The organism is Pseudoclavibacter sp. RFBG4, from assembly GCF_002931515.1.
GTDB lineage: Bacteria > Actinomycetota > Actinomycetes > Actinomycetales > Microbacteriaceae > Pseudoclavibacter.
The window spans coordinates 56,430-111,229 of the sequence record NZ_PSYC01000039.1; the positions used below are offsets into that span (position 1 = coordinate 56,430).

A 54,800-nucleotide genomic window follows, 5' to 3' on the forward strand; every position below is an offset into this window, starting at 1 on the left:
TTCCGCGCCGGGGGCCTCTCCTACCCCGCCGCCAAGGGATTCTCGGACGGCCGGATCCCTCGGCTGCGGTGGATCCTCATCCACATGGTGGAGGAGTACTCCAGGCACAACGGCCACGCTGACCTGCTGCGCGAGGCGATCGACGGAAGCGTCGGCGAGTAAGAGGTCCCGCGCTGCGGCTCGGCTCGTGCTGCGTCAATACACCGTGCGGGGAGGATCATCGCCTAGCGTCGAGCTATGAGCACAGCGCAGACCTGGCTGATCACTGGCGCGAACCGCGGACTCGGACGCGCCCTGACGCTCGCCGCACTGGCAGCGTCGCACAACGTCGTCGCGACGGTGCGCGGCGAGCACTCACTCCCGGAGCACGACAGGCTGCTGGTCCTCCCCCTCGACGTCCGGGACCGGACGGCGGCCTTCGACGTCGTCGAACGGGCCTCCTCGCACTTCGGGGCGGTCGACGTTCTCGTCAACAACGCCGGGTACGGCCTCATCGGCGCGGCGGAGGAGGTCACTGAGCCGGAAGCTCGCAGCATCATCGACACCGATCTCCTCGGACCACTCTGGCTCAGCCAGGCGGTGCTGCCCGGGATGCGGGCACGCGGCGCCGGCCACATCGTGCAGATCTCGACGGTCGGCGCGGTCGGCACCGTGCCGACGCTCGGCCTCTACAACGCGGCCAAGTGGGGGCTCGAGGGCTTCAGCGAAGCGCTGGCCGCCGAAGTCGCCGGCTTCGGCATCCGCGTGACGATCGTGCAGCCGGGCGAGCTCGGCACCGACTGGGCCGGAGGCAGCATGCAGTTCAGCACGCCCATCGGCGCCTACGACGACCTGCGCACGCAGCTCTTCGGAACGCCGAGCGTCCCCTGGCCCGCGCCGCCGGCCGGCGTCGAACCGAACGGCACCTCCCCCGCGTCCGCGGCGGAGGCGATCCTCTCGCACGTCGGCGACCCGGGCGACACTCGACTGCGTGTGCTCATCGGCGACGATGCATCACCCCAGGTGCACGCCGCCCTGACCGCCCGACTCGACGACTACGGCCAGGACCCTCGCTTCCCGCAGTGAGATTCGCCCCCACCGCAGCGAAGGCTGGGATGGGCCGGTGCGCTGCGCACACGGCCCTCGCGCCCGGCCTCAGCGCGGGGCCTCCTCGTCATCGACGCTCGACCCGGTCACGATGAGCAGCGCGGCCGCGAGCACCGCCGCGTTCGCCCACAGGATGACGCTCACACCGAGCGGCCCGGCGACCGCTCCGATGCCGAGCGGCAGCACGATCTGCGCGAAGCGGTTCGCCGTCATGCGCAGGCCGAGCGCCTGCCCGTGCACCTCCTTCGGCGTGATGCGCACCACCCACGACATCGTGAGCGGCTGCGGGATGCCGAGGGCGACGCCCAGCGCGACCATGACGGGAATCGCGCCGAGCGCGGCGACGAACGGCAACGCGACGAGCGCTCCCACGCCGCAGCCGATGGAGACGAGCAGCAGCGCCTTGCGTCCGAAGCGGGACACGAGCCGGCTGAGACCGACCCTCGAGACGACGGACACGAGGGCCCTGACGGCGAGCAGCGCACCCACGGCGACGCTCGACACGCCCTTCTCCGAAGCCCACAGAGGAACGAACGTGTACAGGAGATCGACCGTCACGAGGACGGCGGCGCTCACGGCGACCGACCGCCACAGGCCGTTGCCCCTGCCGAGATCGACAAGACGGTGACGCCGCTTCGGCGCCCCGCCGCTCGCATCCGTCGCGGATTCGGCCTCAGCACGCTTCGCCGCTGCGGACTGCCGGTCGGCGCGCAGCAGCGCCGGCGTGCCGAGAAGTCCGAGCACCACCAGCACGATGCAGGCGATGGCCCCGAGCACGGTGTCAGGGGCACTCGCCTCGACGGCCCCGACCGAGGCGGTCAGGGTGACGATGGGCGGACCGACGAGCTGCCCGAGGGATGCGGCGGTGGTGAGCACCGCGAACGTGCCGTCGCTGGTGCCGTCCCGTCCGCGATGGGCCGTGAATGTCTGCTGCCCGATCATGACGAAGAGGCTGCCGATCCCCGTCGCCGCCGCCGCGACCACAAGGATCCAGAGCTCGTTCGCCCAGCAGAGCAGGACTGGGCCGCTCACGAAGACGGCGACGCCGAGCAGCGCGACCCTCGCTCCCCCGATCCGGTCAGACAGCCGTCCGACCGGAAGCGCCGCCAACAGTGCAGGAGCCGCGAACGAGGCCGCGACGAGCCCGAGCGCGAACCCCGTCGCCCCGAGCTCGACCGCCTTGTAGCCGATCATGAGACGCGCGCCCACCCACGCTGACTGCAGCAGCGCCGCTTGGACGCTCAGCGCGAAGCGCCACGGCTGCTCACCTCCTTCTGGGGGTCGGCGTCGCCGCCCCGTCATGGACGCCGGGGAGCTTCCTCGGAGCCACCGAAGTGCCTGGTCAGGTCCTCGATCTGGCTGCGCACTGCGGCGTAGCGACTGCGGTCGAGGTGGAACACGGCGAGCTGGAGCGAATAGGTGAGAGCGATGGGCACCAGCGGAGTGCGGTAGCTGCTGTCGTCGCCGCGAGGAGCCGCGATGAGGTGGTCCGGGTTCGGCCGGAAATGGAACCCGGGCACGTCGCTGATGAGCACGACCTTCCCGCCTCGGCGCTGGCACTCCGACATAAGAGGGGCGAGCCGGATCGACGCCTCCCTGAGGGCGTAGGCGATGAGCGTCGAATCGCCATCGAATCCGACCATGTTCTCGGCGAGGTCCTTCGCGCTGTTCTCGAGCGTGACGACCGTGAAGCCGAGCCGCCGCATGCGCCTCGCTGCGAGATCACGGAGGGGTCGTTCGTCGTCGGCGTCCGAGAAGACGTAGATCGTCGTCGACGCGTCGATCGCTCGAGCCGCGGCCTCCATGACGTCCTGCGGCACGTACTTCGCGAGCCGTTCGAGCGCCTCCGCTTCATCGCTCGCGAACGAGTAGAGGTCGTGGCCCGACTCTGCCCGCATGTAGCTCTCCTGCTCGGCGGCCTCGGAGCCCTCATCCCGCTGCAGATCGGCTCGCAGGTCGGGGTAGCCGCGGTAGCCGAGCTTCTGCGCCAGACGGACGACAGTCGACTCGTGGGTGCCCGCGCGCTGCGCGATCTCGGCCGCCGGCGCCTCCGAGACGCGCTCGCCTGACAGCAGCACGGCCATGACCTTGCGCTCTGAGCTGCTCAGCTGCTTGGTGCTGCTGGCGATGACCGATCTGAAACTCACCTGGACTCCTCATTGAGTGGATGCTGTTGCCCGTGCAACTGCCGCTGCTCACAGCAACACAGTGCCAGCTTTTCTTGCTCTGCTTGACACTCTCCCACAATCCTGCAAGCATGTGCAAGGTTGCAAGTTCACTCGAAGGGGCGAACGCTCCGGGAGCAGGGCTTTCCCGAAACGCACCAGGATTCGAACCGCAGAGAGGCGGAGGACAACGATGTCATCGAACAGGATCAGAGCCGAATGGGGCATCGCAGCCGCCTGCGTCGTGGCGGCAATCGCCTTCGGCGGCGCCGCGGTGAGCTACGGCCTCACCGCGGATACCGGGGTCGGAGCGGGCCTCATGCCGCTCGTCGCCGCGGTCTTCGTCGGCGGTGCCGGCCTACTCTGGGCCCTCCGCCTCGCCGCAGAGCGAGTCCGCGGCGCGGCCCCAGCGCACCTCCCGGATCTCCCGACCGCCACCGGCTCGATCGGGACGGACGCACCCTTCGAGGCGCTCCTCGAAGGAGAAGAGAGCGACGAGATGGACGACGAGTCGCTGCCGGACAAGGCGGCGTGGCTCCGAATCGGCACGATCGTCGGAAGCGTCGCCCTCGGCGCCGCACTCCTCCCCCTCCTCGGCTACTCGGTCGTCATGGTGCTCATGCTCACGACCGTCCTCATCTTCGTCGGTGGGCGCCGCTGGTGGATCTCCCTCCTCGTCGCGCTCGTCGTGACGGGCCTCTCGCGCCTCGTCTTCGAGGTGTGGCTCAACACCGCGCTGCCGCACGCGAGCATCGCTCCCCTCAGCTGGATTGGACTCTGACATGGGCTTCGAGAATCTCATCGGCGGCCTCATCACCGTCCTCACCCCCGAGCACCTGCTCTTCGCCCTCCTCGGCTGCGTCATCGGCATGCTCGTGGGTGTGCTCCCCGGCTTCGGCCCGGCCGCCGCCGTCTCGCTGCTGATCCCGGTCACCTTCGGCCTGGACGCGACAACAGCCATCATCATGCTCGCCGCCATCCTCTACGGAGCGGCCTACGGCGGGACGATCACGGCCGTCCTCCTCCGCATACCCGGCGAGGCGTCGTCTATCGCGACGACGCTCGACGGCTACGAGATGGCGAAGCGGGGGCGCGGCGGACCCGCGCTCGTGATCGCAGCCCTCGCCTCGTTCGTCGGCGGCCTCATTGGGGTCATCGGATTCGTGCTCGTCGCCCCCTTCAGTCGGCTCGCCCTCGAATTCGGCGCACCCGAGCTCTTCCTCGTCTCGGTGCTGGGCATGGCGCTCGTCGCGAGCTTCGCCGGCCGCGACCCGGCCAAGGCGCTCCTCAGCGTCGGCGTCGGACTCGCCATCGCGAGCGTCGGCATCGACCAGGGCCAGGGAGTGCAGCGCTTCACCTTCGAGATGCCGGAGCTCTTCGACGGCCTCGGCCTCGTCGCGATCGTCATGGGCGTGTTCGGCATGAGCGAGGTGCTCGCCCAGGCGCGCGGCGGCAAGGACGGCATCCGCAAGCCCATCAAGGTCGGCAAGCTCCTCCCGACGGGCACCGACCTCCGGCGCTCCGCCGGACCCTTCATGCGCGGATCCTTCATCGGGTTCGTCATGGGCCTCCTGCCCGGCTCGCCCGGCGCCGCGACCTCGCTCGCCTCCTACGCCCTCGAGAAGCGCATCTCACGCCGGGGCGGGGAGTTCGGAAAGGGCGCCGTCGAGGGCGTCGCGGGGCCGGAGGCGGCGAACAACGCACTCGCCGTCTCCTCCATGATCCCGCTCTTCACGCTCGGCATCCCGACGAGCGCCACCGTGGCCATCATGGCCGGCGCCTTCACGATCAACGGCCTCATCCCCGGCCCGCTCCTGTTCCGCGACAACCCTGAGGTCGCCTGGGCGATCATCGCGAGCCTGCTCGTCGGCAACGTGATTCTCCTCATCCTCAACGTGCCGCTCGCGCGAGTGTGGATCGCGGTGCTCAAGGTGCCGTTCCACTACCTGATGGCCGTCATCATCGCGTTCATGTTCCTCGGCACCTACAGCATCAACGGCTCAGCATTCGACATCTTCGTGATGCTCGGGGCAGGCATCGTCGGCTACCTCTTCCACCTGTTCGCCGTGCCCCTCACCCCGCTGGTGCTCGCCGTGATCCTCGGGCCGATGCTCGAGGAGAACTTCCAGCGCTCACTCGCCCTCTCCCGCGGCGACTACTCGGTGTTCCTCAGCAGCGGCATCAGCGTGACGCTGCTCATCGTGATCGTCGTCGCGGTGCTGTTCGGCGCCGCCCGCCCGCTCCTCAGCTCGCTGCTCGCGAAGCGCGTCACGCGGATGAACGCGAAGCGGCTCGCCCTGGAGCTCGAGCAGCAGACCCCCGAGATGCAGACCTCCTCATCCACCAACCGCTAGCACCCCCGGACCGACGAAGGAGTCAGTCAATGTTCACCACACCCAGAATCGAGAACACCCCCGCGTCGCCGAAGCGCCGCGGCTGGGCGAGCAGGAGCACGCGCCTGACGGCGGTCGTCGCAGCCGCCGCCATCGCGTCCCTGCTGAGCGCCTGCGCGACGGGAACCGCTGGGGCCGCCGACGACGGTGCCGAGTTCCCGGAAGCCGGATCAACGATCGAGTGGATCGTGCCATCTGCGGCCGGAGCCGGCAACGACATCCTCGCCCGCATCATGGCCCCCGCCATGGGCGAAGACCTCGGCGTCAACATCAAGGTCGTCAACAAGGAGGGCGGCAACCAGGTCATCGGCCTCAACGCGCTGGCCTCCGCCAAGCCGGACGGGCTCACGCTGGGCTTCACGAACATCCCCTCGATCTTCGGCCGCTACCTCGACCCGAGCAAGCAGGCCGGTTTCGACCGGGAGAGCTTCGCACCCGTCGGCTCGTTCGCGCTCAACGACATCGTCATCGGCGTCAACAAGGACAGCCCATACACGAGCACGCAGGAGCTCTTCGATGCCGTCAAGGCGAGCCCCGGCACCATCACCGTCGGCACCGACTCGCGTGCGGGAGACGACCACGTCAACCTCCGCACCCTCGAGAAGGAGCTCGGCCTCGAATTCAACATCGTGCATTACAACAGCGGCGCCGACAAGATCGCAGCTCTCGTCTCCGGCGAGGTCGATTTCGCCCTCGGGGGCGTCTCCTCGTTCATCGGGCAGGCCAAGTCAGGTGAGATCAACGTGCTCTCGGTCCTCAGCGACGTCCCAAGCCCCTTCTTCCCCGACGTCACGACGTTGAACGAGCAGGGCTTCGAAGTGGCGCCGATGTCGAACAACTTCGCCGTCTCGGTCCCGGCCGGAACGCCAGCCGCGGCGGTCGCCGCGCTCGAGGCAGCCCTCCAAGCCGCAACCGAGGATCCCGACGTCGTCGCCGCGCTCGAGAATGCGGGAACGGTACCCAACTGGATGCCAGCCGCAGACGTGGCCACGCTCTGGGAGGAGCGAGAAGCGACGACGAAGCCGATCATCGCGGAGCTGATCGCCGGTGAGTAGCACCGCCTCCGCTCGACCAACCGCCCCATCAGCCGCTCGACCAGCAGGAGATCGACGCATGAACAGCGAGCACGCCAGCAGCACCGCGACGACAAGCGACCGCCTCATCGACCGCGCGCGGGGCATCCCGAGCGCCAACATCGGGGATGCGCAAGACCGGCTCGGCACGGCCTCAGGGATACGGCCGGTCTGGGATGGCGCGAAGCTCGCGGGCCGCGCGCTTCCCGTCTGGACCCGCCCGGGCGACAACCTCATCATCCACAAGGCCCTCGACGTCGCGCAGCCGGGAGACGTGCTGGTCGTCAACGGCGGCGGCGACGTGAGCCGAGCGCTCATCGGCGACCTCATCGGGCTCCGAGCCCTGCGCCTCGGTGTCGCCGGGTTCGTCATCGACGGGGCGATCCGCGATGCCGTGGGCCTCGGCGAGATCGGGCTCCCGGTCTTCGCCCGCGCGGTGACGCCAGCCGGCCCCTACAAGTTCGGCCCGGGTCGCATCGGCATCCCGGTCGCGATCAGCGGTGTGGTCGTCGAAGCTGGGGACCTCATCGTGGCCGACGACGACGGGGTTGTCGTCGTTCGCAGCGAAGAGGCCGACGAGGTCATCACCCGCGCCGAGGAGATCGAGGCGGGCGAGCGCCGCAAGCGGATCGCGATCGAGGAGACGGCTCGGGTTCGGGTCTAGTCGCCACAGCCAGGACGAAGGACACACGTCGGCCGCAGCCCCGCAGAGGAGCTGCGGCCGACGTCACTGTGAGCGCTGCGATCAGGCGTTCTCGTCCGCGACGCGGATGAGCACCTTCCCCACGGCTCCACCCTCGACCGCGTCGTGCGCCTGGGCCGTCTCCTCGAGCGGGAACCACGTGATGGGCAGGCCAGCCGGCTCCCCCACGGGAAGCGCGCCGTCGACGAGCGCCGCCGTCACGTCCTCGGCCGCCGCGTGCAGCGCATCCGGACCCACCGTGTAGAGCAGCAGCCCCTGCCAGCGGACGTTCTTCGCGAAGCTCGCGATGATGGGCACGGTGAAGTCGTCGCCGTTGTTGTTCGCGTAGTAGGCGATGCTGCCGTGGTTCGCGATGACCTCGACGTCGAGCGCCGAGTTCTGCGTGGGCGACACCTCGACGATGTGGTCGACGCCGTTCGGAGCCAGTTCCCGGATGCGCTCGGCGAGCGAGGCGTCCGGGTAGCGGACCACGTGGTGCGCCCCGGCTGCGAGGGCCAGGGCTTGCTTCTCGTCGCTGCTCACGGACGTGATCACCGTCGCACCTGCCCACACCGAGAGCTGGATGGCCGCGTGGCCCACCGCTCCTGCGCCGCCGTGCACCAGCACCGTGCGGCCCGCGAGCGCCTCGGGTGAGAGACGGGCGGGGCCGTGCTCGTGCACCGTGAGTGCCCGGTGCGCCGTCATGGCGGGCACGCCAAGGCTCGCGGCGACGTCGAAGTCGATGCCGTCCGGCAACGCGACGACACGGTCGGCGGGCAGCACCGTGAACTCCTGCGCCGTGCCCGTCGGCCGGTTGTGCGCCGCGAGGTACACCCAGACACGGTCGCCGACGGCGAGCGTGTCCACGCCGTCGCCGAGTGCATCGACGACGCCCGCACCGTCCTGGTTCGGGACGACCTCCGGGAAGCCGAGCAGACTGCCCGCGCCACCGCCGTCGCGGGCCTTCCAATCGGTGGGGTTCACGCCAGAGGCGACGACCTTCACGCGGACTTCGCCTGGGCCAGGCTGCGCGACCTCGCGCTCGACCTGGGAGAGGACGCTGGATGGACCGGTGGCTGAGTAGACGATTGCCTTCATACCCGGGTTCAGCGAGTGGGCGCCCCGCACTATTCCCTCCGTGGCGCGTCCACGGCGCTGGCGGCATCCTGGGCCACCGCCCCCAGCACGGCCTGCTCGGGCGGCGACGCCGTCTCGTTCCGACAACAACCGGGCACGGGACTGCCGGACGGTGGCACGATGGCGTCATGAGCAGCGACGACGATGTGCGACGGCTGGCGCTCCGCCTCCCGGAGACCTCGGAGCGCACCGCCTACGGCACCCCGGCGTTCTACGTCGGGACGAAGATGTTCGCACGCATCCACGACGAGCCCGGGGTGCTCGTGTGCTGGCGCGCCGACCTCGGCGAGCGCGAGGCGCTGCTCCAGGGCGAGCCGTCGGCGTTCTTCACGACACCCCACTACGACGGCCACCCGAGCGTGCTGGTGCGGCTCGCGAACGTCCCTGCGCCGCGGCTCGGCGAACTGCTCCAGGAGGCGTGGGAGGCCAGAGCGACCAAGCGCATCCTGCGCGATGCGCAGTCCTCTCCCGAGCGGGACTGACCGACCTCGGGCAGGCACCGCAACCCGAGGCGCCCAGGCGTCCGACGGGCCGCGTCGTGCCACCCTGGGCCGCGCGTCCGCTCTATGATCAGCGGATGGTCAAGGTCATTGCAGTCATCCGTCCGGTAGCCAGCGAGACGATCGAGGCGGAAGCCGACTCCTACGAGGCGGCGAAGGCGAAGATCGAGGCGATGGTCCCTGAGGGCTACGAGCTGCTCTCTGTGCGCTCCGCGAAGTAGCGAGCGCCGCGGCGACCGACGACGGCCGGCGGGCGCCGCCGCAGCGTGGGCCCGCCCGGGGTGCTCGAGCCGCTAGTCGAACATCCCGTCGAGCAGCCCGCCGATCATGAGACCGCCGAGCACGCCGCCCACGACGTCGCCCATGTCTCCGCCCCTGCGGCCGCCGCGACCGCCGTAGCCGCCCTGGTAACCGCCGCCACGCGGCTGGCCCCACTCGTCGTATCCCTGCTGCTGCTGCGGACGCGACTGGTCGATGTCGCGCTGCGCGAGCTGCAGCGCCTCGCTCGCGAGCGAACCCGCCCGGCGTGCCAGCGCTAGCGCCTGCTCGCGTTCGTCTTCACCGCCCCGGAAGCTGACCAGCTCGTTGCGGATGCGCTCCGCCTCGGCCAGCCGGGTGCGCGGCGCCGAGCCGATCCAGCCACGGTGGCCGGAGATGACGTCGTTGGCGACGGCGATCTGCCGATCCGCGTCGTCGATGGCGGTCACGACCTGAGTCTGCGACGGGATGGGCCGCGCGGCCCTGTCCCTGGCCTTGGCGATCGCCTCGTCGAGTCCCGTGTTCGCGGCGCGGAGCCTCGAGAGCGACGCGAACGGGTCGGTGCGCTCACCCGCGGGAGGGAGCGCGGCGAGCGCATCGGTGAGCCGCTTCGCCGCTTCCTCGACCTCCTGGCTGCGTGGCACGTCTCTCGCCGCGACGAGATCGCCCCTCGAGTCCGCGATCACGGCGGCGAGCGTCGACTCGGCGCGCAGCGCCTCGATCTCGTAGTTCTCGACGGCGTCGAGCAGCGTGTGCACGCGGCGCACGGCCTCCGTGGATGCCTCGAGGGCAAGCCGCGACTGCTCGTTCTGCCCGGCCTCACGGCGGCGCAGCGACACGTCGGCGCTGTGCTCCGCGAAGGTCAGGAGCTGGGCCGCCTCGGCGGGGTTGTCGCCCACCTGGTGCAGCGCGGCGTCCGAGTAGCGCAGCGCGAGACGATCGATGCTGGCTTGCGCGTCCGGGATGCGCGCACGCAGCCGCTCCGAGTCCCGCTTGACGCCCTCGAGCACGGCGGGCGTCTGCCGCACCACCGCGACGGCCTCCTCGAGCACCGAGGACTTCTCCTCGAGCAGCCCCATCGCCCACTCGCAGATCTGCACGATCCGCGCGTTCCTGGTGCGCAGCTCGTCTGGCGTGTCCGGGATGTCGTCGACGTTCAGCTGGTTCAGGTGGAACGCCTCGCCCATGTACTTGCGCACGTTGACGAGCGTGTCCTTCAGGTCCTGCGTCGCGCCTGAGCCCAGTTCGGCCTCCGCGAACGAGAGCTCGTCGTTCATGAGACGGATGCGCTCATCGGCGTCGACGAGCGCAACACCCGCCTTCATCGCCAGGTCCTTGTCGTGGGCGTCGATCTCGGCCTGCTGCGCTTGCTTCGCGCGGCGAGCGCGCCCCCAGAATCCAGATGCCATGTCGCAGATTCTAGTTGCGCGCCGCCCCGCCAAGCTGGCGATGTTCACCGTCGGCGGAGCGGCGCCCCGCGGAGCTCAGTACCAGATGCCCGGCGCGGGCTCCGGCGAGACCCGCAGCAGCCGTCCCGCGAGCTCCGCCGCCCCGGCGCTCAGCTCGTGCAGAGCGCCTGCTGCGCGGAGCGCGGCGGGCGATACGCCGCCGAGGAGGAGCGACCCGAGCGCGTCCACGCCCAGGCGCACGGCGGCCGAGCCCGCGGGCAGGGCGTCGACCGGCTCCGCCGTCCCGACGCCATCCGCATCGACCGTGAGCACGAACGATCCGCCCGCGAAGCCGAGCGCATCCTCGATCTCGAGTCCGAGCACGCCGGGCGACGAATACCGTCGCGCGTCCAGCACGGCCTTCGTGTCCAGGATGCGCAGCCACTGGTGGTCCGAGGTCGTGACGGTCGCGGCCCGCTGGTCGCCGAGCATCCACCTGATGGGCTCGTCGATGGCGAGCTGCTCCGCCTTGACGGTCGCGACGAGATCGGCCTCGAGGAAGAAGCGCCACAGCGCGGCGTAGGCGTCGTCGCTGACGGCGCGGAGGAACTCGACGTTCAGCGTGTGGCTCGCGTAGTCGTGGTCGCCGCCCTCGAGCTTGAACAGCGCTGCCCCCTCGAGGTCACCGGCCTCCGAGGTGTAGGTGATGGCGCGGAGCTTCTTGCCATCGCCGTCCTCGTCGTGCACCGTTCCCGCGAGGCGGGGCCACATTCCGTCCCAGCCCTCGATCTCCCCGACCCGCGCCACCCTGACGCGGTCGAAGAGGCCGCCGATCTGCTCGGCCCACTGCTCCCGCCCCACGTAGTCGACGCGACCGCCCGGGGTCGGGCCGGCCCAGCGGACGCGGCGCGTGTCGATGCTGAAGCTCGCGGCGAAGGTCGCGGGCCCGAAGCCGAACCGGCCGTAGATCGTCGACTCCGACACCGTGAGGGCCGCGAGCGGGAGGCCGAGGGCAGCGGCCGTGCGCAGCTCCCCCTCGAGCAGGTTCCTGGCGATCCCGCGGCGGCGGCGAGCCTGGGAGACGGTCACCGAGCTGATCGCCCAGCTGGTCAGCTGACTGCCGCCCGGCAGCGTGAGGTCGGCGGGCCACGAGCTCACCGTGGCGATGGGCTCGTCGACGAAGGGCGCCGAGTCGTCCCAGACGCCCGTCGTGCGGCGGTAGCCCAGGGATGCGCGCATCCCCTCGAGCTGCTTCTCGCTCGGCTCGGCGGCGAGGAATCCACGGAGGTCTGCTCGCGCCCATGCGTTGAAGGTGGCCGCGTCATCGGTATCGAGCGTCTCGTAGCGCAGGCCGGACTCCGCGAGCTTCGCCGCGGAGGTCGGGTCGATGGGATGGCGCGCGAAGTCGTCGGCTGCAGTCATGCATCCAGGGTAGGGGCCAGGACAGCGGCGCGCTGGGCGCGACCTCGACGTGGCGCGCTAACTGTGCCACTATCTGCGTATGCATGCAGATAAGCAGGAATACGGCGCGGGTCCACTCGGGCACATCGAGCTCGACAACCCGACCGTCGAGCTCGCCGCCGAGGTCTTCGGCATGCTCGCCGACGCGACGCGCGTGCGTATCGTGCTCGTCCTCGACGATGGGGAGCACTCCGTGAACGACATCGCCGAGGCCGTCGGCAAGACGCCGGCGAGCGTCTCGCAGCACCTCGCCAAGCTGCGCCTCGCCCGCATCGTCGCGACCAGGCAGGAGGGCACGCGCGTCTTCTACCGGCTCATCAACGGGCACGCGAAGCGGCTCGTCGCCGACGCGCTGTTCCAGGCCGAGCACTCCGTCGCCGGAGTCGGAGGCGCGGACGCCATCCCACCCCACCACCGGCGGGACCCGCAGCCGGGTCGCGAACTGCACGGAGACCTCGATGCGTGAGGTCCTCGCCAACCGGGCGTTCCGGCGGCTCTTCTCCGCCCAGGTCATCGCGCTCGTCGGCACGGGACTGCTGACGGTCGCGCTCGGCCTCCTCGCGTTCGACCTCGCGGGTGGCGACGCGGGAATCGTGCTCGGCACCGCGCTGACGATCAAGATGATCGCCTACGTCGTGGTGTCGCCCGTCATGGCGGCGGTCACGAGCCGGTGGTCACGACGCCGCGTCCTCATCTCTGCCGACCTCATCCGCGCCCTCATCGCACTCGGCCTCCCCTTCGTCGGCGAGGTCTGGCAGGTCTACGTGCTCGTCTTCGTCCTGCAGGCGGCGTCCGCGACCTTCACGCCCACCTTCCAGGCCGTCATCCCCGACGTGCTCCCGGATGAGCGCCTCTACACGCGGGCGCTCTCGCTCTCGCGCCTCGCCTACGACCTCGAGGCACTCGTGAGCCCGCTGCTCGCGGCCCTGCTGCTCACCGTCGTCAGCTCCAACTCGCTGTTCGTCGGGACCGTCCTCGGCTTCGTCATCTCGGCGACGCTCGTCGGCACGACGACGTTCCCCACCCGCACGCTCGCCGCCCCGAGCCCCTTCATCTCGCGGCTGACCTCCGGGCTGCGGGTCTTCTGGCGCACGCGCGACCTCCGGGCCCTCCTGGCGCTGAACCTGGCGGTCGCCGCGGGCACGGCCATGGTGATCGTGAACTCGGTCGTCTTCGTGCAGGCGCAGCTCGGGCGGGCGCAGTCGGACCTCGCGATCCTGCTCGCCTCCTACGGTGCCGGCTCCCTGCTCGTGGCGCTCGCGCTGCCGCGGGTGCTCGATCGCGTCTCCGACCGCCGAGTCATGCTCGCCGGCGCTGCCCTCATCCCGATCGGCCTTCTCGCGATGGCGGGTGTGCTCTCGACGGATGCAGCGTGGGCCTGGCCAACCGCGCTCCCCGTGTGGGGGCTGCTCGGCGCCGCGACCTCGCTGATCCTGACACCCTCCTCGCGCCTCCTCCGGAGGGCGGCATCCGGCGAGCAGCGGCCCGCGGTCTTCGCGGCCCAGTTCTCGCTCTCACATGCCTGCTTCATGCTCTGCTACCCGATCGCGGGCCTCGCTGGCGCGCAGCTCGGTCTTGCGCCGACGGGCACGATCCTCGGCGCCGTGGCCCTCCTCGCCGTCATCGTGGCAGGCCTGACGTGGGCACCTCAGGGCGCTCGCGAGCGAGCCCCGGAGCGCGTTCAGCTCTGACGCTGCTGGCTCGCGAGCCGGACGATCTGCCTTGCGGCGACGTCAGCACCGGCGAGCAGCGGTGAGGGCTTGCGCGGCGTCGCCCCGATCGCGCTGCCCGGCTGCGTGCTGAGGGCCGGGATGCCGAGCACAACCACTCGATCGTCGACGGAGCCGTCGCGGCGCACGAGATTGAGGCCGGGTTCCCCCTCCTCCAGGCTCGCGCCCGTCGCCTCCATGCTGTCCGTCTCGACGGCCGCTCCGTCTCGCGCGCGGCGCGCGTGCACTCGAGCGCGTCCGGAGTCCAGGAGCGCACGCAGCAGCGGGTCGTCGGTCGCCGGCACCTTCCCCTTCGACATGCGGGGTTCGATGAGCGCGCGGGCACGCACCTCGATGCCCGTGATCGCGGAGCGGGCGACGAACTCGCCGGCCTCGACGTCGAGCGATACCGAGGTCTCGGGGCCGGTCAGCCGGAGCAAGCCGGCGTCGATGAGCGCGAGCACCTCTCGAGTCCGCCCAGACGGTGGGCCGGATGCGAGGAACAGCCCGTCCGCGTTGAACCAGCCTTCGAAGTCGGTGACGGCCGAGCGGCCCTCGAGCACGCCGCTCACGGCGAGTCGTGCCGCCTGGCCCCGCAGAGCCCCCATCGCGCGGTTGACCGCGGCGCGAGGATGCTCGTCTGGCGAGGACATCGATCCGAGCTCGCTCTCGACGAGCTGCTCGACCTGACGCCGCCAGCGCTCGGGGCTCACCTGTTTGCCCCTCGTCGGGCGTCGCAGCGAGTCGATCGTGAACGCGTGGGCGCCGTCGTCGGCACCCTGGTCGATGGACGCCGTGAGGACGTCGTCGATGGCGCCGACGCTCTCGGCATCGTCGAGGGCGGCGAGGGCCTCCGGGAGCGAGACGGTGAGGGCGTGAGGCGCCCAGCCCGAGAGCGCGGCGAGGTACGCAACAGCGAACTCGCGCGCGATGGACGGCCAGACGTCGCCTCGGAAGTCCAACGACTCCGGCTCGGCCGCGGCGAGCGCCCTGAACCAGTCCGGGTTAGCGGTGCGCGCCACGAACGGCGACGCCTCAGCCCAGCCGTCCGCCTTCGCGCGGTACGGCACGCCGCGGCGCGAACCGGCGTGGAGGATGGGCTCGTTCCCGGACGGCAGGTAGCGAAGTCGCCCTCGCGCATCGCCGGCGACGGGCTCGAACCCTCCGCCGCGCCCCGCCGTGAGCACGGCGACGACGTCGAAGAAGTTCGCGCCGAGGCCGCGGACGATGACGTCCTCGCCCGCTGGCACCTTGCCCCAGTCTTGCTCGGCCGGCATTCCAGGGGCGATGTAGACGAGGCCGAGCTCTCGAGCTGCCCGCTCGAAGCGCTGCGTCTCCTCGCTCGGCAGCGCCTGCACCATGCCCTGGGCGAGCACGACGATCGGCGCCCGCAGCTCGGTGCCGTCGGCGAGCACGACGGTGCGTTCGTCGGGGCCGTCGTCGCGCACATCCACTGCGGTTCCCTGGATGCGGGCGAGCTCCACGTGCCCGCTCGCCTCGGCCGCTGCGAGCTGCTCGCGGAAGTAGACCCCCTGCAGCCGCCGGGAGGGGAAGCTGCCGGGGCGCACCGCGCGCGCCTCCTCGAGGACCCACGGTGTGGAATGCTCGCCGCAGTCGACGATCGCGGCCGCCCAGTCGACGAGGTCGGGGCCCGGCACGATCGGCCCGGTCATCCTGGTCGAATCGTCGGCGTGGATGGTCGTCGAGCCGGAGGTCGTGTTGTTGAGGAACTCGGCCGGCTGGTCGATGCGCCAGGTCGCTCCGGCCCCCACGTCGATCGCGTCGACGATCGCCATGCGGATGCGCGCGTCGGGGCGGCGCGCCACCACTCTGAGGACCGTGGCGACGGCGCGCGGACCGCCCCCGACGATGACGGCGTCGAACATCAGATGCGGTACTCCAGGTCGTCCTCGACGACCGGCCGAACCTCGACGAAGCCCTCACGCTCCTCGACGGTCACGCGCAACCCGTAGACCTGCTTGAGGGTGTCCTCCTGCAGCGCCTCAGCCGGCGTTCCGCTCTTGATGATCGTGCCCTGGTCGAGCATGACGATCTGGTCGCAGAAGCGGCCGGCGTGGTTGAGGTCGTGGATAGCGATGAGGGCCGTGATGCCCTTCGTGCGGGTGATGCGGCGCACGATCTGCAGCGTCTCGATCTGGTAGCGCAGGTCGAGCGCGCTCGTCGGCTCGTCGAGCAGGAGCACCTTCGGGTCCTGCGCGAGGGCCCTGGCCACGAGCACACGCTGCGCCTGGCCCCCGGAGAGCTCGGACATGTTCCTGTCCACGAGAGAGTCGAGGTTCAGGAGCGTGATCGCGTCCTGGACGTGCCGCCAGTCCTCGGCGCCTGGCGCCATCCCGTAGTGGGGCGTGCGACCGAGCAGCACCGCCTCCCGCACCGTGAGGTCGAAGGGGGCCTCACCGGACTGCGGCACGTAGGCAACCGTTCGCGCGTGCTCGCGCCTGCCGAGGCCGAGCACGTCGGTGCCGTCGAACGTGACGGTCCCAACGCTCGGCTTGTGCACGCGGGCGATGATCTTCGTGAGCGTCGACTTGCCGGATCCGTTCGGTCCGAGCAGCGCGCAGAAGGTGCCGTCCTGCACTTCGAGGCTCACGCCCTTCAGCACCTTGTGCTTGCCGTAGGCGAACTCGATGCCGTCGATCGTCAGGCTCATTTGAGGGCCGTCTTCCTCGTGAGGATGAGCTGGATGAAGATGGGCGCGCCGATGAAGGCGACCACGATGCCGACGGGGATGACGGCGGGTGCCAGGATCGTGCGCCCGACGGTGTCGGCCACGAGCAGCAGCAGCCCTCCCGTGAGCACCGAGAACGGGATGAGGTAGCGGTGGTCTGCGCCGATGATGAGGCGCGCGATGTGCGGGCCGACGAGTCCCACGAAGCCGATCACTCCGCAGAAGCTGACGATGACGGCGGCGAGCACGACGGCGACGACGATGAGTCCGACGCGGAGCGCCTGCACGTTGACGCCGAGGCTCTTGGCGGCATCGTCGCCCGCGAAGGCGACGGCGTTGAGGTCCTTGGCGAACCACAGCACGAACGGGATCGTCGCGAGGACGAGGATGCCGACCGTCTGCACGTCACCCCACGTCGCGTCGTTCACGGAGCCGAAGGTCCAGCGCACGATGGCCTGCAGCGTGTTCTCGTTGGCCGTGAACTGGAGCGCGGCGGTGAGCGCCTCGAAGAGCTGCGTGATGGCGATGCCGAGGAGCAGGAGCGTGGCGATGGCCATGCCCTTGGCGGAGGCGAGCCCGAGCACGAGCGCCGAGACGGCGAGCGAGACGACCAGCGCACTCGCGATGATCGCCCACGAGGGCAGCGTCGTGCCGCCCGCGATGGTGATCGCGAGGGCGGCGCCGAACGCGGCCGCCGGCGAGACGCCGAGCGTGAAGGGGCTCACGAGCGGGTTCCTGAGCAGCCCCTGCATGAGGACACCCGACAGCGAGAGGCCTGCGCCGGCGGCGAAGGCCAGCAGCACGCGTGGGAGGCGCAGCTCGGTGACGATGGAGAACTTCTGCGCGAAGTCGTTCTCGAGCGTCCCGCCGAAGATCGACAGGGTGACGGCCTTCCACACATCGCCGAAGGTCACCCCGGCTGTGCCGATGGTGACGGCGGCGACGACGGCGAGGGTGCTCACGACCACGCCGCCGATGATGGCGAGCCGCTTGACGTTCGCGCGCTTGCGCTCGCTCGAGGCGACCGCGTTCTGCTCGCCCGGGGTATCGGTGCCGGTCTTCGGCGTCGTGATGGCCACTACGCGGCCGCCTGGTACTGCTGGATGTACTCGCTGGCGCCGGGGAAGTCGGTCTGCTGGAAGTCGACGACCCAGCGCTCGAGGAACTCGTCAGGGTTCACATCGGCGAACTCCTCGGGGTGCAGCCACTTGGCGAGGTAGAGGGCGCCGATGGACTTCGCGACGGCGCTGGTCGCCCAGCCGTTGGCGAGGTACACCTCGCCGTCCTGGATGGCCGTGATGTTCGACCAGCCCGGTCGGGACGTGATCTCGGCGCCGAGCGTGTCGAAGCGCTCCTGGCCGGTCGGCGTCGCGCTCGGCTCGAACTCGTGGACGATGACGGCCGGGTTGCGGGTGACGACCTCGGCGGGGTCGACCGTGATCTCCTCCTGCTCGTCGCCGCCGCCTGCGGCGTTCTCGAAGACGTTCGTGCCGCCTGCCGCCTCGATGATGGCGTGGAAGCCGGATCCGGGCAGCACCGTCAGGTACGGGTCGACCGTCTCCCAGTAGACGGGCACGGGCTCGACGCCCTCGGTGCGCTCGGCGACGACGTCGAGGATCTCGTTCGAGAAGTCGGTGACTGCGCTTGCTCCCTCTTCTTTCTGGAAGACCTGGCCGAGGAGGGTGACGGTCTCGTCGAACACCGCGTAGTCCCAGGCGGTCGCGACGACGACGGGGATGCCGAACGACTCGAGCTGCTCGGCGGCCTCCTGCCAGACGGCGTTGCGGGGCATGATGACGACGTCGGGGTCGAGCTCCGCGACCGCCTCGTAGTTGATCTGGTCGAGGCCCTCGGCGATGACGTCGCTCTCGTCGACCGGCAGGTACGGGAGGCGGTTGATGGATGCGCGGTCGACGCCCACGACCGTGTCGCCGGCGCCGATCGCCCGCACGAACTCGTTGCCGTAGCTGTTGAGCACCACGGCCCGTTCGACGGGTCCGTTGATCGTGACCTCGCGGTCCTGATCGTCGACGACGGTGATGGTCTCGGCGTCGGCTCCGCCCTCGGGGGTCACGGTGCCGCAGCCGGCGAGGAGCAGGGTGCTGGCGACGAGGGCCGCGATGGCGGCGGGCAGTCGGCGTGAGATGGGCATATCGGTACCTCTCGGTGGCAGGTCGTGCAGAACGTTCAGGGGCGGCGCCGTGGCGCGGATGCTCAGCTGCTGGCGGCTGCGGCGGGCCAGTTCGGCTCGCCGAGGCTCAGCATGAGCCGGTTCGCCCAGGCGAAGAATGCCGTCGACCCAACGAGGTCGAACAGCTCGGCGTCGTCGAGGCCGAGCGCGCGCAGCTCGTCGATCTGCGCGGGTGTGGCACTCGGGCGCAGCGTCGACAGGCTCGCGGCGAAGCGGATGATGGCGCTCCAGCGTTCGTCCTGACCGTCGCTGAGCGCGTCGAGCGAGGTCGGCTGCCAGTCGGCGTCGCGAGCGAGGCCCGCGTCCAGCACCCGCTGCACGTCGTCGTGGCGCTTCGACTGGAAGGTCGCCTTCCTGGAGTGCACCGAGGCGCAGTAGATGCAGTCGTTGACCTTGCTGGCGACGGCCGCGGCGAGCTCCCGCTCGGCGCGAGGCAGCCCGCCCTTGCCGAGGAACACGGCGTTGTCGATGGCGCTGCGGGCCTTCAGCACCGCAGGTACCCTGGACAGGAGCCGGAAGTAGACGCTGTTGGTGGTCGCCTTCGCGGCGAACGAGTCGACCTGCTCGGCCGTCAGCTCCGCCTCGTCGGGGGCGGCCACCCACGGCGACCACTCGAGCTGCTCCTGGGTGTACTCGGTCGGCTTCGCAAGTCCGGCGATGGTGCGACCCGAGAGGTCCTTGGACCGACCGGCGGCGACCGTGGCGCGGGCGGGCGCATCCACCCGCTCCGGCGCGGTTCCGGCGAGCAGCGCGTCGCCGTCCAGCATGCGTGCCAGGTAGCTCTCGAAGGCCACGAGCTGGCTCAGCAGCACGATCTCGTCCGGGGTGACCCCGGCGACCGGCAGCACGTGCTGGTCTTCGTGGGTGGCCAGCGCAGGCGACACCGTGATGAGGTCCACGTGCTCCACGAGCGCGCCCAGCTTCGCATCTGCGGGCAGCTCGTCGCCGAGCAGGCGAGCATCGGCGCCCTGCGCCAGATGCCAGTCGGCGAGCTGCGCGTTGCCCTGCCAGCGCGCGACCGTCCTGGCGAAGCCGTGGAGCAGGCCGGGCTCGATCACCTGCGGGCTCTCGTAGAGGGCCGTGTAGGCGGCGAGCGTCTGCTCGACCACCTCGGGTTTCGCGGCCCTCAGCGAGGCGATCGACTCGGGAACAGTCGGGGAGATGCGCACGTGGGAGTCCTCAGCAGTCGAGATCGGGGAAATCAGATACCAACCTGCCATCCCGTGCGACGCCCCGCGGAATCGCGTTACCCCGCGTGAACTCCCCCGCCGAGGCGCATCCTCACCGATCGGCCCCGACCTCGGTCGCCCGCCCGACCTCAGGCGAGGCCGAGGTCCGGCCGAGAGAGGTCCGGCTGCCGCGGCCCGGCCAGGGAGGCGGTGCGCGGGATGAGTTCGATGTCGGGGACCGGGTCGAGCGTCAGCCGCGCGTGCGTCTCGACGTCGAACCGCTGCTTCCCGTAGCGGAGCTTCTGGCGCTCGATGCCCTCGGGCCTGAACCCGGCACGACTCGCGACGCGGCAGGACGCCGCGTTCCCGGTCCGGTGGCCGAGCTCGAGGCGGAAGAGGCCGAGCTCCGTGAACGCCAGGTCCGCGATCGTCGCGAGGCCACGCGTCGCGAGGCCCCTGCCGCGAGCGCCCTTCGCCAGCCAGTAGTAGGCCCACCCGGTCTGGTGCACGTGCTCGATGTTGCTCAGCCCGACGTTTCCGACCGCGATGCCGTCGACGATGATCGCCAGGTCGTGCTTCGCGGTGCCGGAGACCAGATGCTGCGCCATGTAGGAGACGAAGTCGAGCTCTGTCGAGGGCACACCTCCCGGGAACTGCGCGGCGAGGTCGGGCGACGTTCGCATGGCATTCGCAAGTGCAGGGGCATCGTCGGCCACCCATGGTCGGAGGTGTGCATCCACCCCTGCAGTGTCGCACTCGCAGATGTGCTGGACCTTGTCCTGTGACACGACACGACACACGCGTGCGCCGCTACTTCACGCGGCGGCGCCAGGCTCCGGTCGAGTACAGCGACCACGCGACGAGCACGGGCTGGAAGAAGAGGCGCAGGAAGCGCTTCTTGTCGGTGTCGAGCCCGAACGCGTCGCGGCGACGCGCGAACTGCGCGAGGTTGCCCGGGAAGACGGCCGTGAAGAATCCGGCTGCGATCCAGCCCACCGTCGGACGGGCCGAGCGGCGCGCGAACAGGAGCGACAGGCCGAGCGCGATCTCGGCGACGCCGGAGGCGAGCACGACCTGATCGGTCGAGAGCGGCGTGTGCTTGGTCACCGACTTCGGCACCTGCGCCGTGAACTCCTCGCGGGCGACCGTGAGGTGCGTGACTCCCGCGAAGACGAGGAAGCCGCCGAGCAGGATGCGCGAGAAGGTGCGCGGGCGCGACGAGGGTGCGTCGTCGACGAGACGGATGTCGGAGGTGGTGGCCGCCATATCCGGTCAGGCCTTCTTCGCGTGCTTGCCGAAGCGGAATGCCATGACGAGCTGCGTGATGCCGCCGATGACGAGGATGATCGCCACGATCCACAGGGCGACGACGACGACGCCGGCAGGCCAGAGGAGGATGAGGAGGCCGGCGACGATGCTGAGCACACCGGAGAGGATCGCGAAGCCGCGGGACTGGCCGGGAGATCCATCCGCGAGCGCCGCGATGCCCTCGATGATCCAGGTGATCGCGATGAGGATACCGAGCGCGTCGATGAGGGCCACGGGCTGGACGAGGGCGATGACGCCACCCGCGATGAGCAGCAGCCCGACGACGCCGTTGAAGACCCGCCAGCCGGTGGGGATGCCCTTGGAGACGATGGCGCGGATGAGGCGCAGGGCGCCCGAGAAGATGAAGAACAGCCCGAAGATCCAGGCGATGGCGGTGAGGGCCTTGATCGGGAAGGCGAGCGCGACGATGCCGAGGATGATCGCCACGGCTCCGCCGATGCCGAAGACCCAGCGCAGCGTGCTCACCTGCCTCTGGCTGAGGAGACTCGGGTCGAGATTGAAACGCACGATGGGGGTGGACTGGCTCACTGCGGGCTCCTTCGACGGGGGATGCGCCGTGCACGGCGCCGACGCTCCTCGCCCGTTGAGCGAGGGGTAGTCGTCATCCTAGTGACGAAGCGCTTTGCGCAGTCATCCGCGATTCCCCGGGGACCACGTGTCCGTCGCGGAGCGCGACGACGGCGTCCGCCGCTGCGATCTCTCCGGCGTCGTGGCTGGCGACGACGACGGTCCTGCCCTGTTCGGCGAGCGCGGCGAGGCACGCCGCGATGCGTGCACTGGATTCCGCGTCGACCCCCGCGGTCGGCTCGTCGAAGAGCAGCACCTCCGTGTCCTGCGCGATGCCCTGCGCCACGAGGGCTCGCTGCCGCTGGCCGCCGGAGAGCTGGCTGAGGAGACGTCCGCGAAGCTCGCCGAGGCCGAGCTGCTCGATGGCGGCGTCGACGAGCTCGGCGTCGCGGGTGCGGGCCTGCGCGCCTCGCCCCCAGCGCCAGCTCGAGGCGCTCGGCCGGTTTCCCGTTCTGCCCCAGCGGCCCATCGCGACGGCGGCTCCGACCGTCAGGGGGAAGGCCTCGGGCAGCCGGGCGTGCTGGGGCACGTAGGCGACGCTGCCGGGCCTGGCGTCGAAGTCGTGCCAGTCGAGGGTCCCCGAGGTGAGCGGGGTGGTCCCGGCGAGCACGCCGAGGAGCGTGCTCTTGCCTGAGCCGTTGTGCCCGACGATGACGGTGATCGCGGAGCGTCGCACCTCGAGCGAGACGTCGGACAGCGCGGCGTGTGCGTCGTATCGGACGGTGGCGTTCGCGAGCGTGATGAGGGCAGCCATGCGCGCCACCCTATCGGTAATGAGAAGCGTTTTCATTATGCTACGGTCCTTCCTCGTGCCCTTCCTCACCGATCCCCTCGAGGCGAGCTTCTTCGCCAGAGCCCTCCTCGGCGGCTCCCTCGCCGCCGTGCTGTGCGCCTGCGTCGGCACCTGGGTGGTCCTGCGTGGCATGGCCTTCCTCGGCGAGGCGCTCGCCCACGGCATCCTCCCCGGCGTCGCCATCTCAGTCCTCCTCGGCCTCCCGCCGGTCGCCGGCGCCTCCGTCTCGGCGGCCGTCATGGCCGTCGGCGTGCGCACCCTCACGAAGCGGACACGGCTCTCCAACGACACGGCCATCGGCATCCTCTTCGTCGGGATGCTCGCGCTCGGCATCGCGATCGTGTCCAGGTCGGGGAGCTTCGCCGTCGACGTCACGGCGATGCTGTTCGGCGATGTGCTCGCGATCGGGCCAGGCGAGCTCTGGCTCATCGGTGCGGCGCTCGCGCTCGCCGCCACCGGACTCACCCTCTGCCACCGGCCCTTCACCGCGCTCGCCTTCGACGAGCGCAAGGCGTTCACGCTCGGGCTGCGGCCGGAGCGCGCGAGCCTCGCCCTCATCGCCCTCGTGGCGGTCGCGGTCATCGCCTCCTACCAGACCATCGGAACGCTCCTCGTGACCGCGCTCCTCCTCGCTCCCCCGGCCGCCGCATCCCTCAGCAGGAAGAGCGTCGTCGGCATCATGGCGCTCGGCAGCGCGATCGGCATCGCCTCCGTCGTCGTCGGCCTCTACGCGTCCTGGCATCTCGCCATCGCGGCTGGTCCTGCCATCGCGCTGACCGCCGTCATCTCCGTCGGCGTCGCCTCGGTGCTGCGTGCACCGCGCCCCAGCCGCCCCATGCCTCGAACCACCGCTCCAGCAGAAAGCGACCAGTCTTGCCCCGCACACGCCTGATCTCCCCGCTCCCTCGAGTCTCCGCCCGAGGACTCGCACCCCGCGCATGCCTCGCCCTCGTCGGCATGCTCACCCTCGCCGGATGCACGTCACCGTCACCGGACTCCGAGGCCGCACAGGCCGCGAGCGCGCCGACCACCGAAGAGCAGGCGCACGGCTTCGTGGCAGGGGCCGAGGAACTCGCCGAAGCCCAGACGAGCATCGGCAGCATCGGCGCGGACGGCTCCGTGAGCGTCCTCAACCTGCTCACCGGCGAGAGCACCGCACTCGATGCCGTGGCACCCGCATCGTGGGCCGTCAGCGACGGCCGGTTCATCTTCTCGGGCGCCGACGCCGCCGATGGGAAGACGCAGATCATCGACACCGGGGTGTGGACGGTGCCCCACGGGGACCACGTCCACTACTACCGTGCGACTCCTGGCCTCGTCGGCGAGCTCACCGAGACGGGAGCTGCGCGGGTCTCCTCGAACGAGGACCTCGCCGCCCTGAGCTTCGAGACCTCCGGCACGACGGTCGTGCTCGACCGGCACGCCCTCGGCCAGGGCGAGACCGTCGAGCTCACCCGCATCGAGTCGGCGGCCCACTCCGCCGCGGCCGCTCCGGTGGGCGACGCCGTGGTCGCGAGCAGCGTCGCCTCCGCGGGCGCCTCCCCCGTCCTCACCGCCTACTCGGCTGACGGCACGAAGCTCGGCGAGGGAGTCGACTGCCCCGGGCTGAGCGACGTGCAGCAGACGAGCCTCGGCGCGACGTTCGCCTGCGCGGATGGGCTCGTGTTCGCCGCGGCCGCCGAAGGTGAGGACACGGCCGCCGCGCCGTCGATCACGAAGGTCGCCTACCCGGACGCCGCGTCCGCAGACGCGGCTGGAACCGCCGCACCCGGCCAGGCGACCTCGCTCGACAGCCGACCCCACCGCCCGGCCGTGGCCGGTCCCGCTGGAGACTCCGGCATCTGGCTCGCCTCCTCCCGCTCGCAGGAGGTCATCTTCCTGCCGACGACACGCCCCATCCTGACGGCCGTGGCCGTCGGCGACGACAGCGACCGTGTCGTCGCCGTGGACGACGAGGGAACCCTGCTGGTCATCGACGGCGAGAGCGGCGAGGTGACCGGGTCGCAGGCTGGGCTGATCGGCGCTCCGGAGACCGCCTCGAGCATCCACCTCTCCGTCGACACGAGCCGCGCCTACCTGAGCACGCCGGCCTCCGCCGAGCTGCACGAGATCGACTACAAGGACGGCGCGCGCGTCGCCCGCACCCTCGAGCTGCCGGCCGCCCCGGCCTTCGCCTTCGAGACGGGAAACTGAGCATGCGCGCATCGAACGCCTCACGGTTCACACGCAACGGACTCGGCATCGTCGCCTCGCTCGCGATCGCGGCTGGCCTCGTATCCTGCAGCGCGACCGCAGCAGATGACCGTCCCGAGATCGTCGTCACCACCAACATCCTCGGCGACGTGGTCACCGAGCTCGTCGGCGACCAGGCGAGCGTCGTCACCCTCATGAAGCCCGGCGCCGACCCGCACTCCTTCAGCCTCACGGCCCAGGAGGCGGCCTCGATCGAGAACGCGGACTTCGTCGTCTCCAACGGACTCGGGCTGGAAGAGGGCGTCGCGCAGCATCTCGAGCAGGTCGATGCGGCCGGCATCCCGCACTTCGTGGCAAGCGACGCCTTCGAGCCGCTCTCCTACACGGAAGGCGACGCGGAAGGCATGGACGACCCGCACTTCTGGACCGACCCCGCCCGGATGTCCGCAGTCGTCGACGCGCTCGGCACCCGACTCGCGGCCGACCTCGACGGGCTCGACGCGGCGGCACTCGACGCCTCTGTCGCCGCCTACGAGAGCGAGCTCGACGAGCTCGACGAGTGGATGCAGGGCGAGTTCGACACCATCCCGAGCGAGTCGAAGAGCCTCGTCACCAACCACCACGTGTTCGGCTACCTCGCCGAGCGCTTCGGCTTCACGGTCGTCGGCACCGTGATCCCTGGCGGGACCACGCTCGCGGCGCCCAGCGCCGCCGACTTCGCCGAGCTCAGCGCCGACATCACCGCCGCCCGCGTGCCCACGATCTTCGCCGACTCCTCCAGCCCCGACGACCTCGCCCGCGCCCTCGCGGACGAGGCCGGCATCGACGTCCGCGTTGAGCAGCTCTTCACCGAGTCGCTCACCCCCGCCGGTGGGGGCGCAGAGACCTACCTCGAGATGATGCGCGCCAACACGGAGCGCATCACCACCGGCCTCACCTCCTAGCCCGCTCGACCGCGAGCCCCAATACCCCAAGTAGCAAGCCCGAACACAGAAAGAGTCTCCATGACCCTCGCCTCCCCCACCAGGACCCGCGGCGCCATCGCCGCGACGGCCCTCGGCATCCTCGCCCTCACCGGCTGCACCCAGACCGCTCCCGCCGCGACGGGGGAAGCCGCGGCGACCCCCGGCGCAGCATCCACCTCCGAACGCGTGACGCTCACGTACGACGGCGGACTCGTCGTCCTCGACGCGACGACCCTCGAGGTCGTCGGCGACGTCCCCATCGACGGGTTCACCCGCGTCAACCCCGTCGGCGATGGCCGCAACGTGCTGGTCACGACCGATGCCGGCTTCCAGGTGCTCGACACTCAGGAGCCGGCGCTCACGGGCGTCACGTTCGAAGGCTCGAAGGCGGGCCACGCGGTCGCGCACGCCGGCAAGACGGTGCTGTTCTTCGACGGCAGCGGCGACTCCGTGATCTTCGACACGGATGCGCTCCTCGACGACAGCACGAAGCTGCCGGAGACCGAGACGGTTGCCAGCGACGCCGCCCACCACGGCGTCTCCATCGAGCTCTCTGACGGCACCTTCGTCACGACGCTGAGCGACCGCACCGGAATCGTCGCGACCGACGCCGATGGCACCGAGCTCGCCCGCTCCACCGACTGCCCCGGCGTGCACGGCGAAGGCACGGTGAAGGACGAGGTCGTGGTCGTGGGCTGCGAGAACGGCGCGCTCGCCTACTCGGACGGCACGATCACGAAGCTGTCGTCACCGGACGAGTTCGGACGCATCGGCAACATGCTCACGACCGAGGACTCGGCCATCGCCCTTGGCGACTACAAGACCGACCCGGACGCCGAGGGCTACCTCCTGCAGGCCTTCGCGCTCGTCGACACGGCGAGCGGCAAGATCTCGGTCACCGAGCTGCCCGACGGCGTCGGCTACACGTTCCGCGACCTCGCACGCGGCTCCGACAACGAGGCGATCATCCTCGGCTCCGACGGCTCGCTGCACCTCTTCTCAGAGGAGGACGGCTCGCCCATCACCTCGATCCCCGTGATCGACGCGTGGGAGGGGCCGGCCGAATGGCAGGACGCGCACCCCGCGCTCAAGGTGCAGGACGGCGTCGCCTACGTCACCGACCCGGCGACGAGCACGGTCCACGCCGTCAACCTGGAGACCGAGGAGATCACGAGCTCCGCGACGCTCCCCGGCGCGCCCAACGAGATCGCGCTGAGCTAGCCGGCAGAGCATGCCGGGAGGCCCCCGGCGATACAGCACGAGCCTGAACGGATCCAGTGGCGCATGGGGAGCACTCCCCATGCGCCACGCCAGCGAACGGCAATAGGATGCCGAACAGCGGGGCCACGGGCCCTGCGAATACAGCCATCGGACGTCCGAGAAACCACAGATGAGGGAGACTCAGCATGCGCAGCGAGCTATTCGCGGAAGCGAACCGGGAGAGCCAGAGCACCGAGCGTTGGGTGCTGCAATCGAAGAAGATGCTTCGCGTCGGCTTCGGACCTGAGGTTCTCGCAGCCAAGGGCGCGATGGTCGCCTACCAGGGCCAGTTCGACTTCAAGCACGAGGGCTCAGGCGGCCTCGGCAAGTTCATGAAGAAGATGGTCTCCGGCGAGGGCGGCTCGCTCATGCGCGTCGGGGGTCAGGGTGAGGTGTTCTTCGCCCGCCAGGCCGCTGACGTCTTCACGCTGGTCCTCGAAGGGGAGGGCATCACCATCAACACCGCCAACCTGCTCGCCTTCGACGCGAACCTGCAGTGGGACATCAAGATGCTCGCGAACGCTGGCATGATGACGGGCGGCCTCTTCAACCTCGAGGTCGGTGGCCACGGCACCGTGGCCGTCTCGAGCGACGGCCCGCCCATGGTCCTCGACTGCTCGGTGCAGCCGACCTTCGTCGACCCCCAGGCTGCGATCTGCTGGTCGCAGAACCTGCAGCCGACCATCAAGAACGACTTCAAGATGGGCTCGCTCATCGGCCGCGGTTCCGGCGAGTCGTTCCAGCTCGCGTTCCATGGGCCAGGCTTCGTCGTCGTGCAGCCGAGCGAGGGTGTCCCCATCGTCGCCACGGCCTGAGGGCGTCGCGCCGGTTCTGCCCTCAAGGGCGGGACCGAGTTCGCTGTGGATGTCGGCTCGAGTGCGCTCAGCTAGCGACCGGAGCACAACCCGAGGCGGGTGGCGGATCGAAGAGATCCGTCACCCGCCTTCGCCGTGCTCCGCCTGGGTCTCGCCCGCCGAGCTAGCGGCGCTTCTTGAAGAGCGTGCCGAACACGCCGCGCACCACCTCGCGGACGATCGTCTGGCCGGTCCGGGACCCGAGCATGTCGCTCACGACGTTGCCGCTGCCCGCATCCGCCCGTGACCTGGTGGTCGTGCGAGTCTGCGTGCGCGAGCGGGCCGCCTTCTCCGCGCGCTCCCGCTCCTTCGCGTCCTTCGCCGCCTGCTTCTCCGCCTCGATCGCCGCAGCCTCGGCCCGTTCACGCTCCGCGGCGGCGTTCATCTTGGCCGTCAGCACCTCGTGCGCCGACTGCGGGTCGAGCACCTGCGAATAGCGCGGGTACAGCGACGACGAGGCGACGAGGTGGCGGAGGCCGTCCTCAGGCGTCGGCGACATGGAGGCCTGCGGGGCGCGGAGGCGAGTCCACGCCACCGGCGACGGGGCGCCCTTCTCGTTCATGACGGTGACGATCGCCTCGCCCGTCGCGAGCTGCGTGAGCACTTCCTCGAGGTCGTACCCGCTCTTCGGGTAGGTGCGCACGGTCTGGCGCAGCGCGGTCGCGTCGTCGGGGGTATGCGCACGCAGCTGGTGCTGGATGCGCGAGCCGAGCTGCGCGAGCACGTCGTCGGGAACGTCCTTCGGCGTCTGCGTGACGAAGAAGATCCCGACGCCCTTGGAGCGGATGAGCCGCACCGTCTGCGTGATCTGCTCGATGAACGCCTTGGAGGCGCCCGAGAACAGCAGGTGCGCCTCGTCGAAGAAGAAGACCAGCTTCGGCTTGTCGAGGTCCCCGACCTCGGGCAGCTCGTTGAACAGGTCGGCGAGCAGCCACATGAGGAACGTCGAGAAGAGCGCGGGATTGCTGGCGACGCCGGGCAGCTCGAGGAGGCTGACGACGCCGCGCCCCTCGTTCGTGACCCGCAGGAACTCACGGGTGTCGATCTCGGTCTCCCCGAAGAAGATGTCGGCGCCCTGCTCCGAGAAGTTCACGAGCTCGCGCAGGATGACGCCTGCCGTCTGCTTGGAGAGCCCGCCGATCCCCTCGAGTTCGAGCTTGCCCTCGGTGCTCGTGAGGTACTGCAGCACGGTCCGCAGATCGGAGAGGTCGACAAGCGCAAGGCCCTGCTCGTCGGCGAAGTGGAAGACGAGGCCGAGGCTCGACTCCTGCGTCTTGTTGAGACCAAGCACCTTCGAGAGCATGAGCGGCCCGAAGCTCGAGACGGTCGCTCGGATGGGGACGCCGATGCCTCGCCCGCCGAGCGAGAACACTTCGGTGGGTGCGGCCGCAGGAACCCAGTCCTGCCCGATGCCCCTCGTGCGCTCGAGGAGCTTGTCGCTCGGCTCGCCCGGCGTCGCGATCCCGGAGAGGTCGCCCTTGATATCGGCCGCGAACACGGGGACGCCCGCGGCGGAGAGCTGCTCGGCGAGCACCTGCAGGGTCTTCGTCTTGCCAGTGCCCGTTGCGCCGGCGACGAGGCCGTGACGGTTGGTCATGGCGACCGGGATGCGCACGGGAACGCCTGCGACCGCCTCGCCGTTCACGATCGCTCCGATCTCGAGCGCGGCGCCCTCGAACGCGTAGCCGGCCCGAACCGCCTCGAGCTGCTGCGCGTCCAACGGACCGGCGGACTCCGCGGCCTCCGCGGGAGCTGGCGGCTCGGCCTGCACCGTGGGCGATGCCGGGTCGGGCGCTCCGGCCGGGCCCGCCTGCGCGGCAGTCCTGCTCTCTGTCTTCGCCTCGGCCTCGGCGGCCGCGAGCGCAGCGGTGGCCTCCTCGAGGGCTCTGCGTGCGGCTTCGATACGGGCGTCGGCATCAGTCATGGCACCAGGCTAGTCACTCCTAGACTTGGTGCCATGCCCCAGTTGGAAGCGTCCGTCGTCGTACCCCTCTCCGTCGAAGCCGCCTTCGCGCTCGCACACACCGTCGGCGAGGCTCGGAGCTGGGATCCGGGCGTCATCCGCAGCGAGTTCATCCGCGGCGCCACGGCGCCCGTCTCCGGAGCGCACTTCTTCACGAAGACTCCGGGAGGGCGGCGCATGATCCTCGAGCTTCGAGTGGTGCACGCCCCGCTCGTGAGTTCTGCCGAGATGGTGAAGGGGCCGGCCTGGCTGACCTCGTTCGGCGAGGGCTGGCGATTCGAGGCCGTCGAGAGCGGCACGAAGGCCACGTGGAAGTTCACGTACAAGCTCGCCTCGCCCGTCTTCGCGTCCACGCTCGGGGCCGCGACCAAGCCAGCGTTCGACCGCGAGCTGCACCAGCGTGCCGCCGCGTTCAAGGAGATGGCAGTGGCGCTCTCCGAAGCCGGCTAGACGCTGTCAGACACGTGCTAGGCGGCGGGGAGGTACGCCGCCCACTCGGGCAGCTCTCGTTCGACGCTTCGCGGCGACCAGCCGGTTGCCCGTGGGGGTCTCGGTGTGAGGCGAAGGCGCCACCCCATCTCCCCCGGCGTCTTGTCGCCCTTGACGTTGTTGCACCTGAGGCAGCAGGCGACGAGGTTCTCCCAGCTGTCGCGCCCGCCCCTCGACCGCGGCAGGATGTGGTCGATCGTGTTCGCGAAGCCATCGCAGTAGCCGCAGCGGTTCGCGTCCCTCCGCAGCACGCCCTTGCGACTCACCGGCTGCATGCGGGCCATGGGAACGCGCACGTACCTGGTCAGCAGGATGACGCGGGGCCGCTCCCAGACGCCACTTGAGGCCAGCACCGGGTGGTCCTCATCGACGTCGATGACACTGGCCTTGCCGTGCAGCACGAGCACGAGTGCCCTCCTGTCGGAGACCACCCCGAGCGGTTCGTAGCCTGCGTTCAGGACGAGGGTTCGCATGCTGGACCTGCTTTCGCATCCGTACGAAAAAAGGGCACCGCCCGGATCGGCGGCACCCTTGAATCGAGTAGGTAGATGGACGGACGAGACTCGTCGGCCTGTATTCGAACGGTCTGACAGGCTTCACCGCTCTGGTAGACGTCGAGGGCTGAGCACGCGCGCGCATCCTTGGCGTGGATGCCGTTGCGTGCCCTCATTGACGCTCCCGAGTGTCGTCGATCTGGCAACAGCGTAGACCACGGATGCAGAATGCGGGAGGGGCAGCTTTCCCTGTTCACCGGCCGGAAAGACCGAGGACAGGGAGCAGCTGCCCCTCCCGCATGTGGGAGACGCGTCGCTCAGAGGCGGACGAAGTAGTAGCTTCCGCCAGCGTCGAGGCCACCGAGCTCGACCATGCGGCCCTCGGTGGGAGCGTCGATCATCTGGCCGTTGCCGGCGTAGATGCCCACGTGGAAGTTCGGGAAGATGACGAGGTCGCCGGGCTGCGGGTCGGAGACGCGGGTGCCCGCCGCCGCCTGTGCGCTGACGCCGTGTGCCACGTCGATGCCGTGGAGGCCGAACACGTACTTGACGAGCCCCGAGCAGTCGAAGCCGTCTGGGGTTGCCCCGCCGAAAACGTACGGCGAGACGCCGATGAACTGCGATGCGGTCTCGACGACGCTCGCGCCGGCGACGCTCTGGCCGGCGGAGCTGCTTGCGCCGCTCGTGTCGGCAGCGGCGGCGTCTGCGGTGGCATCCGCGGTGGGCTCTGGCGTCGCGACTGCGGCGACCTGATCCGCACTCATGCTCACGACCGCGGTCTCCGTGCGATCGGTCACGGTCTCCGGTGCAGCGACGGCTGGGGTGGCATCGGCGACGGCGTCGGCGATGGCCGCTTCGACGCTCGCCTGCTCCGTCTGCGCGTCCGCGTTGGTGTCACCGGATGCGGCCACTGCGTTCGACAGGCTGGCTTCGCTGGCGGGAGCGGGCGCTGCCATGGTGCTCGGCACGACGGCTCCGACCGCGGTGACCGCGGCGAGTGATGCGGCTGCGGCGAGGGTTCCGGCGACGCGGCGGCGGACGACGAGCTGCCGGGGGCGTGGAGCGCGAACCGTCAGGGCCCGCTCCCCGGTGAAGGCTGCGGGCGCACTGGGCGCCTCAGCTTCGGTCGCCGCGGTCGCGACGCGGTCTGCGGGGACTACGGAGAGGAGCGAGGTCATCGCGTTTCGCTCGATACGGCCTGTCTCTTCGGGCTGCAGCGAGACCGGGGCCTGAGTGCCGGCGACGGAGGCGAGCGCAACTGCGCTCAGCGACTGCGTGGCGTCCGCGACTGGGCGCACACCGGTCTGGCGTTCGATGGCGCGGGCCTCGCGACGAGTCAGCGTGGTGCTCATGGATTTCCTTCGGGTGGAGCTGAGCACCCGTTGGTGCCCTGGACTTCCACGAGCGTAACCCTTTATAACGAAAATGTCACGCTCAGGTCACAGTCAGGTCGCAAATCATCACATTTTGATCACAACGACAGAACGCCGCGCGCAGCAGGAGCTGCGCGCGGCGTTCCAAGCCGGAGTGAGCCGGAGCTCGAGATGCCTAGTTGAAGGTGTAGTACACCGGGTTGCCCCACCAGATGGAGCGGTACTGGACGACCTTGCCGCCGTACCCGGGAGAGTCGATGACCATGCCGTCACCGGCGTAGATGCCGATGTGCGCGCCTGGCTGCACGACGAGGTCACCCGGCTGCGGGTTCGAGGTCTGGCGTGCGCCGGCGATCTGGTTGCTGACGGACCCCGAGAGCGAGATGCCCTGCGTCGCGTAGACCGCCTTGGTGAGGTCGGTGCATGCCGCGAAGTAGGAGCCGACGTAGCTGTGCGCCGCCGCGATGAGGCTCGAGGTGTCGACATTGCCGGACCCACCACTCGGTGCCGCGGACCCCGAGGACGAGGACGAGGACGTCTGACTGCTCGTGCTGCCACCGGAGGACGTGTTGCTCGAGGTCGACGAGCTCGACTCCGCAGGCGCCTCGGTCTCCTCTGGCGTCGGAGTAGGTGTCGGCGTCTCGGCGACCGCAGCGAGATCGTCGCTGGAGATCGAGACGACCGTGGAGTCCGTGCGGTCGACGGCAACCTCGGGCGCAGCGACGAGGGCAACTTCCTCTACGGCGACTTCCTCGGCAGCTGGTGCTGGGTCTGATGTGGGTGCCGTCGCGGCAGTGTCCGGCGACGTGGCTGCAACCAGGTTGGCCTGGGACTGCACCTCGCTCTGCCCGTCTGCGACGGCGGCTGGGACGACCATTCCGGCAGTCGCGGCCGCTGCGACGGTTGCAGCAGCGGCGAAGCTGGCGGCGGTGCGACGGCGGGTCCGTGCGACGAGGGCGGCCGGCTTCGCGGCACGGATGCTCACGGAGCGCCCGGTGAATGCCTCGGAGATGTCGGTGACGACAGCGGGCTCCGAGTGCTCGATGAGGCCCTGGGAGTCCGAGGTCGAGTCCGCGGCGAGCTGCGAGAACGGCAGGACCGAGACGAGGGCGCCTTGGCCGTTGCGCTCGATGCGAGCCGTGTCATGCGCCGAGGGCGCAGAGGCTGCTGCAGGAGTGGAGGCGGTGGAGGCGATCTCGGCGACGGAGGCCTCGATAACGGGGGCGGAGACCCCGGCCACGGTCGATGTGACGACGGGACGGACTCCGGTCTGCCGCTCGATCGCGCGGGCTTCGCGGCGGGTCAGCACGGTGGTGCTGTCCGTGCGCGGCGTGCTCGATGTGCTCAAGACTTCTCCTCGGTGCTTTCGAACACCGTTGGAACCGGCATCCTCGACGCGTTCGAGCCTACACAAAGGTCACGGAATTGTCACGGTCAGATCACAAATCAATGCGTGAGCGGTCACGCGGAAGTAACGACGAAACGCGCCCAGCCGAGGCTGAGCGCGTTTGTCGAGGTGGATCGTTCCTTAGCGGAGCGACACGTAGTAGGGGCTGCCCCACGAGATCGAGCGGTGCTGCACGGAACGTCCGCCGTATCCGGGGTCATCGATGACCATGCCGTTGCCGGCGTAGATGCCGATGTGCTCGCCGGGCCAGACGACGAGGTCGCCGGGCTGCGGGTTGGAGGTGGGCGTTCCCATCGCAGCCTGCGCGGAGACGCCACGCGGCAGCGAGATGCCGACTGCTGCGTAGGCGGCCTGGGTGAGCAGGTCGCACGATCCGAAGGTGCTGCCGACGTAGCTCATGGCCGCAGCGGAGACGCTCGACGAGTCGACGCCCTGTCCGCCGGTCGACGCGGTGCTGGTCTTGCCCGAGGTGCTGCCACCGGTCGACGTCGTGCCGCCCGTGGAAGCGCTCGAGTCGGCCGTTGCGGTGGGCTCAGGCGTTGCGACGACTTCGGCGACCTGGTCGCTCGAGAGGGTCACGACGCTGGTCTCGGTGCGGTCGACCGCAACTTCTGGAGCCGCGACGAGGTCGACGGAGGCCTGCTCGACGACTTCTTCTGCCGGAGCCTCAGCGGTTGCGTCAGCATCAGCGGTCGGAGCCTCGGTCTCGACCGTGGTGGCGGCGAGGAGGTTGGCCTGCGCCTGGCTGGCGTCGTTGCCGTCGGCGACGGCCGCCGGCACGACGACTCCTGCCGTAGCGATGGCCGCGACGGTTGCTGCGGCCGCGAAGCCACCAGCCGTGCGGCGACGCTGACGAGCGACGAGCGACGCCGGCTTCGCAGCGCGGATGCTCACGGAGCGACCCGTGAACGCCTCGGGGATGTCGATGACCTCTGCGAGCTGCTCGACGGCTTCGTCGCCGGCGACCTGCGGGAGCGCAGTGGTCGTGGGGAGCACCGACACGAGTGCGCCGAGCTCGTTGCGCTGGATGTGCGCGGTGTCGTGCACGAAGGATGCTGACGCAGAGGGCGTCGGCACGGATGCCGAGTTGATCTCTGCGACCGAAGCCTCGATCACCGGCGCGGACACACCCGTGACACCGACAGTCGCCATTGGGCGCTGGCCCGTGCGGCGCTCGATCTCACGAGCCTGGCGTCGCGTCAGCGGTGCCGTGGCGTTCGTCAAGTTTTCCAAGTCGTTCCTCCAGCGCCTGACTCCTGGGAGCCGATCCCGCTCTTGCCTGTTACCAGGGGGAGCTAGGTCGAGGAGCGGGATACGGCGCCTCGGCCTGCCAGCCATGCAGACTGCATAGCTCATGACTCGGACAACACTAGTGGAAAAGCTGTGAATTGTCACGCTTCGGTGTCAGAACCCTAACGCCGAGGTAACGAACCCCGAGTTTCCGGGGAAGTCAGGCGCTTGAAGGCCCGCAGAATGCGGAGGAGATCTTCAGCTGGCCGTGACCAGATCTCAGCCTAGCGCACCTTCGGGGCTCAGGATCGCATCCACGTACACGTGCTCGGCGGTTTCGAGCGAGACCTCGACGCCGATGCCGCCAGAAGCGGGCAGCAGGCCGATCCACGCACCACGGCGCTGCAGGGTGACCTCGGTACCAGGGAGCACGCCAGCCTCGCGAAGGAGCGTGAGCGTCTGGAGGTCGGACTGGACGGGCTCGCCGAGGCGACGCACCTTCGCGAGCACGGGCTCCGTGGAGGTGGCTCCGCGTGCAGACTCCTCGAGGAGCGCCGAGACGCTCACGACGCCGGCGAGGAACTCCTCGGCAGGCTCGGCGCCGAACTCGACGAGTCCCGGAATCGGGGTGCCGTACGGCGATTCGCTGGGGCGACCGAGCATCTCGAAGATCCGCTGCTCGGCCTCGTCGCTCATGACGTGCTCCCAGCGGCAGGCCTCTTCGTGCACCTGGGCGAGGTCGAGGCCGATGACGTTGGCGAGGAGGCCCTCGGCGATGCGGTGCTTGCGCAGCACGCGCGTCGCCTTGGCGCGCCCGTCGGTCGTCAGCACGAGCCGGCGGTCACCGGCGACCGAGACGAGTCCGTCGCGCTCCATGCGCGCGATCGTCTGCGACACCGTGGGACCCGAATGGCCGAGCCGCTCGGAGATGCGAGCCCGAAGCGGGGTGATGCCCTCTTCCTCGAGGTCGAGAATGGTGCGGAGATACATCTCCGTGGTGTCCACCAGATTGGTCACGCCCCGCCACCCTCCGTTGCATTGGTCCGCCAAGCCTAGCGGCGAGCGAGCCCGCTTGCGCGCATAGGCTTGCAGCATGCCTGACATTCGCATCCCGACAGAGTTCATTCCGCTCGACGGCCGATTCGGCTGCGGCCCGTCGGTTGTACGGCCCGCGCAGATCGACCATCTCGTCGCAGGGGCCACCAGCATCCTCGGCACCTCCCACCGCCAAGCACCCGTCAAGGACCTCGTGGGCCGCGTGCGCGCTGGCCTCTCCTCGCTCTACCGTCTCCCCGACGGCTACGAGGTGCTGCTCGGCAACGGCGGGTCCACGGCATTCTGGGATTCCGCGGCCTTCGGCCTCATCTCCGAGCGTGCGCAGAACCTGACCTTCGGTGAGTTCGGCGGGAAGTTCGCCAAGGCAGCAGCTGCCCCGTGGCTCACGGCCCCGGACGTGCGCTCCGCCGAGCCAGGCACGATCGCCTCGCCGGAGGCAGTCGCCGGCATCGATGTGTACGCGTGGCCGCACAACGAGACCTCGACGGGAGCCATGGCCCCCATCCGTCGCGTCCACGGCGACGAGGGCGCACTGACGGTCATCGATGCGACCAGCGCCGCGGGCGGCGTCGACATCGACATCAGCGAGACCGATGTGTACTACTTCGCTCCACAGAAGAACTTCGGCGCCGACGGTGGCCTCTGGCTCGCGATCGCGTCCCCGGCTGCGATCGAGCGGATCGAGCGCATCGCCGCCTCAGAGCGGTACATCCCCGACTTCCTGAAGCTCAGCCACGTCGTCGAGAACTCGCGCAAGAACCAGACGCTCAACACGCCGGCCATCTCGACGCTGCTCCTCCTCGAGGCGCAGCTCGACTGGATCAACGGCAACGGCGGAATCGCCTGGGCCGACAACCGCACCCGTACCTCCTCCGGAATCATCTACGACTGGGCGGAGGCCTCCGAGTACGCGACTCCGTTCGTCGCGAACCCGGCAGAGCGCTCGCAGGTGGTCACGACGATCGACTTCGACGAGCGGGTGGATGCGGCGGCCGTCGCGGCGGCGCTCCGCGCCAACGCCATCGTCGACACCGAGCCGTACCGGAAGCTCGGACGCAACCAGCTGCGGGTCGCGACGTTCACGTCGGTCGACCCGGATGACGTGCGTCGCCTCACGGGCGCAATCGACTACGTGGTCGAGCACCTGGGCTGATCCCGGCGGGCCCCACCCCGATCGAAGCGCAGACGAGAGGAGCGTCACCAGCAGCTGCTGGTGACGCTCCTCTCGTCGGTCTTGCGTGCTTTGCGTGTCTCGCTTCGCGATCCAGCGTGTCGTGTCTCCGCGCGAGCCGAGAGCTGACTTGTGGTCGCTTCCGGTGGGCTATGACGACCACAACTCGGCCCTCGGCCACCGGGCATCCGCCGGGCTAGCTCTTGGCGTCGCCTTCTGGCGCCGACACCTCGGAGTCGGGCTCGAAGTCGACCCCGTCGAAGACGTCGTCCATGTCGTCGGCGAATTCGCGAATGTCGGCGGCCTCACCGAACTCGGCGTCCTCCTGCGCTGGCAGCTCGTCCTCGCTGCGAGGGACCACGACAACCCGACGGCGCTTGCCGCGTGAGCTGCTCTTCTCGGGCTGCACCTCGTCTGCGAGCGCGGCGGGCGCCTTGGCGGCCCGCTTCGCCTTCGGCGCGCTCGGCTCGGGAGCGACGTCGTCGCTCTCGACCGCGCCTGCCTTGGGCTCCTGGCCCGAGGCGTCGTCGGCACCGGATTCGCCGGCACCGGATTCGCCGTCGACGGCCTTGCCCGCCTTCTTGCGCTTCCGACGCTCAGGCTTCTTCGGGGCTGCCTCGCCATCGGCGTCGCCGTGTGCGTCCGGGGTCGCCTCCTCCGCCACGGCGTCAGGCTTCGCCTGGTCGACGCGCTTGCGACGCGACCGCTTGGGCTTCTCGGCGGGCGGCGTATCCGCATCGGTCACCTCGACAGCAGCCTCGCCGGCAGCCGTGTCGCTCGGAGTGCCGTCGGTGTCGACGTCCGACTTCGACTTCTTGGCCGACTTCTCCTTCTTGCGCTTCTTCTTCTTGGGCTTCTCGGCTTCTGGAGATTCGCCGACGGCAGGCTCGGAGCCAGCACCTGCTGCGACGTCCTCACTCGCAGGCACCTGAGCCGACTCGTCGTCCACGGAGCCGTCTGCGGACGAATCGGCCTCGGTCGCACCGTCTGCGCCGATGCGACGGCGGGTCCGCGTGCGCCGGATGCGCTTGCTCGACCTGGGCGCAGCCTCAGCGCCCGCGGCCTCTGCGTTCTCGCCGTCGACGTCGACGACCTCGCCGGCCTCGAGCAGCTGCGCCGCTTCGTAGTCGGCGAGCCGATCGGACCACGGCACCCACGAAGGTGCCAGCAGGGCCCCGTCGCCGGGCAGCAGCTCGGCCTCGAGGACCGTCGGCTCCGCCTGGTCGACGAGGCGCACGAGGGAGACATTCCATCGCCAGTCCGGGTAGCCGGGCAGGCGCGTCGTGTACTGGAGCGTGTAGACGCCCTCGTCCTCCTCGGGGACGACGGCGACGAGCTCGCCGAGCTCGGAGGCCGGCGTCACGTCCAGCAGAGCCGACCAGGCGAGCCTTCGCGAAGACTCGAGCTCGACGGCATCAAGGGCGACCCCGAGCGGGGCTGCAAGCACGGCCTCGTTCGTCATCAGGCGTCCAGGTCGTCCGCGACGCGACGGAGCATCGCTGCGATCTTCGCGCCCTGCGGCTTCTCGGGGTAGCGACCGCGACGCATCGCGCCGCCAACGGAGTCGAGCAGCTTCACGAGGTCCTCGATGATGACTGCCATGTCATCAGGCGACTTGCGCTGGATGCGCGCGACGCTCGGCGGAGCCTCGAGGACGCGGACGGACAGCGCCTGCGCACCGCGTCGTCCGTCGGCGATGCCGAACTCGAGCTTCGTTCCCGGGCGCACCGACGAGGTTCCTGCTGGCAGCGCTGTCGCGTGCAGGAAGATCTCCTGACCGTCGTCGGCCGCAATGAAGCCGAATCCCTTGTCCTCGTCGTAGAACTTCACCTTGCCGGTGGGCATGGCCATCTCCTTGTTCGGCGCACGAAGCACCAGATCGAACTTTCACAGGCGGGGCGGCGAACTTCGCTTCCCCTGGTCGGCCGCGGCGTGCGGCTGATCCGAACCAGTCTACGGTGGCGCGCATGTCGATTAGTCTGGTTCGGTGACCTCTTCCAACGGCGCCCCCATCGCGAAGGGCGAACGCATCCTCGCTTTCATGTCCCTCGGCATCGCGGCGATCTCCTTCATCGCGCTGCTCGTGCTGCTCGCGACGCCACTCCTCGGCATCGAGGTCGACGCGAGCAACCCGATCTGGCCGACGCTGCTGTTCGTCACCTACATCGGCTTCCCCGTCGCGTTCCTCCTCATCCTGTCGCTCATCATCTGGCGCGTCGTCGCGAACCGACGCTCGCGGGGCAGGTCCGAGAGCTGATAGACGCCTCCCCGAGCGCGCTGCGGGTCCTCCAACTCCTCCGCAGCCTGGATCGCACCGACCTCGCCAGCCTCGCCGCCTGGCGCAGGCTGTCGATGCGCGGCTCGAGCGGTGCCATGGACATCGCCGAGGCGCTCGCAGAAGAGTCCGCCCTGAGCGAAGCCGTCGCGCGGCTCGGCTGGCGAGACGCCTCGCGCCTCGCCGCAGGTGCACCGCAGGCGCTGCAGACGGCTCGGCTGCGCGGCCTCGCTGTCGGAACACCGGAGGCACCCGAGCTCCTCTCGACCACTGCCACCGCCTTGTCCGAGCTCCTCGCGGCGTCACCCGACGCCGCCGAGTTCGATGCGTCGAACCTCGCACCGCTCCCCCAGGCCACCGAGCGCGCCCACAGCGCCGCACAGCTCGCAGCCGATGCGATCGCTTCCCTCGACCTCGCCCCACGTGCCTACCGCGACGGACGAGGCGGACTGCAGCTGGGCGCGACGACGGTCCGTCGCATCGCCGCAGAGCTGCACACCGAACAGGCCGTGCTGTCCCCCCTCTTCGAATGGATGCTGGACCTCGGCCTCTGCAGCCCGGTCTCCGACGCCATGCGCCCCACCTCGCTCGGGCGCGTGTTCCGCCTCAGCGCCCCGCTGTCACGGTGGCGCCAGCTCGCCGACTGCTGGCTCGCAGAGCTCCGCGTCACCGACAGGACGGGCCTGCTCGTCGACGCGAAGTCGCACGCGACGCCGCAGACAGAGCTCCTCGGTATCACCGTCGAGGGCCAGCTCAGCCAGCTCGGCGTCTTGCTCGCACAGGACGACCTCGACGGCGCGGCTGACCTCCTCGAGGCCTCCCTGCCCGACGAAGTTCCTGGCGTCTATCTCCAGCCGGATCTCTCGATCATCGCGCCTGGCCCGCTCGCTCCCGCCGACGAGCAGGAGCTGCAGTCCGTCGCATCCCTCGAGCGACGCGGCCTGGCCTCGAGCTACCGGCTCTCCGAGGCCTCGGTCACGCACGCGCTCGGCACCGGGCTCTCGATCGGTGAGATCAAGGCCACGCTCACTCGACTCTCGCTCACCGGCATCCCCCAGCCCGTCGAGTACCTGCTCCGCGAGGCCTCCAACCGGCACGGCCGAGTGCGAGTTCGCGAGCACCCCGTCCGCCCCGGCACCATCGTGACGAGTCAGGACCCGGCGCTCATGGATGCGCTGAGGGTCGACGCAGCCGTCGCACCGCTTGGGCTCCGCCAGTCCGGAGAGGGTGCGCTCGTCTCCTCGGCGTCGCGCGACACGGTCGTGCTCATGCTGCTCGACGCCCGCTACCCGGCAAGCGCCGAGAACGCCACGGGCCAGCTCGTGCCACTCCGCCCCCGGGAGACCGCCCCGGCGCGCGACCAGCGTCCGAGCGAGGCGGCACTGCGGTTCGCGGACGCCCTGCACGACGAGGCCACACGCCTGGACGCGGGAGACGATGCGCAGACGTGGGTACAGCGCCAGCTGGAGGTGGCACGACGCGCGAAGAGCGAAGTGACGGTGCGGGTCGACCTGGGAGGCGGCAAGGAGACCACGCTGCGCCTCGTGCCGATGAGCGTCTCGGCTGGCCGCCTCCGAGCGAGGGACCTCGCGGCCGACGTCGAACGAACCCTTCCGATCCGCGCGATCCTCGAGGTGCAGCTCTCCGAGGCGCCAGAAGACCAGTAGCGCTGCGAGAAGTCGCCGGCACCGCTGACGCGCAGGACCCGGCGGGTATGATTGACCGTTATGGCACTTGGACCGTTGATCGTACAGAGCGACAGAACTGTCCTGCTCGAAGTGGCGCATCCCGACGCCGAAGCCGCCCGCCACGCGTTGGCGGTCTTCGCCGAACTCGAGCGAGCGCCGGAGCACATCCACACGTACCGCATCACGCGGCTCGGTCTCTGGAACGCCCGCGCGGCCGGCCACGAGGCCGACGAGATGCTCGACGTCCTCGAGCGCTTCGCGAAGTTCCCCGTCCCAGCGTCCGTCTCCGGCGAGATCCGCGAGACCGTCGCCCGCTACGGCAAGCTCGTCATCTCCCGCGATGACGAGGGCGAGCTGGTCGTCTCGAGCGACGACCCGGCCGTGCTCCTCCAGATCTCCAGGGCCAAGCACGTCGCACCGCTCCTCGAGGGACCGACCGGCGAGTCCGGATTCCGGGTGCAGGCCTGGGCCAGAGGTGAGCTCAAGCAGCAGCTCGTGAAGCTCGGCTGGCCCGCGGAGGACCTTGCGGGGTACACACCTGGCACGCCGCACGCCATCGCGCTCGACGAGTCCGAATGGCAGCTGCGCGACTACCAGCGGTCGGCCGTCGACCACTTCTTCGAGGGCGGGTCCGGGGTCGTCGTGCTCCCCTGCGGCGCAGGCAAGACGCTCGTGGGCGCCGGTGCCATGGCGACCGCATCGACGAGCACGCTCATCCTCGTCACCAACACCGTCTCCGCACGGCAGTGGCGCGACGAGCTGCTCCGCCGCACCACGCTCACGGAAGACGAGATCGGCGAGTACTCGGGCGAGGTCAAGGAGATCAAGCCCGTCACGATCGCGACCTACCAGATCCTCACCGCGCGCCGGAAGGGCGTCTACACGCACCTCTCGCTGCTCGACGCCCTCGACTGGGGCCTCATCGTCTACGACGAGGTGCACCTGCTGCCGGCCCCCGTCTTCAAGCTGACGGCCGAGCTGCAGGCGCGACGGCGGCTGGGCCTCACGGCGACCCTCGTGCGAGAAGATGGCCGAGAGGGTGACGTCTTCAGCCTCATCGGCCCCAAGCGCTTCGACGCTCCGTGGAAGGACATCGAAGCCCAGGGGTACATCTCGCCCGCCAAGTGCTACGAGGTCCGGGTGGACCTGCCGTACGAGACGCGCATGGAGTACGCGGCCGCGAGCGACGACGAACGCTACCGCATCGCCGCGACGGCGCCGGCGAAGCACGAGCTCGTCAAGGCCCTCATCCGCAAGCACCGAGGCGAGAACATCCTCGTCATCGCCCAGTACCTCGATCAGATCGACAGCATCGCCGAGGAGCTCGGGGTGCCGAAGCTCACGGGCCAGACGCCCGTCGCGGAGCGCGAGGAGCTGTTCCAGGCGTTCAGAGAGGGGCGGGAGAAGGTGCTCGTCGTCTCGAAGGTCGCCAACTTCTCGGTCGATCTGCCGGATGCGTCCGTCGCCGTGCAGATCTCCGGCTCGTACGGCTCGCGGCAGGAAGAGGCGCAGCGCCTCGGCCGGCTGCTGCGCCCGAGCTCGAGCGGCGTGACCGCCTCGTTCTACACGCTCGTCTCGCGAGAGACCGTCGACCAGGACTTCGCACAGAACCGGCAGCGTTTCCTCGCGGAGCAGGGGTACTCGTACGAGATCCTCGACGCCGACGCCATCCTCGAACCTGCTTAGCTCTGCACCACGAGCCGGAGGTCGGAGGTCACACGCGGGCCAGGAGCTCCACGTGCGTCATGACGAACTCGGCATCCTCGTCGTCCGCCCACTCCGACCAGGCATCGGCGATGCGCTGAAGGTCGCCTGACGACGCGATCCCCCGCGCCCGCGCATCCTCGGCGAACCGCGACCTCGTGGCGCGTTCCGCCCACGTCGACCCCCACCAGGCGCGCTCCTCGGGCGTTGTGAAGATCCAAGCGCTGGCCGAGAGACGGGCATCCTCCAGTCCCGCCGAACGCGCCCAGCGCCGCAGGACCCGGCCCGCGTTCGGCTCCCCGTCGTTCGAGCGCGCGACCTTGTCGTACACGGCGAGCCAATGGTCGAGCTCCGGAAGCTGCGGCGACCAGACGCACGTGCCGTAGTCGACGTCTCGCACCGCGACCAGTCCGCCCGGCTTCGTCACGCGGCGCATCTCCCGCAGCGCCGCGACCGGGTCGGAGAGGTGCTGCAGCACCTGATGAGCGTGAACCACGTCGAACTCGCCGTCGGCGAAGTCGAGCGCATAGACGTCGCCGAGCAGGAACTCCGTCTGCGTGTCCCTCGCCTCTACTGCGGAAGCACGAGCCACCTCGAGGGGCTCGTCCACGACCTCGATGCCGACGACACGGCCGGCGGCGCCGACCAGCCGCGCGAGATCCAGGGTGATCGATCCCGGCCCGCAGCCGACATCGAGCACGTGCATGCCCTGTCGCAGCTCGGGGATGAGGTAGCCGGCTGAGTTCTCGGCCGTACGCCGCCCGTGCGAGCGGAGCACGCTCGCGTGGTGGCCATGGGTGTACCTCGGGGCAGCGGAGTCGTCCATGTCGGCACAGTAGCGCACCGCGCACGCCCGGACCCGCGTGAGGACGACCCAGAAGATTAGCGCATCCGCACCGCCGCGACACCGCGCGCCGTCAGACTTCACTCAGACGGCGTCAAGATACTTAGTCCATGACTGATGGCCCCAAGATTCTCGTTGTTGACGACGAGCCAAACATCCGCGAACTCCTGTCGACCAGCCTGCGCTTCGCAGGGTTCATGGTGCGTGCCGTCGGCAACGGCGCCGCCGCGATCTCCGCTGTCATCGAGGAGGAGCCCGACCTCATCGTCCTGGACGTCATGCTCCCCGACATGAACGGCTTCGGCGTCACGAAGCGCCTGCGCGCGTCTGGCTACACGAGCCCCATCCTGTTCCTCACCGCCAAGGACGACACCGACGACAAGATCGAGGGCCTCAACGCGGGTGGCGACGACTACGTCACCAAGCCGTTCAGCCTCGACGAGATCGTCGCCCGCATCAAGGCCATCCTCCGCCGGACCATGCAGGCCGAAGAAGAGGCGGTCATCCGCACGGGCGAGCTCACGATGGACCAGGACACCCACGAGGTGTTCATCGGCGACGAGCCGATCGAGCTCTCCCCCACCGAGTTCAAGCTGCTGCGATACCTCATGCTCAACCCCAACCGGGTGCTCTCCAAGGCGCAGATCCTCGACCACGTCTGGGAGTACGACTTCAACGGCGACGCCGGCATCGTCGAGTCCTACATCTCCTACCTGCGCCGCAAGCTCGACCAGTTCACCGAGGAGCCGCTCATCCAGACCAAGCGCGGCTTCGGCTACATGCTCAAGGTCTCCGGGGCCAAGGCCTAGCAGAGGTGACCAAGCCCGACCACGAGGGGAAGTAGGCGGTGCCGTTCAGGGCATGGCGCTGGGATCGGCTCTCACTCCGCAACAAGCTGACGATCGTCAACATCACACTGCTGACGTTCGGCATCGTCGTGGCCGGAATCGGCACGACACTGCTGCTGCGACCGACGCTCGTCTCGCAGACCGACTCGCAGCTGAGCGTGTACGCGAGCGACCCGACCCAGTTCCTCGCCGCTGACCCCTCTTCGAGGCTCATCACCTACGACGCCATCCGCATCGCGCCGTCCACGATCTACGTGGCCGTCCTCGATGCGGACGGCCAGGTCGTCGTCGACAACTGGGGACAGTGGCAGCGACCGCAGGCGATCGCGCCCGAGGTGCCCGCAGACGCAGCAGTCCGTGGCAGCCAGAGTCTCTTCGACATGGAAGACCCGCTCGGGGCGACCTGGCGGACGATCACCGTGCCAGAGGGAGAGTACGCCGCCGACCAGGTGCGGGGCACGCTGCTCATCGCGGCCCCGCTGACGAGCGTCAACGCGACGATGGTGAATTTCCTCGCCATCTTCTTCGGCTTCGGGCTGACGGTCGTGATCTTCGGCGCGGCACTCACGAGAGTGCTCGTCTCAGCGACGCTGCTCCCCCTGAGGCAGGTCGAGGCCACGGCCATGCAGTTCGCGTCTGGTGACTACTCCCAGCGCCTGCCCGCCGGCACGCCGAACACCGAGGTGGGGCGACTCTCTCGGTCGCTCAACACCATGCTCGTCCGCATCGATCACGCCTTCGACGAGCGGACCCGCACCATCGCGCAGATGCGCCGATTCGTCGGCGACGCGAGCCACGAGCTGCGCACGCCGCTCGTCACGGTCCGCGGATACGCCGAGCTCTACCGCATGGGTGCGCTCAACGACCCCGAGAAGGTCGGCCAGGCGATGGAGCGGATCGAGAAGGAGGCGCTCCGCATGGGGGGCCTCGTCGAGGACCTCCTGCAGCTCGCTCGACTCGACGAGACGCGCGAGCTGGTCAAGGACGTCATCGACCTCGAGCCGATTGCCGAGGACGCAGCGATGGATGCGCACGCGACCGCCAAGGACCGCGTCGTGCGAGCCCTGCCTGTGAACATCATCCAGGAGACCCGCGGCGACGCGGAGCCTCTCGGATCCGAGACGACCGGTGAGCTGCCTGCTGCCGTCGAGGCGGACATCGTCCCGGCCGACGAGTCCGCCAGCGCTCCGGAAGGTGCGGCCGCGAAGCGCGCGCTGTGGCGACGGCGTTCGCTGCCGCGCCCGGCTCTGCGAGGCTTCCCCATCAGGCGCAAGGGGGCCGAGCCGAGTGGGATCGAGGCCGCCGACTCCGACGAGGACCTCGGGGATGTGCCCGCCATGGTGCACGCGAACGAGGACAAGGTCAGGCAGGCGATCTCGAACCTGCTCGGCAATGCCATGCGGTACACGCCGGAGGGGTCTCCCCTCGAAGTTGGCGTGACGGTCGATCTGCCGAACCAGCTGGCCATCGTCGACATCATCGACCACGGTGAGGGCATCCCCCCGCAGATCAGGCAGAAGATCTTCGAGCGCTTCTGGCGCGCGGACACCTCTCGCGCGCGCGAGACCGGCGGTTCGGGGCTCGGACTCTCGATCGTCTCGGCGATCATGAAGGCGCACGATGGCGAGGTCGACGTGCTCGAGACCCCCGGAGGCGGGGCGACGTTCCGCCTCAAGTTCCCGCTGCTGATGTCCGCGCCTGTGGACAGCGCCCTCTCCACAGCTCCGAACAGCTGATCCCCAACACGCCGCTGCTGCTCCTAGCCTTCTCGCGAGGTGCCGCCAGAACCACCCGGCGGCCGAAGAAGGGGGAACACTCATGGCCGTCTACATGGTCGACAGCGAGCAGCTGCAGCTCGCCGTCACGAACACGCAGTCGTCGATCGGGCGAGTGCAGGCAGAGGTCGCCGCACTGCTCGGCAACCTGACCGCACTCGAGGGGTCGTGGAGCGGGGAGGCGGCGGCAGCCTTCCAGGGCCTGGTGCAGCAGTGGCGCTCGACGCAGGCTCAGGTGGAGTCGAGCATCTCCGCCATCAACGGCGCTCTGGGTAGCGCGAGCGCCAGCTACGGCACCGTGGAAGGCGATGTTCGGCGGCTCTTCAGCGTCTGACCCGCACTGCACTCGGCGGCTTGGCTTGGCCGGAGCCTCGACCCATCGCGTCGAGCAGCGAGGCGCGAACGACGAAGCGGGCGGCTCCGTGAGGAGCCGCCCGCTTGCTTGTCGTGCGCGTGGTGCTTAGAAGTCCATTCCAGCGCCCGGGTCCATCGCCGGTGCGCCAGCCTTCTCGGGCTTGTCAGCGACGACGACCTCGGTCGTGAGGAAGAGACCAGCGATCGAAGCTGCGTTGAGCAGCGCGGAACGCGTCACCTTCACCGGGTCGAGCACTCCAGCCTCGATGAGGTTGACGTACTCGCCGGTTGCGGCGTTGAGGCCCCAGCCGTCTTCGAGTCCGGCGACCTTCTCGGCAACGACGCCGGGCTCGAGGCCAGCGTTCGTCGCGATCTGCTTGAGTGGTGCGAGGATGCCGACCTTGACGATGTTGACGCCGGTCGCTTCGTCGCCCTTGAGCTCGAGCTTGTCGAGAACGCGTGCGCCAGCCTGGATGAGGGCGACGCCACCACCGGCGACGATGCCCTCTTCGACGGCAGCCTTCGCGTTGCGGACAGCGTCCTCGATGCGGTGCTTGCGCTCCTTGAGCTCGACCTCGGTCGCAGCTCCGGCCTTGATGACGGCGACGCCACCGGCGAGCTTCGCGAGGCGCTCCTGGAGCTTCTCACGGTCGTAGTCGCTGTCGCTGTTCTCGATCTCGGCGCGGATCTGCGCGACGCGGCCGGCGATCTGCTCGGGCGAGCCAGCACCCTCGACGATCGTCGTCTCGTCCTTCGTCACGACGACCTTGCGGGCCGTGCCGAGGAGGTCGAGCGTCGTGTTCTCGAGCTTGAGTCCGACTTCCTCGCTGATGACCTGTCCACCCGTGAGGATGGCGATGTCCTGCAGCTGGGCCTTGCGGCGGTCGCCGAAGCCGGGAGCCTTGACGGCAACCGACTTGAAGATGCCGCGGACCTTGTTGACGATGAGCGTCGCGAGAGCTTCGCCCTCGACGTCCTCGGCGATGATGAGGAGCTGCTTGCCGGCCTGGATGACCTTGTCGACAACAGGAAGGAGGTCCTTGATGTTGGAGATCTTGCCGTTGACGATCAGGATGTAGGCGTCTTCGAAGACGGCTTCCTGGCGCTCGGGGTCGGTGACGAAGTACTGCGAGAGGTAGCCCTTGTCGAAGCGCATGCCCTCGGTCAGCTCGAGCGTGGTGCCGAACGTGTTCGACTCCTCGACGGTGACGACGCCTTCCTTGCCGACCTTGTCGATCGCCTCGGCGATGATCTCGCCGATCTGAGCGTCAGCAGCCGAGATCGATGCGGTCGCAGCGATCTGCTCCTTGGTCTCGACCTCCTTGGCGGATGCGAGCAGCTCGGCGACGACGGCCTCGACGGCCTTCTCGATGCCGCGCTTGAGCGAGATCGGGTCTGCGCCTGCTGCGACGTTGCGGAGGCCCTCGCGGACGAGCGCCTGAGCGAGGACGGTGGCCGTCGTCGTGCCGTCACCGGCGACGTCGTCGGTCTTCTTCGCGACCTCCTTGACGAGCTCGGCACCGATCTTCTCGAACGGGTCGTCCAGCTCGATCTCCTTGGCGATGGACACGCCGTCGTTCGTGATCGTGGGCGCGCCCCACTTCTTCTCGAGCACGACATTGCGGCCGCGTGGGCCGAGCGTGACCTTCACCGCGTCGGCGAGCGTGTTCAGTCCACGCTCAAGCCCGCGACGGGCCTCTTCGTCAAAAGCAATGATCTTCGACATATGTGTACTGCGTCCTTTCCGGACGTGGTTCGTGAGGTTCGTGGTTGGCACTCGAACGAGGCGAGTGCAAGTCCATATTGGCACTCGGCCCTGTCGAGTGCAAGCCGCCCCGACGCCTTCTCGCTGCGGGCGAACGAGGACGGCAGATCCCGCGCCCGGCACAGAAAACGGCGCCGACCCCCAGAGAGGGTCGACGCCGCTTGTCGTCGCGGATCAGAGCGCGCGGACGGACTCTGCCTGGGGGCCCTTGTCGCCGGCCCCGATCTCGAATTCGACCTTCTGTCCCTCTTCGAGAACGCGGTAGCCCTGCATCTCGATGGCCTTGTAGTGCACGAACACATCCTGTGCGGCAGCGCCGTCGAGCGCATCCACAGTGATGAAGCCGTAGCCCTTGTCAGCGTTGAACCACTTCACGGTTCCGTTCGCCATGTTTGTCTCCATTGCTCAGTAGTACTCGCCAGCGCCAGCCGGCGGAGCCCTGCATGCGTGCGAGGGGGACGAACGATGGTGCCCAGGACTCGAGCAAGATACTAGGTCGCGACCTGTTGACCGTGGAAGCCGAAAACCGTGATCACGTCACCTGGCGACGTTTTGTTTCCAGATGTTCACATTCGCGGAACACACGGCGCGCATTCCCCGGTGAAAGCCCGGGGGTTTCGGGCTATCCGGCGAGGTCGAGGCCGACGATGACCACGATCGTGCCAGCGGCAGCGACGTTCGGATCCAGGACCGCAGTGCCCCCGCCGAGCGACTGCACGAGCGCCAGGGCAGCAGCCTCCTGAGCGGGGTCATTGTAGGAGACGGTGGTCGTCGCGTAATCGGAGGTCGGTGCATCCGCCGTCTCCGTCACATTCCAGCCTGCGGCAGCGAGCTCGGTGGTCGTTCCACCGGCGACGCCAGCCAGCTCGGTGCCGTTGAGCACGCGGACGGCGACGTTGGGGTCGAGCTGCGGCACGACCTCGGCCGGCGCCTCCTCGACAGGGGCGGCCTCGGCCGGCGTCTCGCTGGTCTCGGGCTCGGCGGACGGGCTGAACGAGACGGCACCATTGATGATCTGCATGGCGACCGCCGCGACGGCGACGATGACGACGACGGCCAGCAGGCCCCAGAGCCACGAGGCGAGCTTGGCGAGACGGGTTCGGGGCGCACGATGCGCGCCGCGCCTGTCGAGGCCTGGTGGGATGTCGTCGAAGCGATCCTTGGGGTAATTCACGTGTCTACCGAATCCGTCCTGAGGTGGGAGAGGCGCTGGACATGCGCTGCTCGCGCCGCAGCTGGCGCTCATCCGCCCGCCGCTCGCGCGCACGCCGCAGGCGGCCGACGAGCATCGGCTGGCGGGCGAGCGCAGCTGGTGTCTCGATGAGCGTAGCGAGATTTCGGTAGTACTGCGTCGTCGACCAGCCGAAGCGATCCCTGATCGCTGCCGTCTTCGCTGCGTTCTGCCGCGGATTCAGGTCTTCGAAATCCAGCAGGGCGCGCTCGAGGTCGCTGAGCTCCACGTCCCGTTCCATGCACGAAGTGTACGAGCAAGGCTCACGGACTCGACTCACGCAACGCGCGTATGCTCATTCCTCCCCGACCGCTCCCAGCGGTCTCGTCGATCTCCAGGAGGCACGGTGTCCTACGCCGTCAACAAGCCCGATTCCGAGTGGCGCGCTGAGCTCACGCCGCAGGAGTACCACGTGCTGCGCGAGGCAGGCACCGAGCGGGCCTACACGGGAGAGCTCCTCGAAGAGGGGCGCGCCGGCCTGTACACCTGCCGCGCATGCGGCTCCGAGCTCTTCAAGGCCGGAACGAAGTTCGACTCCGGATGCGGGTGGCCGAGTTTCTACGAGTCGGTGCGCCCCGACGCAGTCCAGCTGCTCGAGGACCGCTCGCTCGGCATGGTCCGCACCGAGGTGCGCTGCGCGAACTGCGGGTCCCACCTCGGGCACGTCTTCCCCGACGGCTTCGGCACCCCGACGGGCGACCGCTACTGCATGAACTCGCTCTCGCTCTCCTTCACCCCGGACGACGAGACGCCCTCCGAGTAAAGAGAGCAGCACCCGAGTGGCCATGCGGTGCGCGCCTCGCGCACCGCATGGCTATGATGGTGCCGCTGCGATTGCAGCAGGCCGACTTAGCTCAGCTGGTAGAGCACCGCTCTTGTAAAGCGGATGTCGCGAGTTCGAACCTCGCAGTCGGCTCCAGAATCCTCCCGCCCCGCGCGAGCCCCTCGTCGCCCCGTGTTCCGAAAGGTTCCGAAAGCGGGCCGAACTATACTCGGCTGGATGCACGAGCACACGACTGCGCAGCGCGCACCGCGCCCTCAGCGCACGACCGCAAGCCGCGGTGTGCTCGGACTCACCATCGGCGCAGGCCTCATCCTCACGCTCATCGCGATCAGGACGTTCACGGCTTCGCTCGACGACGCACCGGCCCTCGGCCCGATCAGCGACTTCGTGACGCTCTCGCTGAGCGTCGTCATCGAGTCCATGCCGTTCATCGTGCTCGGCATCCTGCTCTCGATCGTCGTCCAGCACTGGCTCCCGCCGGGCTTCCTGATGCGCATCCTGCCGCAGACCCCCTGGCTCCGACGCGCCGTGATCTCCCTGTTCGGCATCGCCCTGCCCGTCTGCGAGTGCGGCAACGTGCCCCTCGCCCGCGGCCTCGTGCTCCGCGGCTTCACACCGGCCGAGTCGATCACGTTCCTGCTCGCGGCGCCCATCCTGAACCCCATCACGATCGTCACGACGTATCAGGCGTTCGGGTGGGACCATGGAATCCTGGCCGCCCGCATCATCGGCGGCTTCGTCATCGCCAACGTCATCGGCTTCCTGTTCAGCCGCCACCCGAGACCACAGGAGCTGCTCACGCCGAGCTTCGCCGCCACCTGCGAGCTGGAAGCGAAGCACGGACACGGGGGCCGCTCCGGCGTCCGCGACCGGCTGCGGGCGAGCGCGTCGATGTTCGGCGCCGAGACCTCCACGATGCTCCCGGCGCTCTTCATCGGGTCGGCCATCGCGGGGGCCATCCAGGTCGGCGTCTCGCGCGATCTCCTCACGACGCTCGGCGAGCATCCCGTGCTCTCGGTGCTCGTGCTCATGACGCTCGGCTTCGTCATCTCGATCTGCGCGAACGTCGACGCGTTCTTCGCCCTGTCCTTCGTCGGGACGTTCATGCCCGGCGGGATCGTGGCCTTCCTCGTGATGGGGCCCATGATCGATGTCAAGATGCTCGCACTCATGCGCACGACCTACACGAGCGCGGTCCTCGCGCGCATCACCCTCATCGTCGCGCTGTCGGCCTTCACCCTCGGACTCGGAGTGAACCTCATTGCTTGAACGACTGCTCTCCAGATGGCGCGGGGTCGCGCTCACGCTCTTCACCGTCGTCGCCACGGTGTGGCTCTCCATGACGGGCGGGCTCTCGCTCTACATCCACCCCCGCTACTTCGTGTTCACCTCGATCATGGCGGTCATCGGCGGCGTCCTCGCGATCGCGGCCATCGCCGTCACCCCCGGTCGCGAGGACCATGACCACGGACATGACCACGACCACTCGCACGAGTCGGATGCGCTCGGCACGTCGACCACTCGGCGGAGCAACCGCCGCCCGCGGCTCGGCGCACGTCAGCGCATCGCCGTGATCGCCTCGACGACCGTCACGCTCGTCGTCGTCGCGACGGCGTTCGTGGCGCTCATCATCGCACCGCCGGTGACACTCAGCTCCGCGGCGGTGGAGAACCGCTCCCTCAACGCCAATGCGCAGACCGTGGACTCCCCGATCTCGGAGGGCGAGACGCTCCGGGGCCGCGACACCAGCTCCTTCACCGTCAAGGACTGGGCCGCGATGCTCCGCCAGGGCGACGGGGAGCAGCAGGTGCTCGGCGAGCGGGCGAAGCTCGTCGGGTTCGTGACCGAGGACCCGGACTCGCCGGACGCCTTCATCCTGGCGCGCTTCGTCGTGAACTGCTGCGCGATCGATGCAGCCCCGGTGGGCGTCGCCGTGCACCAGCCCGGTTGGCAGGGCAGCTACCCCGTCGATTCCTGGGTCGAGGTCGACGGCGCGTTCGTCACGAACCCGAGCGCCTCCAGCGCCGAGCGCGTCGCACTCATGCCGACGACCATCACCGCGATCGACCAGCCGAACGATCCCTATGTCTACTGATCTCGCCTTGGGCGGACGCCGCTTCCGAAGGACGTTCATCCTGGCGGTCATCGTGCTCGCCCTGCTCGCCGCGGGGCTCGCCGTCGGCAACATCCTGCAGGGCCCGCGCGTCGCGTCGACCGCGGTCAACGCCATCGGCACGGTCGAGCAGCAGGGCACGCGCCTCGTGCTGACTCCGAACCAGCGCCTCCGCGAGATCGACCCGGCGCAGGTCGTCCTCGAGCCAGCTGCCGCCTACAGCCTCACGGAGGAGAACGGCACGATCACGGTGACGTTCGAGCAGCTGCTCGCCTACGACACGAACTACACCCTCACGGTGACGGATGCCGTGAGCTCGTCGACGGGCGTCGCGTCGACCCTCGAGACCGAGTTCACGACACCACCCCTCGAGGTGTCGACGCTCGTCCGCGGGGCGATCTCGACCGGCGGGACGCTCGAGGACCGGGTCATCGAGACGAACGTCTCCGGCGGGGGCGAGCCGAGCATCCTGTTCAGCGCCCCGCGCATCCAGGAGTACGCCCTCACGGACGCGTTCGTCGCCGTCATCGAACAGGACTCCGCCGGCCTCGGCACGGTCGGCGTCGCACCTCGCGCTGAGCCTGGACCGGCTGTCCCCCTGAACGTGGACGCGACGGGGAGCTTCTCGAGCCTCGCCGCCGACGCCGCGAGCGGCCTCATCGGCTTCGTCATCGACGGCGTGCACGCTGACGGACAGACCGAGCTGGTGCGCTCGCTGTTCGTCTTCGACACGAGCGACACGTCGTTCCGGCCCAAGCAGGTGGCAGGACCGGACGGCACACCGCTCATGGTCTCGACTTGGGCGTTCGCGCCGCGCACGGGGGCGCTCATCGCGCAGACCCTCGACGAGCAGCTGTACCTCGTGAACGTGCTCGCCGGCACCCCAGCCGAGCCGATCGGCCAAGCGCAGCACTTCCATGGCTTCGTTCCCGGCACGGCCACGGCCGTGACCTCGGGTGTCGGCGGCTACACCCTCTTCGATCTGAGCTCGGGGACCGCGGAGCAGCTCACCCCGGCTCCGATGACGCTCAGCGAGACGCAGTACCTCACGCAGACGAGCGTGCTCGACCCCGAGGGAACCCAGATCTCCGCGGTCGCGGATGCGGCGGCCGGGCTCGCCGACGTCACGGTGGAGTTCGCCGACGCCGACGGCCAGCGCACGCTCTTCGACCCGGGCGACAGCGGCGAGTGGCTGCGCGACATCTGCGTCTCCCCCAACGGCCAGTACCTCGCCGTCGAGACGGGCCTCGGCGCGCAGGGGCCGGACGGCTACGCCGTCCTTCCCGGCATGAAGCAGTCGACGACCACCGTCATCGACATCGCCACGGGCGATGAGCTCCGCCGCCTCACCGGCTTCCTGACCTCGTGGTGCCGCTGACCCGTCTCCACGACATGGGACCAGATACGACGATGGGCCCCACCCGCAGGTGAGGCCCATCTGATCGCAGTTGCCGCGCCTACTTGGCGGCGCGCTTGGCGGCCCGCAGCTTCGAGACCTCGTACATCGTGATGCTCGTCGCGATGCCCGCGTTGAGGGATTCCGTCGCCCCGTCGATCGGGATGGAGACGATGGCGTCGCAGTGCTCGGTGACGAGCCTCGAGAGGCCCTTGCCCTCGCTGCCGACGACGACGAGGAGCGGAGAGGTCGCGAGCTCGAGCGACGGCAGCGAGACGTCGCCGTCGCCGTCGAGGCCGATGACGAAGACGCCGGCCTTCTTGTACGCCTTGATGGTGGCCGTCAGGTTCGAGGCCATGGCGACGGGCAGACGCGCTGCGGCGCCGGCAGACGTCTTCCACGCGGAGGCCGTCATGCCGACCGAGCGTCGCTGCGGCACGATGATGCCATCGCCGCCGAACGCCGCCACGGAACGCACGATGGCGCCGAGGTTGCGAGGGTCCGTGATGCCGTCGAGCGCGACGAACAGCGGGTTCCGGCGACGCTGGATGGCGCGGTCGAGCTCCTCCATCGGGTCGGCGTACGTGTACGCCGGCACCTTGATGATGACGCCCTGGTGCACCGCGTCGCGGCCCGCCATGCGGTCGAGCTCGGGACGCATGACCTCGAGGATCGGGATCTTGCGCTCGGTGGCGATCTTGAAGATCTCCTTCACGCGCTCATCCATCTCACCGCGCGCGGCGACATAGAGCGTCGTGGCGGGGATGCCGGCGCGCAGCGCTTCGACCACCGAGTTGCGGCCCGTCACGAGCTCCGTGCTGTCATCGGTCCGCGCCCGGCGCGGGGCGCCGCCCTCGCGCTGCGCCGGACGCGGCTTGGAGCCACCGCGAGCGGCTTCCAGGCGTTCCTTCGCGGCCTTGCGCTTGCCGGCCACGTGCCAGGAACGGTCCTCGGCGCGCGGCGTGTTGCCCCGGCCC

At 69.5% G+C, this 54,800-nt stretch carries 55 protein-coding genes and 1 tRNA gene (2 of these 56 cut by a window edge); 28 read left to right on the forward strand and 28 right to left on the reverse strand.

Features of this window, described 5'->3' with window-relative positions; translation table 11 throughout:
- Window positions 1–162, forward strand: partial view of a DinB family protein gene (locus C5E10_RS14825; protein ID WP_104332287.1) — the final stretch only. It extends 381 nt beyond the left edge of the window; the window shows 162 of its 543 coding nt (coding positions 382–543); its start codon lies off the left edge, out of view; the stop codon is at window positions 160–162.
- A 75-nt stretch (window positions 163–237) separates the two neighbouring features.
- Entirely contained in the window at window positions 238–1,065 is an 828-nt protein-coding gene (locus tag C5E10_RS14830) for an SDR family NAD(P)-dependent oxidoreductase (protein WP_181062794.1), read from the forward strand.
- Window positions 1,066–1,134: 69 nt separating this feature from the next.
- On the opposite strand, the gene C5E10_RS14835 is transcribed toward C5E10_RS14830, so the two are convergent.
- On the reverse strand, window positions 1,135–2,388 hold the full coding sequence (locus tag C5E10_RS14835; protein WP_104332288.1) for an MFS transporter: 1,254 nt from the start codon (window positions 2,386–2,388) through the stop codon (window positions 1,135–1,137).
- Window positions 2,385–3,233 (reverse strand): MurR/RpiR family transcriptional regulator, encoded by an 849-nt coding sequence (locus C5E10_RS14840; protein WP_104241832.1) that lies wholly within the window; start codon window positions 3,231–3,233, stop codon window positions 2,385–2,387. The genes C5E10_RS14835 and C5E10_RS14840 overlap by 4 nt, the downstream gene beginning before the upstream one ends.
- A 211-nt stretch (window positions 3,234–3,444) precedes the next feature.
- Between C5E10_RS14840 and C5E10_RS14845 the strand changes: the two genes are divergently transcribed.
- From C5E10_RS14845 to C5E10_RS14860, 4 genes are read left to right on the forward strand one after another with little or no spacing between them, the layout of a single operon-like run.
- Window positions 3,445–4,032 carry a tripartite tricarboxylate transporter TctB family protein gene (locus C5E10_RS14845; RefSeq protein WP_104332289.1) on the forward strand — a complete coding sequence of 196 codons (588 nt, stop codon included), beginning with the start codon at window positions 3,445–3,447 and terminating at the stop codon, window positions 4,030–4,032.
- Between the two features lies 1 nt (window position 4,033).
- Entirely contained in the window at window positions 4,034–5,605 is a 1,572-nt protein-coding gene (locus C5E10_RS14850; protein WP_104332290.1) for a tripartite tricarboxylate transporter permease, read from the forward strand.
- Window positions 5,606–5,634: 29 nt separating this feature from the next.
- Complete coding sequence (locus tag C5E10_RS14855; protein WP_104332291.1) at window positions 5,635–6,699, forward strand: tripartite tricarboxylate transporter substrate binding protein; 1,065 nt, start codon at window positions 5,635–5,637, stop codon at window positions 6,697–6,699.
- Between the two features lie 58 nt (window positions 6,700–6,757).
- Complete coding sequence (locus tag C5E10_RS14860) at window positions 6,758–7,381, forward strand: methyltransferase (RefSeq protein WP_104241840.1); 624 nt, start codon at window positions 6,758–6,760, stop codon at window positions 7,379–7,381.
- An 81-nt stretch (window positions 7,382–7,462) separates the two neighbouring features.
- Here C5E10_RS14860 and C5E10_RS14865 read toward each other — a convergent pair whose 3' ends face one another.
- Window positions 7,463–8,497 carry an NADPH:quinone reductase gene (locus tag C5E10_RS14865; RefSeq protein WP_104332292.1) on the reverse strand — a complete coding sequence of 345 codons (1,035 nt, stop codon included), beginning with the start codon at window positions 8,495–8,497 and terminating at the stop codon, window positions 7,463–7,465.
- A gap of 167 nt (window positions 8,498–8,664) precedes the next feature.
- On the opposite strand from C5E10_RS14865, the gene C5E10_RS14870 reads away from it, so the two are divergent.
- Window positions 8,665–9,018, forward strand: coding sequence for an MmcQ/YjbR family DNA-binding protein (locus C5E10_RS14870; RefSeq protein WP_104332293.1), 354 nt, complete (start codon window positions 8,665–8,667; stop codon window positions 9,016–9,018).
- A 95-nt stretch (window positions 9,019–9,113) separates the two neighbouring features.
- Window positions 9,114–9,257, forward strand: a complete 144-nt coding sequence (locus C5E10_RS19215; protein ID WP_160073511.1) for a hypothetical protein — start codon at window positions 9,114–9,116, stop codon at window positions 9,255–9,257.
- A 72-nt stretch (window positions 9,258–9,329) separates the two neighbouring features.
- Here C5E10_RS19215 and C5E10_RS14875 read toward each other — a convergent pair whose 3' ends face one another.
- Window positions 9,330–10,703 (reverse strand): hypothetical protein, encoded by a 1,374-nt coding sequence (locus C5E10_RS14875; protein ID WP_104241846.1) that lies wholly within the window; start codon window positions 10,701–10,703, stop codon window positions 9,330–9,332.
- Between the two features lie 75 nt (window positions 10,704–10,778).
- On the reverse strand, window positions 10,779–12,104 hold the full coding sequence (locus C5E10_RS14880; RefSeq protein WP_104332294.1) for a GNAT family N-acetyltransferase: 1,326 nt from the start codon (window positions 12,102–12,104) through the stop codon (window positions 10,779–10,781).
- Window positions 12,105–12,183: 79 nt separating this feature from the next.
- Here C5E10_RS14880 and C5E10_RS14885 point away from each other — a divergent pair, with 79 nt between their 5' ends.
- Window positions 12,184–12,609: a metalloregulator ArsR/SmtB family transcription factor gene (locus C5E10_RS14885; RefSeq protein WP_104332295.1), complete on the forward strand. Its 426-nt coding sequence runs from the start codon at window positions 12,184–12,186 to the stop codon at window positions 12,607–12,609.
- Window positions 12,602–13,834 (forward strand): MFS transporter, encoded by a 1,233-nt coding sequence (locus tag C5E10_RS14890; RefSeq protein WP_104332296.1) that lies wholly within the window; start codon window positions 12,602–12,604, stop codon window positions 13,832–13,834. The genes C5E10_RS14885 and C5E10_RS14890 overlap by 8 nt, the downstream gene beginning before the upstream one ends.
- Here the strand turns inward: C5E10_RS14890 and C5E10_RS14895 are convergent.
- The 9 genes from C5E10_RS14895 to C5E10_RS14935 all read right to left on the reverse strand — a co-directional run bounded on the left by C5E10_RS14895 (window position 13,825) and on the right by C5E10_RS14935 (window position 22,551).
- A complete protein-coding gene (locus C5E10_RS14895; protein WP_104332297.1) occupies window positions 13,825–15,738 on the reverse strand; it encodes an FAD/NAD(P)-binding protein in 1,914 nt (637 codons plus the stop codon). The two genes, C5E10_RS14890 and C5E10_RS14895, sit on opposite strands and share 10 nt — an antisense overlap.
- Window positions 15,738–16,523, reverse strand: coding sequence for an ABC transporter ATP-binding protein (locus C5E10_RS14900; protein ID WP_104241856.1), 786 nt, complete (start codon window positions 16,521–16,523; stop codon window positions 15,738–15,740). The genes C5E10_RS14895 and C5E10_RS14900 overlap by 1 nt, the downstream gene beginning before the upstream one ends.
- Complete coding sequence (locus tag C5E10_RS14905) at window positions 16,520–17,620, reverse strand: iron ABC transporter permease (RefSeq protein WP_104307067.1); 1,101 nt, start codon at window positions 17,618–17,620, stop codon at window positions 16,520–16,522. The genes C5E10_RS14900 and C5E10_RS14905 overlap by 4 nt, the downstream gene beginning before the upstream one ends.
- A complete protein-coding gene (locus C5E10_RS14910; protein WP_104241860.1) occupies window positions 17,620–18,693 on the reverse strand; it encodes an ABC transporter substrate-binding protein in 1,074 nt (357 codons plus the stop codon). The genes C5E10_RS14905 and C5E10_RS14910 overlap by 1 nt, the downstream gene beginning before the upstream one ends.
- Before the next feature lie 62 nt (window positions 18,694–18,755).
- Complete coding sequence (locus C5E10_RS19450; RefSeq protein ID WP_258071160.1) at window positions 18,756–19,901, reverse strand: peroxidase-related enzyme; 1,146 nt, start codon at window positions 19,899–19,901, stop codon at window positions 18,756–18,758.
- Window positions 19,902–20,050: 149 nt separating this feature from the next.
- Window positions 20,051–20,701 (reverse strand): GNAT family protein, encoded by a 651-nt coding sequence (locus C5E10_RS14920; RefSeq protein ID WP_308471719.1) that lies wholly within the window; start codon window positions 20,699–20,701, stop codon window positions 20,051–20,053.
- Between the two features lie 10 nt (window positions 20,702–20,711).
- The gene (locus C5E10_RS14925) at window positions 20,712–21,167 is read right to left on the reverse strand and encodes a hypothetical protein (protein ID WP_104332300.1); all 456 of its coding nucleotides are present in this window, start codon (window positions 21,165–21,167) and stop codon (window positions 20,712–20,714) included.
- A gap of 6 nt (window positions 21,168–21,173) precedes the next feature.
- Window positions 21,174–21,758, reverse strand: a complete 585-nt coding sequence (locus C5E10_RS14930) for an HdeD family acid-resistance protein (RefSeq protein WP_104332301.1) — start codon at window positions 21,756–21,758, stop codon at window positions 21,174–21,176.
- 73 nt (window positions 21,759–21,831) lie between these two features.
- Complete coding sequence (locus tag C5E10_RS14935; RefSeq protein WP_181062795.1) at window positions 21,832–22,551, reverse strand: metal ABC transporter ATP-binding protein; 720 nt, start codon at window positions 22,549–22,551, stop codon at window positions 21,832–21,834.
- 37 nt (window positions 22,552–22,588) lie between these two features.
- Between C5E10_RS14935 and aztB the strand changes: the two genes are divergently transcribed.
- The 5 genes from aztB to C5E10_RS14965 all read left to right on the forward strand — a co-directional run bounded on the left by aztB (window position 22,589) and on the right by C5E10_RS14965 (window position 27,823).
- On the forward strand, window positions 22,589–23,482 hold the full coding sequence (aztB, locus tag C5E10_RS14940) for a zinc ABC transporter permease AztB (RefSeq protein WP_104332303.1): 894 nt from the start codon (window positions 22,589–22,591) through the stop codon (window positions 23,480–23,482).
- Window positions 23,464–24,783 carry a hypothetical protein gene (locus C5E10_RS14945; RefSeq protein ID WP_104332304.1) on the forward strand — a complete coding sequence of 440 codons (1,320 nt, stop codon included), beginning with the start codon at window positions 23,464–23,466 and terminating at the stop codon, window positions 24,781–24,783. Before aztB ends, C5E10_RS14945 begins: the two co-directional genes overlap by 19 nt.
- Before the next feature lie 2 nt (window positions 24,784–24,785).
- On the forward strand, window positions 24,786–25,727 hold the full coding sequence (gene aztC / locus C5E10_RS14950; RefSeq protein ID WP_104332305.1) for a zinc ABC transporter substrate-binding protein AztC: 942 nt from the start codon (window positions 24,786–24,788) through the stop codon (window positions 25,725–25,727).
- Between the two features lie 60 nt (window positions 25,728–25,787).
- Window positions 25,788–26,969, forward strand: a complete 1,182-nt coding sequence (gene aztD / locus C5E10_RS14960) for a zinc metallochaperone AztD (protein ID WP_146080297.1) — start codon at window positions 25,788–25,790, stop codon at window positions 26,967–26,969.
- A gap of 185 nt (window positions 26,970–27,154) precedes the next feature.
- Window positions 27,155–27,823 (forward strand): AIM24 family protein, encoded by a 669-nt coding sequence (locus tag C5E10_RS14965; protein WP_104332308.1) that lies wholly within the window; start codon window positions 27,155–27,157, stop codon window positions 27,821–27,823.
- Between the two features lie 163 nt (window positions 27,824–27,986).
- On the opposite strand, the gene C5E10_RS14970 is transcribed toward C5E10_RS14965, so the two are convergent.
- The gene (locus tag C5E10_RS14970; protein WP_104332309.1) at window positions 27,987–29,786 is read right to left on the reverse strand and encodes a helicase HerA-like domain-containing protein; all 1,800 of its coding nucleotides are present in this window, start codon (window positions 29,784–29,786) and stop codon (window positions 27,987–27,989) included.
- 33 nt (window positions 29,787–29,819) lie between these two features.
- Between C5E10_RS14970 and C5E10_RS14975 the strand changes: the two genes are divergently transcribed.
- On the forward strand, window positions 29,820–30,275 hold the full coding sequence (locus C5E10_RS14975) for an SRPBCC family protein (RefSeq protein ID WP_104332310.1): 456 nt from the start codon (window positions 29,820–29,822) through the stop codon (window positions 30,273–30,275).
- Between the two features lie 17 nt (window positions 30,276–30,292).
- On the opposite strand, the gene C5E10_RS14980 is transcribed toward C5E10_RS14975, so the two are convergent.
- The 5 genes from C5E10_RS14980 to C5E10_RS15000 all read right to left on the reverse strand — a co-directional run bounded on the left by C5E10_RS14980 (window position 30,293) and on the right by C5E10_RS15000 (window position 35,836).
- A complete protein-coding gene (locus C5E10_RS14980) occupies window positions 30,293–30,787 on the reverse strand; it encodes an HNH endonuclease (RefSeq protein WP_104241887.1) in 495 nt (164 codons plus the stop codon).
- 338 nt (window positions 30,788–31,125) lie between these two features.
- Window positions 31,126–32,160 (reverse strand): C40 family peptidase, encoded by a 1,035-nt coding sequence (locus C5E10_RS14985; protein WP_104332311.1) that lies wholly within the window; start codon window positions 32,158–32,160, stop codon window positions 31,126–31,128.
- 196 nt (window positions 32,161–32,356) lie between these two features.
- Window positions 32,357–33,529: an NlpC/P60 family protein gene (locus C5E10_RS14990; RefSeq protein WP_104332312.1), complete on the reverse strand. Its 1,173-nt coding sequence runs from the start codon at window positions 33,527–33,529 to the stop codon at window positions 32,357–32,359.
- Window positions 33,530–33,709: 180 nt separating this feature from the next.
- Window positions 33,710–34,822: a C40 family peptidase gene (locus tag C5E10_RS14995; protein ID WP_181062796.1), complete on the reverse strand. Its 1,113-nt coding sequence runs from the start codon at window positions 34,820–34,822 to the stop codon at window positions 33,710–33,712.
- Window positions 34,823–35,098: 276 nt separating this feature from the next.
- Window positions 35,099–35,836: a metal-dependent transcriptional regulator gene (locus C5E10_RS15000; RefSeq protein ID WP_104241893.1), complete on the reverse strand. Its 738-nt coding sequence runs from the start codon at window positions 35,834–35,836 to the stop codon at window positions 35,099–35,101.
- A 76-nt stretch (window positions 35,837–35,912) separates the two neighbouring features.
- On the opposite strand from C5E10_RS15000, the gene serC reads away from it, so the two are divergent.
- Complete coding sequence (gene serC, locus C5E10_RS15005) at window positions 35,913–37,028, forward strand: phosphoserine transaminase (RefSeq protein WP_104332314.1); 1,116 nt, start codon at window positions 35,913–35,915, stop codon at window positions 37,026–37,028.
- 214 nt (window positions 37,029–37,242) lie between these two features.
- Here the strand turns inward: serC and C5E10_RS18935 are convergent, their stop codons facing one another.
- A complete protein-coding gene (locus tag C5E10_RS18935) occupies window positions 37,243–38,508 on the reverse strand; it encodes a DUF3027 domain-containing protein (RefSeq protein WP_146080298.1) in 1,266 nt (421 codons plus the stop codon).
- Window positions 38,508–38,891 (reverse strand): cold-shock protein, encoded by a 384-nt coding sequence (locus tag C5E10_RS15015; RefSeq protein WP_104241897.1) that lies wholly within the window; start codon window positions 38,889–38,891, stop codon window positions 38,508–38,510. The genes C5E10_RS18935 and C5E10_RS15015 overlap by 1 nt, the downstream gene beginning before the upstream one ends.
- A 142-nt stretch (window positions 38,892–39,033) precedes the next feature.
- Here C5E10_RS15015 and C5E10_RS15020 point away from each other — a divergent pair, with 142 nt between their 5' ends.
- The 3 genes from C5E10_RS15020 (at window position 39,034) to C5E10_RS15030 (ending at window position 42,695) form a co-directional block, all read left to right on the forward strand.
- Entirely contained in the window at window positions 39,034–39,303 is a 270-nt protein-coding gene (locus C5E10_RS15020) for a hypothetical protein (RefSeq protein WP_104241898.1), read from the forward strand.
- A 95-nt stretch (window positions 39,304–39,398) separates the two neighbouring features.
- Window positions 39,399–40,988, forward strand: coding sequence for a helicase-associated domain-containing protein (locus C5E10_RS15025; RefSeq protein WP_104332315.1), 1,590 nt, complete (start codon window positions 39,399–39,401; stop codon window positions 40,986–40,988).
- A 60-nt stretch (window positions 40,989–41,048) separates the two neighbouring features.
- Window positions 41,049–42,695, forward strand: a complete 1,647-nt coding sequence (locus tag C5E10_RS15030) for a DNA repair helicase XPB (protein ID WP_104332316.1) — start codon at window positions 41,049–41,051, stop codon at window positions 42,693–42,695.
- Between the two features lie 28 nt (window positions 42,696–42,723).
- On the opposite strand, the gene C5E10_RS15035 is transcribed toward C5E10_RS15030, so the two are convergent.
- On the reverse strand, window positions 42,724–43,539 hold the full coding sequence (locus C5E10_RS15035; RefSeq protein WP_104332317.1) for a methyltransferase domain-containing protein: 816 nt from the start codon (window positions 43,537–43,539) through the stop codon (window positions 42,724–42,726).
- Between the two features lie 128 nt (window positions 43,540–43,667).
- On the opposite strand from C5E10_RS15035, the gene C5E10_RS15040 reads away from it, so the two are divergent.
- From C5E10_RS15040 to C5E10_RS15050, 3 genes are all read left to right on the forward strand, one after another.
- A complete protein-coding gene (locus tag C5E10_RS15040; protein WP_068479813.1) occupies window positions 43,668–44,366 on the forward strand; it encodes a response regulator transcription factor in 699 nt (232 codons plus the stop codon).
- Window positions 44,367–44,404: 38 nt separating this feature from the next.
- Window positions 44,405–46,141 (forward strand): cell wall metabolism sensor histidine kinase WalK, encoded by a 1,737-nt coding sequence (locus C5E10_RS15045; protein ID WP_104332318.1) that lies wholly within the window; start codon window positions 44,405–44,407, stop codon window positions 46,139–46,141.
- A gap of 82 nt (window positions 46,142–46,223) precedes the next feature.
- Window positions 46,224–46,514, forward strand: coding sequence for a WXG100 family type VII secretion target (locus C5E10_RS15050; RefSeq protein WP_104332319.1), 291 nt, complete (start codon window positions 46,224–46,226; stop codon window positions 46,512–46,514).
- A gap of 126 nt (window positions 46,515–46,640) precedes the next feature.
- Here C5E10_RS15050 and groL read toward each other — a convergent pair whose 3' ends face one another.
- The 4 genes from groL to C5E10_RS15070 all read right to left on the reverse strand — a co-directional run bounded on the left by groL (window position 46,641) and on the right by C5E10_RS15070 (window position 49,771).
- Complete coding sequence (gene groL / locus C5E10_RS15055) at window positions 46,641–48,260, reverse strand: chaperonin GroEL (protein WP_068479821.1); 1,620 nt, start codon at window positions 48,258–48,260, stop codon at window positions 46,641–46,643.
- Window positions 48,261–48,473: 213 nt separating this feature from the next.
- Window positions 48,474–48,689, reverse strand: coding sequence for a cold-shock protein (locus C5E10_RS15060; protein WP_068479823.1), 216 nt, complete (start codon window positions 48,687–48,689; stop codon window positions 48,474–48,476).
- Between the two features lie 232 nt (window positions 48,690–48,921).
- Window positions 48,922–49,473 (reverse strand): LytR C-terminal domain-containing protein, encoded by a 552-nt coding sequence (locus tag C5E10_RS15065; protein ID WP_160073586.1) that lies wholly within the window; start codon window positions 49,471–49,473, stop codon window positions 48,922–48,924.
- Window positions 49,474–49,477: 4 nt separating this feature from the next.
- The gene (locus C5E10_RS15070) at window positions 49,478–49,771 is read right to left on the reverse strand and encodes a DUF3263 domain-containing protein (protein WP_104332321.1); all 294 of its coding nucleotides are present in this window, start codon (window positions 49,769–49,771) and stop codon (window positions 49,478–49,480) included.
- 105 nt (window positions 49,772–49,876) lie between these two features.
- Here C5E10_RS15070 and msrB point away from each other — a divergent pair, with 105 nt between their 5' ends.
- From msrB to C5E10_RS15095, 5 genes are all read left to right on the forward strand, one after another.
- A complete protein-coding gene (gene msrB / locus C5E10_RS15075) occupies window positions 49,877–50,293 on the forward strand; it encodes a peptide-methionine (R)-S-oxide reductase MsrB (protein ID WP_104241916.1) in 417 nt (138 codons plus the stop codon).
- An 80-nt stretch (window positions 50,294–50,373) separates the two neighbouring features.
- A tRNA-Thr gene (locus C5E10_RS15080) sits at window positions 50,374–50,449 on the forward strand.
- 81 nt (window positions 50,450–50,530) lie between these two features.
- Window positions 50,531–51,583, forward strand: a complete 1,053-nt coding sequence (locus tag C5E10_RS15085) for a permease (protein WP_104332322.1) — start codon at window positions 50,531–50,533, stop codon at window positions 51,581–51,583.
- Window positions 51,576–52,409: a TIGR03943 family putative permease subunit gene (locus C5E10_RS15090; protein WP_104332323.1), complete on the forward strand. Its 834-nt coding sequence runs from the start codon at window positions 51,576–51,578 to the stop codon at window positions 52,407–52,409. Before C5E10_RS15085 ends, C5E10_RS15090 begins: the two co-directional genes overlap by 8 nt.
- On the forward strand, window positions 52,399–53,805 hold the full coding sequence (locus tag C5E10_RS15095) for a hypothetical protein (RefSeq protein WP_146080299.1): 1,407 nt from the start codon (window positions 52,399–52,401) through the stop codon (window positions 53,803–53,805). The genes C5E10_RS15090 and C5E10_RS15095 overlap by 11 nt, the downstream gene beginning before the upstream one ends.
- A gap of 79 nt (window positions 53,806–53,884) precedes the next feature.
- Here the strand turns inward: C5E10_RS15095 and rlmB are convergent, their stop codons facing one another.
- Window positions 53,885–54,800 carry the 3' portion of a 23S rRNA (guanosine(2251)-2'-O)-methyltransferase RlmB gene (rlmB, locus tag C5E10_RS15100; protein WP_104332325.1) on the reverse strand. 80 nt of this gene lie beyond the right edge of the window, so only the last 916 of its 996 coding nucleotides appear in the window; the start codon falls outside the window, past its right edge; its stop codon occupies window positions 53,885–53,887.

What these genes read in the sequence shown, in the direction of transcription:
- C5E10_RS14975 (WP_104332310.1), top strand. Translation starts at nt 29,820, where the DNA reads ATGCCCCAGTTGGAAGCGTCCGTCGTCGTACCCCTCTCCGTCGAAGCC.
- C5E10_RS15050 (WP_104332319.1), top strand. Translation starts at nt 46,224, where the DNA reads ATGGCCGTCTACATGGTCGACAGCGAGCAGCTGCAGCTCGCCGTCACG.
- aztB (WP_104332303.1), top strand. Translation starts at nt 22,589, where the DNA reads ATGCTACGGTCCTTCCTCGTGCCCTTCCTCACCGATCCCCTCGAGGCG.
- C5E10_RS15030 (WP_104332316.1), top strand. Translation starts at nt 41,049, where the DNA reads ATGGCACTTGGACCGTTGATCGTACAGAGCGACAGAACTGTCCTGCTC.
- C5E10_RS15060 (WP_068479823.1), bottom strand. Translation starts at nt 48,689, where the DNA reads ATGGCGAACGGAACCGTGAAGTGGTTCAACGCTGACAAGGGCTACGGC.
- C5E10_RS19215 (WP_160073511.1), top strand. Translation starts at nt 9,114, where the DNA reads ATGGTCAAGGTCATTGCAGTCATCCGTCCGGTAGCCAGCGAGACGATC.
- C5E10_RS15095 (WP_146080299.1), top strand. Translation starts at nt 52,399, where the DNA reads ATGTCTACTGATCTCGCCTTGGGCGGACGCCGCTTCCGAAGGACGTTC.
- C5E10_RS14910 (WP_104241860.1), bottom strand. Translation starts at nt 18,693, where the DNA reads ATGCCCATCTCACGCCGACTGCCCGCCGCCATCGCGGCCCTCGTCGCC.
- C5E10_RS15035 (WP_104332317.1), bottom strand. Translation starts at nt 43,539, where the DNA reads ATGGACGACTCCGCTGCCCCGAGGTACACCCATGGCCACCACGCGAGC.
- C5E10_RS15025 (WP_104332315.1), top strand. Translation starts at nt 39,399, where the DNA reads ATGCGCGGCTCGAGCGGTGCCATGGACATCGCCGAGGCGCTCGCAGAA.
- groL (WP_068479821.1), bottom strand. Translation starts at nt 48,260, where the DNA reads ATGTCGAAGATCATTGCTTTTGACGAAGAGGCCCGTCGCGGGCTTGAG.
- aztC (WP_104332305.1), top strand. Translation starts at nt 24,786, where the DNA reads ATGCGCGCATCGAACGCCTCACGGTTCACACGCAACGGACTCGGCATC.
- C5E10_RS15040 (WP_068479813.1), top strand. Translation starts at nt 43,668, where the DNA reads ATGACTGATGGCCCCAAGATTCTCGTTGTTGACGACGAGCCAAACATC.
- C5E10_RS14835 (WP_104332288.1), bottom strand. Translation starts at nt 2,388, where the DNA reads ATGACGGGGCGGCGACGCCGACCCCCAGAAGGAGGTGAGCAGCCGTGG.
- C5E10_RS14900 (WP_104241856.1), bottom strand. Translation starts at nt 16,523, where the DNA reads ATGAGCCTGACGATCGACGGCATCGAGTTCGCCTACGGCAAGCACAAG.
- serC (WP_104332314.1), top strand. Translation starts at nt 35,913, where the DNA reads ATGCCTGACATTCGCATCCCGACAGAGTTCATTCCGCTCGACGGCCGA.
- C5E10_RS15085 (WP_104332322.1), top strand. Translation starts at nt 50,531, where the DNA reads ATGCACGAGCACACGACTGCGCAGCGCGCACCGCGCCCTCAGCGCACG.
- C5E10_RS14970 (WP_104332309.1), bottom strand. Translation starts at nt 29,786, where the DNA reads ATGACTGATGCCGACGCCCGTATCGAAGCCGCACGCAGAGCCCTCGAG.
- C5E10_RS14965 (WP_104332308.1), top strand. Translation starts at nt 27,155, where the DNA reads ATGCGCAGCGAGCTATTCGCGGAAGCGAACCGGGAGAGCCAGAGCACC.
- C5E10_RS14865 (WP_104332292.1), bottom strand. Translation starts at nt 8,497, where the DNA reads ATGAAGGCAATCGTCTACTCAGCCACCGGTCCATCCAGCGTCCTCTCC.
- C5E10_RS14980 (WP_104241887.1), bottom strand. Translation starts at nt 30,787, where the DNA reads ATGCGAACCCTCGTCCTGAACGCAGGCTACGAACCGCTCGGGGTGGTC.
- aztD (WP_146080297.1), top strand. Translation starts at nt 25,788, where the DNA reads ATGACCCTCGCCTCCCCCACCAGGACCCGCGGCGCCATCGCCGCGACG.
- C5E10_RS14855 (WP_104332291.1), top strand. Translation starts at nt 5,635, where the DNA reads ATGTTCACCACACCCAGAATCGAGAACACCCCCGCGTCGCCGAAGCGC.
- C5E10_RS15070 (WP_104332321.1), bottom strand. Translation starts at nt 49,771, where the DNA reads ATGGAACGGGACGTGGAGCTCAGCGACCTCGAGCGCGCCCTGCTGGAT.
- C5E10_RS14895 (WP_104332297.1), bottom strand. Translation starts at nt 15,738, where the DNA reads ATGTTCGACGCCGTCATCGTCGGGGGCGGTCCGCGCGCCGTCGCCACG.
- C5E10_RS14885 (WP_104332295.1), top strand. Translation starts at nt 12,184, where the DNA reads ATGCATGCAGATAAGCAGGAATACGGCGCGGGTCCACTCGGGCACATC.
- C5E10_RS14850 (WP_104332290.1), top strand. Translation starts at nt 4,034, where the DNA reads ATGGGCTTCGAGAATCTCATCGGCGGCCTCATCACCGTCCTCACCCCC.
- C5E10_RS14830 (WP_181062794.1), top strand. Translation starts at nt 238, where the DNA reads ATGAGCACAGCGCAGACCTGGCTGATCACTGGCGCGAACCGCGGACTC.
- C5E10_RS14845 (WP_104332289.1), top strand. Translation starts at nt 3,445, where the DNA reads ATGTCATCGAACAGGATCAGAGCCGAATGGGGCATCGCAGCCGCCTGC.
- C5E10_RS14985 (WP_104332311.1), bottom strand. Translation starts at nt 32,160, where the DNA reads ATGAGCACCACGCTGACTCGTCGCGAGGCCCGCGCCATCGAACGCCAG.
- C5E10_RS14935 (WP_181062795.1), bottom strand. Translation starts at nt 22,551, where the DNA reads ATGGCTGCCCTCATCACGCTCGCGAACGCCACCGTCCGATACGACGCA.
- C5E10_RS14890 (WP_104332296.1), top strand. Translation starts at nt 12,602, where the DNA reads ATGCGTGAGGTCCTCGCCAACCGGGCGTTCCGGCGGCTCTTCTCCGCC.
- C5E10_RS18935 (WP_146080298.1), bottom strand. Translation starts at nt 38,508, where the DNA reads ATGACGAACGAGGCCGTGCTTGCAGCCCCGCTCGGGGTCGCCCTTGAT.
- C5E10_RS14880 (WP_104332294.1), bottom strand. Translation starts at nt 12,104, where the DNA reads ATGACTGCAGCCGACGACTTCGCGCGCCATCCCATCGACCCGACCTCC.
- C5E10_RS14925 (WP_104332300.1), bottom strand. Translation starts at nt 21,167, where the DNA reads ATGGCGGCCACCACCTCCGACATCCGTCTCGTCGACGACGCACCCTCG.
- C5E10_RS14875 (WP_104241846.1), bottom strand. Translation starts at nt 10,703, where the DNA reads ATGGCATCTGGATTCTGGGGGCGCGCTCGCCGCGCGAAGCAAGCGCAG.
- C5E10_RS14870 (WP_104332293.1), top strand. Translation starts at nt 8,665, where the DNA reads ATGAGCAGCGACGACGATGTGCGACGGCTGGCGCTCCGCCTCCCGGAG.
- C5E10_RS14860 (WP_104241840.1), top strand. Translation starts at nt 6,758, where the DNA reads ATGAACAGCGAGCACGCCAGCAGCACCGCGACGACAAGCGACCGCCTC.
- C5E10_RS15015 (WP_104241897.1), bottom strand. Translation starts at nt 38,891, where the DNA reads ATGCCCACCGGCAAGGTGAAGTTCTACGACGAGGACAAGGGATTCGGC.